The sequence below is a fragment of the Micrococcoides hystricis genome (genome assembly GCF_042434215.1).
GTDB classification, from domain to species: Bacteria; Actinomycetota; Actinomycetes; order Actinomycetales; family Micrococcaceae; genus Micrococcoides; species Micrococcoides hystricis.
In genome coordinates, this window is the sequence record NZ_JBHLUB010000031.1 from 114,730 (window position 1) to 172,400 (window position 57,671).

Annotated in this window: 46 protein-coding genes and 2 tRNA genes (2 of these 48 only partly in view); 37 read left to right on the forward strand and 11 right to left on the reverse strand. The window is 55.9% G+C overall.

The features are described 5' to 3' along the window. The 3 genes from metG to ACFFFR_RS09685 all read left to right on the forward strand — a co-directional run. Nucleotides 1-1,053, forward strand: partial view of a methionine--tRNA ligase gene (gene metG / locus ACFFFR_RS09675; protein WP_377459957.1) — the 3' portion only. 552 nt of this gene lie to the left of the window's left edge; 1,053 of the gene's 1,605 nt are visible here — the last part of the coding sequence; the start codon falls outside the window, past its left edge; the stop codon is at nucleotides 1,051-1,053. A gap of 94 nt (nucleotides 1,054-1,147) precedes the next feature. Continuing rightward, nucleotides 1,148-1,822 (forward strand): RNA 2',3'-cyclic phosphodiesterase, encoded by a 675-nt coding sequence (thpR, locus tag ACFFFR_RS09680; RefSeq protein WP_377459959.1) that lies wholly within the window; start codon nucleotides 1,148-1,150, stop codon nucleotides 1,820-1,822. A 44-nt stretch (nucleotides 1,823-1,866) separates the two neighbouring features. Next, entirely contained in the window at nucleotides 1,867-2,640 is a 774-nt protein-coding gene (locus ACFFFR_RS09685; RefSeq protein ID WP_377460177.1) for a glycerophosphodiester phosphodiesterase family protein, read from the forward strand. A 19-nt stretch (nucleotides 2,641-2,659) separates the two neighbouring features. Here the strand turns inward: ACFFFR_RS09685 and ACFFFR_RS09690 are convergent, their stop codons facing one another. From ACFFFR_RS09690 to ACFFFR_RS09705, 4 genes are all read right to left on the reverse strand, one after another. Then, nucleotides 2,660-5,113: an ABC transporter permease gene (locus ACFFFR_RS09690; RefSeq protein ID WP_377459960.1), complete on the reverse strand. Its 2,454-nt coding sequence runs from the start codon at nucleotides 5,111-5,113 to the stop codon at nucleotides 2,660-2,662. Continuing rightward, nucleotides 5,106-5,894: an ABC transporter ATP-binding protein gene (locus ACFFFR_RS09695; RefSeq protein WP_377459961.1), complete on the reverse strand. Its 789-nt coding sequence runs from the start codon at nucleotides 5,892-5,894 to the stop codon at nucleotides 5,106-5,108. Before ACFFFR_RS09695 ends, ACFFFR_RS09690 begins: the two co-directional genes overlap by 8 nt. 89 nt (nucleotides 5,895-5,983) lie before the next feature. Further along, complete coding sequence (locus ACFFFR_RS09700) at nucleotides 5,984-6,679, reverse strand: response regulator (protein ID WP_377459962.1); 696 nt, start codon at nucleotides 6,677-6,679, stop codon at nucleotides 5,984-5,986. Then, a complete protein-coding gene (locus ACFFFR_RS09705; protein WP_377459963.1) occupies nucleotides 6,676-7,908 on the reverse strand; it encodes a sensor histidine kinase in 1,233 nt (410 codons plus the stop codon). The genes ACFFFR_RS09700 and ACFFFR_RS09705 overlap by 4 nt, the downstream gene beginning before the upstream one ends. A gap of 309 nt (nucleotides 7,909-8,217) precedes the next feature. On the opposite strand from ACFFFR_RS09705, the gene ACFFFR_RS09710 reads away from it, so the two are divergent. The 14 genes from ACFFFR_RS09710 (at nucleotide 8,218) to thiL (ending at nucleotide 27,205) form a co-directional block, all read left to right on the forward strand. Further along, the gene (locus ACFFFR_RS09710) at nucleotides 8,218-10,587 is read left to right on the forward strand and encodes a heparinase II/III domain-containing protein (protein WP_377459965.1); all 2,370 of its coding nucleotides are present in this window, start codon (nucleotides 8,218-8,220) and stop codon (nucleotides 10,585-10,587) included. Nucleotides 10,588-10,849: 262 nt separating this feature from the next. After that, nucleotides 10,850-12,799: a heparinase II/III domain-containing protein gene (locus tag ACFFFR_RS09715; RefSeq protein WP_377459966.1), complete on the forward strand. Its 1,950-nt coding sequence runs from the start codon at nucleotides 10,850-10,852 to the stop codon at nucleotides 12,797-12,799. Between the two features lie 1,021 nt (nucleotides 12,800-13,820). Continuing rightward, on the forward strand, nucleotides 13,821-15,587 hold the full coding sequence (locus ACFFFR_RS09720) for a glycosyltransferase family 4 protein (RefSeq protein WP_377459967.1): 1,767 nt from the start codon (nucleotides 13,821-13,823) through the stop codon (nucleotides 15,585-15,587). After that, complete coding sequence (locus tag ACFFFR_RS09725) at nucleotides 15,584-15,964, forward strand: hypothetical protein (RefSeq protein ID WP_377459969.1); 381 nt, start codon at nucleotides 15,584-15,586, stop codon at nucleotides 15,962-15,964. Before ACFFFR_RS09720 ends, ACFFFR_RS09725 begins: the two co-directional genes overlap by 4 nt. After that, a complete protein-coding gene (locus ACFFFR_RS09730; protein ID WP_377459971.1) occupies nucleotides 15,961-17,667 on the forward strand; it encodes a hypothetical protein in 1,707 nt (568 codons plus the stop codon). Before ACFFFR_RS09725 ends, ACFFFR_RS09730 begins: the two co-directional genes overlap by 4 nt. Before the next feature lie 96 nt (nucleotides 17,668-17,763). After that, nucleotides 17,764-18,825, forward strand: coding sequence for a 3-isopropylmalate dehydrogenase (locus tag ACFFFR_RS09735; RefSeq protein ID WP_377459973.1), 1,062 nt, complete (start codon nucleotides 17,764-17,766; stop codon nucleotides 18,823-18,825). Nucleotides 18,826-18,869: 44 nt separating this feature from the next. After that, complete coding sequence (locus ACFFFR_RS09740; RefSeq protein ID WP_377459975.1) at nucleotides 18,870-19,940, forward strand: branched-chain amino acid aminotransferase; 1,071 nt, start codon at nucleotides 18,870-18,872, stop codon at nucleotides 19,938-19,940. A gap of 44 nt (nucleotides 19,941-19,984) precedes the next feature. Beyond that, complete coding sequence (locus ACFFFR_RS09745; protein ID WP_377459977.1) at nucleotides 19,985-20,758, forward strand: fumarylacetoacetate hydrolase family protein; 774 nt, start codon at nucleotides 19,985-19,987, stop codon at nucleotides 20,756-20,758. 31 nt (nucleotides 20,759-20,789) lie between these two features. After that, nucleotides 20,790-22,331, forward strand: a complete 1,542-nt coding sequence (gltX, locus tag ACFFFR_RS09750) for a glutamate--tRNA ligase (RefSeq protein WP_377459978.1) — start codon at nucleotides 20,790-20,792, stop codon at nucleotides 22,329-22,331. Nucleotides 22,332-22,463: 132 nt separating this feature from the next. Further along, nucleotides 22,464-22,535, forward strand: a tRNA-Gln gene (locus tag ACFFFR_RS09755). A gap of 4 nt (nucleotides 22,536-22,539) precedes the next feature. After that, a tRNA-Glu gene (locus ACFFFR_RS09760) sits at nucleotides 22,540-22,612 on the forward strand. Nucleotides 22,613-22,719: 107 nt separating this feature from the next. Next, nucleotides 22,720-24,504, forward strand: coding sequence for a dynamin family protein (locus ACFFFR_RS09765; RefSeq protein ID WP_377459980.1), 1,785 nt, complete (start codon nucleotides 22,720-22,722; stop codon nucleotides 24,502-24,504). Next, nucleotides 24,501-26,159: a GTPase gene (locus ACFFFR_RS09770; protein WP_377459982.1), complete on the forward strand. Its 1,659-nt coding sequence runs from the start codon at nucleotides 24,501-24,503 to the stop codon at nucleotides 26,157-26,159. Before ACFFFR_RS09765 ends, ACFFFR_RS09770 begins: the two co-directional genes overlap by 4 nt. Then, nucleotides 26,156-27,205, forward strand: coding sequence for a thiamine-phosphate kinase (thiL, locus tag ACFFFR_RS09775; RefSeq protein ID WP_377459984.1), 1,050 nt, complete (start codon nucleotides 26,156-26,158; stop codon nucleotides 27,203-27,205). Before ACFFFR_RS09770 ends, thiL begins: the two co-directional genes overlap by 4 nt. On the opposite strand, the gene ACFFFR_RS09780 is transcribed toward thiL, so the two are convergent. Beyond that, the gene (locus ACFFFR_RS09780; protein WP_377459985.1) at nucleotides 27,206-27,955 is read right to left on the reverse strand and encodes an IclR family transcriptional regulator; all 750 of its coding nucleotides are present in this window, start codon (nucleotides 27,953-27,955) and stop codon (nucleotides 27,206-27,208) included. It lies immediately after the preceding gene. 123 nt (nucleotides 27,956-28,078) lie between these two features. Here ACFFFR_RS09780 and leuC point away from each other — a divergent pair, with 123 nt between their 5' ends. The 6 genes from leuC (at nucleotide 28,079) to ACFFFR_RS09810 (ending at nucleotide 34,537) form a co-directional block, all read left to right on the forward strand. After that, nucleotides 28,079-29,521, forward strand: a complete 1,443-nt coding sequence (gene leuC / locus ACFFFR_RS09785) for a 3-isopropylmalate dehydratase large subunit (RefSeq protein WP_377459987.1) — start codon at nucleotides 28,079-28,081, stop codon at nucleotides 29,519-29,521. Between the two features lie 20 nt (nucleotides 29,522-29,541). After that, the gene (gene leuD / locus ACFFFR_RS09790) at nucleotides 29,542-30,150 is read left to right on the forward strand and encodes a 3-isopropylmalate dehydratase small subunit (protein ID WP_377459989.1); all 609 of its coding nucleotides are present in this window, start codon (nucleotides 29,542-29,544) and stop codon (nucleotides 30,148-30,150) included. 156 nt (nucleotides 30,151-30,306) lie between these two features. Next, entirely contained in the window at nucleotides 30,307-31,662 is a 1,356-nt protein-coding gene (gene murA, locus ACFFFR_RS09795) for a UDP-N-acetylglucosamine 1-carboxyvinyltransferase (RefSeq protein WP_377459991.1), read from the forward strand. 3 nt (nucleotides 31,663-31,665) lie between these two features. Then, nucleotides 31,666-32,397 carry a lysophospholipid acyltransferase family protein gene (locus ACFFFR_RS09800; protein ID WP_377459993.1) on the forward strand — a complete coding sequence of 244 codons (732 nt, stop codon included), beginning with the start codon at nucleotides 31,666-31,668 and terminating at the stop codon, nucleotides 32,395-32,397. Next, complete coding sequence (locus tag ACFFFR_RS09805; RefSeq protein ID WP_377459995.1) at nucleotides 32,394-33,422, forward strand: NAD(P)H-dependent glycerol-3-phosphate dehydrogenase; 1,029 nt, start codon at nucleotides 32,394-32,396, stop codon at nucleotides 33,420-33,422. Before ACFFFR_RS09800 ends, ACFFFR_RS09805 begins: the two co-directional genes overlap by 4 nt. Further along, nucleotides 33,419-34,537 (forward strand): D-alanine--D-alanine ligase family protein, encoded by a 1,119-nt coding sequence (locus ACFFFR_RS09810; protein WP_377459997.1) that lies wholly within the window; start codon nucleotides 33,419-33,421, stop codon nucleotides 34,535-34,537. The genes ACFFFR_RS09805 and ACFFFR_RS09810 overlap by 4 nt, the downstream gene beginning before the upstream one ends. 5 nt (nucleotides 34,538-34,542) lie before the next feature. Here the strand turns inward: ACFFFR_RS09810 and ACFFFR_RS09815 are convergent, their stop codons facing one another. Then, complete coding sequence (locus ACFFFR_RS09815) at nucleotides 34,543-35,043, reverse strand: DUF3515 family protein (RefSeq protein ID WP_377459999.1); 501 nt, start codon at nucleotides 35,041-35,043, stop codon at nucleotides 34,543-34,545. 77 nt (nucleotides 35,044-35,120) lie between these two features. On the opposite strand from ACFFFR_RS09815, the gene ACFFFR_RS09820 reads away from it, so the two are divergent. Genes ACFFFR_RS09820 through rsmD form a run of 4 tightly spaced genes read left to right on the forward strand, consistent with a single transcriptional unit; the run spans nucleotide 35,121 to nucleotide 39,943 of the window. Then, nucleotides 35,121-36,158, forward strand: coding sequence for an LCP family protein (locus tag ACFFFR_RS09820; RefSeq protein ID WP_377460001.1), 1,038 nt, complete (start codon nucleotides 35,121-35,123; stop codon nucleotides 36,156-36,158). 46 nt (nucleotides 36,159-36,204) lie between these two features. Further along, nucleotides 36,205-37,185 (forward strand): DAK2 domain-containing protein, encoded by a 981-nt coding sequence (locus ACFFFR_RS09825; protein ID WP_377460003.1) that lies wholly within the window; start codon nucleotides 36,205-36,207, stop codon nucleotides 37,183-37,185. Continuing rightward, a complete protein-coding gene (locus tag ACFFFR_RS09830; RefSeq protein WP_377460005.1) occupies nucleotides 37,172-39,367 on the forward strand; it encodes an ATP-dependent DNA helicase RecG in 2,196 nt (731 codons plus the stop codon). Before ACFFFR_RS09825 ends, ACFFFR_RS09830 begins: the two co-directional genes overlap by 14 nt. Before the next feature lie 9 nt (nucleotides 39,368-39,376). Further along, complete coding sequence (gene rsmD / locus ACFFFR_RS09835; RefSeq protein ID WP_377460007.1) at nucleotides 39,377-39,943, forward strand: 16S rRNA (guanine(966)-N(2))-methyltransferase RsmD; 567 nt, start codon at nucleotides 39,377-39,379, stop codon at nucleotides 39,941-39,943. Here the strand turns inward: rsmD and ACFFFR_RS09840 are convergent. Beyond that, entirely contained in the window at nucleotides 39,916-40,725 is an 810-nt protein-coding gene (locus ACFFFR_RS09840) for a spermidine synthase (RefSeq protein ID WP_377460009.1), read from the reverse strand. The two genes, rsmD and ACFFFR_RS09840, sit on opposite strands and share 28 nt — an antisense overlap. A 23-nt stretch (nucleotides 40,726-40,748) precedes the next feature. On the opposite strand from ACFFFR_RS09840, the gene coaD reads away from it, so the two are divergent. From coaD to wecC, 10 genes are all read left to right on the forward strand, one after another. Next, the gene (gene coaD, locus ACFFFR_RS09845) at nucleotides 40,749-41,225 is read left to right on the forward strand and encodes a pantetheine-phosphate adenylyltransferase (RefSeq protein WP_377460011.1); all 477 of its coding nucleotides are present in this window, start codon (nucleotides 40,749-40,751) and stop codon (nucleotides 41,223-41,225) included. Between the two features lie 106 nt (nucleotides 41,226-41,331). After that, nucleotides 41,332-41,883, forward strand: coding sequence for a YceD family protein (locus ACFFFR_RS09850; protein WP_377460013.1), 552 nt, complete (start codon nucleotides 41,332-41,334; stop codon nucleotides 41,881-41,883). Nucleotides 41,884-41,924: 41 nt separating this feature from the next. Beyond that, complete coding sequence (rpmF, locus tag ACFFFR_RS09855) at nucleotides 41,925-42,128, forward strand: 50S ribosomal protein L32 (protein WP_377460015.1); 204 nt, start codon at nucleotides 41,925-41,927, stop codon at nucleotides 42,126-42,128. 39 nt (nucleotides 42,129-42,167) lie between these two features. Continuing rightward, a complete protein-coding gene (gene rnc / locus ACFFFR_RS09860; protein WP_377460017.1) occupies nucleotides 42,168-42,908 on the forward strand; it encodes a ribonuclease III in 741 nt (246 codons plus the stop codon). Beyond that, nucleotides 42,901-43,875, forward strand: a complete 975-nt coding sequence (mutM, locus tag ACFFFR_RS09865; protein WP_377460019.1) for a bifunctional DNA-formamidopyrimidine glycosylase/DNA-(apurinic or apyrimidinic site) lyase — start codon at nucleotides 42,901-42,903, stop codon at nucleotides 43,873-43,875. Before rnc ends, mutM begins: the two co-directional genes overlap by 8 nt. Before the next feature lie 97 nt (nucleotides 43,876-43,972). Then, nucleotides 43,973-45,118, forward strand: a complete 1,146-nt coding sequence (locus tag ACFFFR_RS09870; protein ID WP_377460021.1) for an LCP family protein — start codon at nucleotides 43,973-43,975, stop codon at nucleotides 45,116-45,118. Nucleotides 45,119-45,129: 11 nt separating this feature from the next. Then, the gene (locus tag ACFFFR_RS09875) at nucleotides 45,130-46,314 is read left to right on the forward strand and encodes a glycosyltransferase family 4 protein (protein ID WP_377460023.1); all 1,185 of its coding nucleotides are present in this window, start codon (nucleotides 45,130-45,132) and stop codon (nucleotides 46,312-46,314) included. 87 nt (nucleotides 46,315-46,401) lie between these two features. Then, nucleotides 46,402-48,174, forward strand: coding sequence for a glycosyltransferase family 4 protein (locus ACFFFR_RS09880; protein ID WP_377460025.1), 1,773 nt, complete (start codon nucleotides 46,402-46,404; stop codon nucleotides 48,172-48,174). A 27-nt stretch (nucleotides 48,175-48,201) separates the two neighbouring features. Continuing rightward, nucleotides 48,202-50,289 (forward strand): acyltransferase family protein, encoded by a 2,088-nt coding sequence (locus tag ACFFFR_RS09885; RefSeq protein WP_377460027.1) that lies wholly within the window; start codon nucleotides 48,202-48,204, stop codon nucleotides 50,287-50,289. A gap of 86 nt (nucleotides 50,290-50,375) precedes the next feature. Further along, a complete protein-coding gene (gene wecC / locus ACFFFR_RS09890) occupies nucleotides 50,376-51,620 on the forward strand; it encodes a UDP-N-acetyl-D-mannosamine dehydrogenase (protein WP_377460029.1) in 1,245 nt (414 codons plus the stop codon). 71 nt (nucleotides 51,621-51,691) lie between these two features. Here the strand turns inward: wecC and ACFFFR_RS09895 are convergent, their stop codons facing one another. The 4 genes in view from ACFFFR_RS09895 to wecB are tightly spaced (at most 20 nt apart) and all read right to left on the reverse strand, a layout consistent with a single transcriptional unit that may run on beyond the window. Continuing rightward, nucleotides 51,692-54,160 (reverse strand): glycosyltransferase family 4 protein, encoded by a 2,469-nt coding sequence (locus tag ACFFFR_RS09895; RefSeq protein WP_377460031.1) that lies wholly within the window; start codon nucleotides 54,158-54,160, stop codon nucleotides 51,692-51,694. Next, nucleotides 54,150-56,816, reverse strand: coding sequence for a glycosyltransferase (locus ACFFFR_RS09900; RefSeq protein WP_377460033.1), 2,667 nt, complete (start codon nucleotides 56,814-56,816; stop codon nucleotides 54,150-54,152). Before ACFFFR_RS09900 ends, ACFFFR_RS09895 begins: the two co-directional genes overlap by 11 nt. Before the next feature lie 20 nt (nucleotides 56,817-56,836). Beyond that, the gene (locus ACFFFR_RS09905; protein ID WP_377460035.1) at nucleotides 56,837-57,148 is read right to left on the reverse strand and encodes a hypothetical protein; all 312 of its coding nucleotides are present in this window, start codon (nucleotides 57,146-57,148) and stop codon (nucleotides 56,837-56,839) included. Between the two features lie 15 nt (nucleotides 57,149-57,163). Continuing rightward, nucleotides 57,164-57,671, reverse strand: the end of a protein-coding gene (gene wecB, locus ACFFFR_RS09910; protein ID WP_377460037.1) for a non-hydrolyzing UDP-N-acetylglucosamine 2-epimerase. Its footprint extends 644 nt past the window's final position; only the last 508 of its 1,152 coding nucleotides appear in the window; the start codon falls outside the window, past its right edge — the gene reads right to left on this strand; it ends in the stop codon at nucleotides 57,164-57,166.

The window sequence follows — 57,671 nt, forward strand, 5'->3', positions numbered from 1 at the left end:
GCTAACCCTGAGTTCGCCGGCCCAGACTCACGCTTCAACGAGGTCATCCGTTTCGTCGAGGCCGGTCTGCAGGATTTGTCGATCTCCCGGACCAGCTTCGACTGGGGGATCACCGTGCCCGTTCAAGAAGACTCCGACCAAGACCACGTGATGTACGTGTGGGTGGATGCACTGACCAACTACCTCACCGGCGTTGGCTTCCCCGACACCGAATCCGAGTCGTTCGGGAAGTTCTGGCCGGCTGATCTGCACGTGATCGGTAAAGACATTTCCCGGTTCCACTGCATCTTCTGGCCGGCCTTCTTGATGTCAGCCGGGATCGAGTTGCCCAAGCGGGTCATGATCCACGGGTTCCTGCACAACGAGGGCCAGAAAATGTCCAAGTCCTTGGGCAACACCGTTGGCCCCGAGGAATGGGTCGCCAGGTACGGTCTGGATGCGGTCCGGTTCTTCCTGCTGCGGGAATTCCCGTTCGGTCAAGACGGCTCCTACTCCCACGATGCAGTGGTGGGGCGCAAGAACGCGGACCTCGCCAACAACTTGGGCAACCTAGCTCAGCGCTCCCTGTCCATGATCTTCAAGAACTGTGATGCACAGATTCCGCACCCGGACACCTACACCGAAGCCGATGAAGCGATCCTGGCGCAGGCCGAAGGGCTGTTGCAGCTCAGCCGCGAGGATTACGAGCTGCAGGACTTCCACGACGCGCTGGAGAAGACCTGGCATGTCCTAGGGGAAGTCAACGCCTACTTCGCCGATCAACAGCCGTGGGTCCTGCGCAAGACCGATGAGACACGGATGAAAACTGTGCTGTACGTGACCGCAGAGATCGTTCGCAAGATCGCGTTGCTGCTCCAGCCCGTTATGCCGGAATCAGCCACCAAATTGCTCGATGCGCTCGGTATTGAAGCTAGCGGGGACGCCGGGGCCACCAACGCCTCCAACACCGGCCCGCGTAGCTTCGCGGCCTTCGACGAGCCACTGGTGCCGGGTACCCCGATCGATAAACCGGTCGGCGTGTTCCCACGGCACGAAGAGCCGGCCGAAGCGTAAGAAGCTACTTGTGAGTTGACCGGGGAGGCTACTGTTGAGTCACCCCGGAATCATGCGGCTAGCGCGGAAGCGAGATTACCGCTAAGTTTGGTGCATGGCCACCCGACTGTTTGCTGCAATCTACCCGCCCGAGCAGGCGCTAGATGAGGCTGCCCACCTGTTAGATCAGGTGCGGGCAGAGACCGGGATTGGTCTGCGCTGGATGCCACTACGCCAGTGGCACATCACGTGTGCGTTCTACGGTCAGAGCTCTGCCGGGACGGCTGCCGACATCGATCAGGCACTGGCCCGGATTGGCAACGGCTACCCAAGTTTTGCGCTGTCTTTGCAGGGGGCCGGGCATTTCGGCCACCGCACCCTTTGGTTGGGTGTTGGTGGCGCCGGGGAAGATCAGCTCGCACGGCTCAGTGCCGAGGCACGCCAGGCTGGGGAGGCAGCCGGTCTTGAGATGGGTCCGGAACGAGCCTTCACCCCACACCTGACCGTGGCACGGCGATCGGTCAGGGGACGTTTCCGGGATCGGCAAGCAGAACGTGGTCACCGCCGGCAAGTACGCCAAGCACGTAAGCACGGCTTTGCGGAAGATATTCCGCCGCCGATCTTGGGTACCGACGAGATGGATTTCGCGGTGCGGGCGTTGAGTATCTTCCGTGGCCGCACGTTCGTGGCCGAAGAACTCGTTCTAGTGGAATCAACGCTGGGGGATGGTCCCGGCGGGGGAGCACACCACCAACCGTTGGCCAGTTACCCCTTGCGCGGTGCAGCGTGAGGAACACCGAGCAGAAAAAACCGTACTTTCGGCCACCAACCCTGGTGCCGGGAGCCGTCAAAGGTTTTAGCCACCGCGGCAGCGACATGTCCAGAGAAAACACAGCGGCCGCATTTCAGGCGGTCGCCCAATTAGGGTTCCGGTACTTCGAGACGGATTTGCGCACCACACTGGATGGCAAGCTGGTGTGTTTCCATGACTCGGTGTTGGATCGGGTTACGGATCGTCGCGGGCCAATCAGTAAGTACACGTGGGATGAGCTCAAAGACGTGCGGGTTGGCGGGGAACCGATCCTGCTGTTTGAGGAACTGCTGGCCACGTTTCCCGATCATCATGTCAACGTGGATCTGAAGGACAGCGCCTCCAGCCAATACTTGGGTCGGTTGATCCGCCGCTATGATGCGGCCGAACGGGTTTTGGTGGGCTCGTTCCAAGACAATCACCGGATCAATTTCTTCAGATCGTTCCCTCGCTACCGGAATGTGATGGCTTCCTCCGGTGGGCAACGCTGCCTGACCATGCTCTGGTCGGTTTCCAGGCTCGGGGTGAATGCTGCCACCTTGGCGGTGGGTAAGCGCATGCGCAAGCAGCTGCTGATTGATGCGGCTCAGGTGCCGGTCTATGAGAAGGTTGTTCGGGTCACTGACCGGCGATTTATTGAGTTCTGCCATGCGCTGGGCATTGAGGTGCACGTGTGGACCATCAATGATCCGGCCACCATGGAGCAACTCATCGACTTGGGTGTGGACGGGCTCGTCAGCGATGACGGCCCAGCACTGGCGGGTGTGCTGGACCGTCATGGCTTCTGGCCCCAATAGGGCCATTGGTTATTCGGGGCTACTCGGTGAGCGCCTGAACGGGCTCCAGTTTCAACGCTCGGCGGGCCGGCACCGTGGCGGCCAGCATGGCGCAGGCCAGTGCCACCACGATGGTGGCCGCGATCGCTAGCCACGGAACGACAAACTTCGCTTCGTCTGTCACCATGACCGCGTTCGCGCCGAGCCACCCGTAAATGACGCCGAGCACGCAACCCACCAGGACCGCCACCATACTGATGAGCAGCGCCTCCAGTGTGAGCATTGACCGCAAACCGGACTTGGTGAGTCCGATAGCCCGCATCAGGCCATTTTCTCGCTGGCGTTCAATGGTCGAGAGCGTCAGGGTGTTCGTGACGCCGATAAAGGCGATGATCAACGCTACCGCAAGCATGGCATTGACGATCGAGAGCAACACATTGATGATCTGCTCGAACATGGCCCGTTCAAAGATGGAACCAAACACCACGGTCGGTTCAACACCGAAGGCCTTGGCGAGTTCGTCACGGTAGTCCTCAAGGTCGCTGCTGGCCAACGGAGCGGAGAGCTGCACCAGATAGAACCCAAGCTCTTGGTCGCCGGTAGGGAAGTCAGCCTTGTTGGCCAACGGATCCAGCGGGTACATGAAAGGACTCTCCTTGGCGGTGAGCTTTACGGAACCAAGATCCATGGTTTCCCCAGCCGGGACCATACGGGTGAACACTTCGCCCGAGGCCGGACCTGCCAGCCCTAACCGGTTGACCTTTTTCATCTCCTCCTGATCCACCAGCAGCACAGAGCGACCATTGGCGGCGGTCATGGTGGAGACCGGAACAATATTGCCGGTGTGCTTCTTGACCAGCTCGCTGGCATTAGCCAAGGCCTGCTCCGGGGACAATGGCTGATCGGTGCCGCTGGCCTGGACATACACATCAACCGGCATAGCCTCATCCATGGTCTCGTTGACCGAGTGTTTGACGGTTTCTGCGCCGGTGATCATCATCATGATCAGGGTGGTACCAATCAGCAGCGCGGCAGCGGTGGTCGCTGAGCGGCGCGGGTGCCGGACAGCATTCAATCTTGCCTGCGCGCCCGGGACTCCCAGCGGTTTGAAGAGCTGCCCGAAGACTGACACTAGCGCCGGGATGAAAGCCGGGGTGAGGACGAGGACACCGATGAAGGAGACGAGCCCGACCACCATGGCGAGGAAGAGCTGTGCTTCGACGAACACGAAGAAGTAGAGTCCAGCCGCGCCGAGTCCCAGTAGCAGGAGTCCAGAGATGATCCGCAGAACGGAAAGGCGTTTGCTGCCGGTCTCCAACAGCTCTGGTGCTAGTGCGGCGACCGGTTGGACTTTGGTGGCGTTACGGGCCGGTCGCCAGGCCGCCAAAAGGGTGGCGAGGGTGCCAACGAGTAACGGCCACAAGACTGAAGCCGGCGTTGCTGTGAAGGCGATGAAGTCAATGTTCCAGATCGCTCCAGCCAAGGCTAGCGCCCCGGCCAGCAGGCCCAAGCCGATCAGGACGCCGATCGCGGAGGAGATCAACCCGATGAGGAAGGCTTCACCCAGCACGGTGCGGAACACCTGGGCTTTGGTCGAGCCGACGATGCGCAGCAGGCCCAGCTCCCGGGTTCGCTGGACGATGATCACCGCGAAGGTGTTATTGATGACCAGGGTCATGACGGCCATGGCGATCAAGGAAAAGACGGTCAGGACCATGGCGATCGGTAAGAAGTCACCGCCGCTGGAACTCTGGTCGGTTATGTAGCCTTCGACCGTAATGGCCTTCAAACTTTCGATTTCAGTTGGTGTGAAGGTCCCGGCAATCTGGCTGGCCACCACATCAGCGTCTTGTGGTGCTGTTCTGATCACCATTTCCACCGGTGCGGCTTGAACTTGGGTGAGGAGCTCTTCCTGCGCAAAGATCTGGATGGTGCCGGCCAACTGGGGTGTATGCAAGGTTCTGATGATGCCTGAAACCTTCAGCATGTGTTGGCTAGGTTCGTCCCCGGACTGGAACTCTGTTTTGATCTCGTCACGGAGGTTGATCTGATACTTCTCGGCACTGGCCTGATCGATCACTACCTCGTGCGGGTTCCGTGGGGTGGACCCGGTCACCAGCGTGAAGGGAAACTGCTTGACGTTGTTCGGCAAACCGATGGCCGTCATGGTGCGGCGCTGGTTTTCTTGTGTGGTGAGCTCACCGTAGGCGCGACGCAGATAGTACGCGTGCTCAACCTGCGGTAGGCTCTGCACCCGCTGGAGCAACTGCGGCGAGAGCGCCCTGTCGAGCGCTGCAAGGTCGTCGGTATCCCGGGTGACCAGTACGGTTGAGTTCTTGTACATGGCACCCAGGGAATTGTTCAGGGTGGCTTGGGAAGAGGAGACACCGGCCAGGGAGGCCGTGAAGAAGGCGATCCCCACGATAATGGCCATCACCATGGCGGTGTAGCGGCCACGTTGGGCTTTCAGCTGGGCACGAGCAAGTCTAAGCATGATTCACCGCTCCTTCACGTAGGGCGGTCAACCGCTGGGTGATCTGCTCGATCGTGGGGTGCTGCAAGATCCCGGCGATCTGCCCGTCCGCCAGCAGCACGACTTGGTCGGCATAGCCAGCGGCCACCGGATCGTGGGTGACCATCACCACGGTTTGATTCAGCTGGTCGACGCTGGTGCGCAGCAGCCGGAGAACTTCAGCGGAGGTCACCGTGTCGAGGTTGCCGGTCGGCTCATCCCCGAACAACACCGCTGGTCGAGTCAGCAGGGCGCGGGCGATTGCCACGCGTTGTTGCTGGCCACCGGAGAGCTGGCTCGGCTTGTGGGAGAGGCGTTCGGCCAGGCCGAGATTGTGCACCACGTTCTGGTACCAGCCCTGGTCGACCTTCTTGCCAGCTAAGGCGAACGGAAGCTGGATGTTTTCCGCTGCGGTCAAAGTCGGAACCAAGTTGAAGGCCTGGAACACGAATCCGATGTGTTCGCGGCGTAACTTGGTGAGCTGGTTGTCATTCAGCGTGGTCAGTTCCATGCCACCGACCCGCACCCCGCCTTGGTCTGCTCGGTCGAGTCCTGCTAAACAGTGCAACAGCGTGGACTTACCAGAACCAGAAGGACCCATGATGGCCACGAACTTCCCTGCGGGGATAGTCAGGTTCACGCCATTGAGGGCGTGCACAAGCGTCTCGCCACTGCCATAGGTCTTGGTCAGGCCAACGGCTTCAATCGCCGGAGGCTTGTGCGTCGGTGGGTATGGGGCATTGGGGGCGGGTGAAGTAGTCATGTCCCCATCTTGTCCCACGGCGAGAAGTTAGCGCATCGCCTTTCGAGCGGGTCTTGATCTCAGTGATGTCAGACCCCAGGATGACAGGGCTAGTCCTCAACGCCCAGATCGATGCCACTTTGGTAGGCCATCACGACAGCTTGGACACGGTCGCGGGCGTGCAGTTTGGAAAGGATCCGACCCACATGAGTTTTCACCGTGGCCTCGGAGAGGAAGAGTTCGGTGGCGATCTCCTGATTCGACAGGCCGCGGGCTATCAATTCATAGACCTCGCGCTCTCGGGCCGTAAGCGTATTAATCAGCTCGTTGACCTCTTGATGGGCTTCGGGCTTCTTGGTCAGCTGTGGCCCCAGCTTGGTGATCAACCGTCGGGTGGCGCTCGGTGCAATGACGGCGTCCCCTTGGTGCACGGTCCTAATCGCGGCCAGTAGCTGTTCCGGAGGAGTGTCCTTGAGCAAGAAACCGCTGGCGCCGTGTTCAATTGCCGAGAGCACGTACTCATCAAGATCGAAGGTGGTGAGCACAATGATTTTCGGGTGTGGGCCCGGTCCGGACAGGATTTTTTGGGTGGCTGCGATCCCGTCAAGCTTTGGCATGCGGACATCCATCAGGACAACGTCAGCGTTACGCACCGCGTTGGACGCACAGGCCGCCATGCCGTCCTCCAATTGGGCGCTGACCTGAAGATCAGGCTGGGAGTTGATGAGCATCGCGAAGCCGGATCGGACGAGAGCTTGATCGTCAACGACGGCAACATTGATGGGTGTTTCTGTCATGGTTGTCATTTCTGTGGGTAGGGGATAAAGACTGTCAGAATGAAGCGTCCGTCCGGGTGCGGGGCCGCATTGATGGTTCCTCCCACCAATCGGACACGTTCTTCGATACCGACCAGACCTTGGCCGGCCCCGGTGTGGGATAGCGCGCTCGCGGGCCGAGCGGATGCGCCTTGGTTGGCGCGTTGGTTCGCGATCTGGATCTGCAACCCACGGTTCTGCCACGCGAAGCTCAACACAACGGGTTCGGAGGCATCCCCATGTTTGAGGGCGTTTGTCAGACCTTCCTGCACCGCCCGGTAGATGGCCAACTGCGTGACCGGATTGAACACGTCGCGGGCCTCACCCGAAGTCTCGGCTTTGATTGTAAGTCCGGAGACCTCCATGGCTTCGACCAGTTCCACGATGTCTGACATTTGGGGCTGCGGTCGGCCTTCGGCCTGGCCGGGAGCGCGCAAGATGCCTAATAGTTTGCGCATATCGCTGAGCGCATCACGACCGGTTTCGGCGATCGTATCCAGGGTTTCGACGGCTACTTCAGGTTGGGCGGCTGCAGCGTAGCGGGCCCCGTCAGCCTGGGTGATGATGACAGAAAGCGAGTGCGCGACAATGTCGTGCATCTCTCGTGCGATGTGCTGGCGCTCGTCTGCGGCGGCCAGTGCTCGAGCGTTCCTTGCTTCCGCCTCTAGGTATGCCGTGTACTCGGCCAATGCTTGCCGGTGATTCTGGCGGGAGCGGGCCAGATCGCCTAAGGACCATGCCACCGCGCAGATCAGGATGCTCAGACCAGCCAAGAGCACGGATACAAAAAGAATGCTCATGAACTCGCTGTAGTTCTGAGCCTGTGTCAGCAGGGACGCGCCCAAGGCAATGGCACCAAAGATGGCAGTGATGATGCCCGCCCGCGCAGCCCACCGCGGGGCGTAGGCGGCGAGCCAGTAGACGGTCATGGGCACGCCGACAAAATGAACCCCGGAGCTGATCCACTGAAGATTGACCAGTTGAACGATCGAAGCGACAACCACGACGGCCGCGGCTTGGATGGGCCATTTGCGGCGGAACATGTAGGGCAGCAGCATGCCCAGACCAACGAGCATGTGCACTATCGTCAGATCGAGGCCCCACACCCCGGCGCTGAACATGTAAAACAGCGCAAGCAACAGCGCCATGACGATCGAGTCAACCAGAAGGGGGTGACGTCGCCAGAAAGAATCTCGGGGAATCAGCAGCGCAGTTTGCATGGTGATTCCATGTAACCACGCGGCAGGGCCGCAAAGCATCAACCTTGAGTCCGATGTTGCACCAGCTCAAAATATCCGCAGGAATGCCTGCCGGGGCGGGGCGTCTTGATAGGTTGAATAGAGGCCGACTCAGCAGTAGTGTCTGCCACGCGATTTTCAATAGGGTGGGATACTCGGGTGAGACCAGAGGCACATGATTCAGCATGGGCAAAGATCAAGCGTAAGAAGCCTAGAGCTTTGCTGCGCAAGGCCGCCGCAGAGGTCGCTGAGCATGGTGCGGTCGGATTCGTCAGACGCGCGACCAAAGCCGTGGTGACCGGGTCCGTACCAGAAGCCGAACTGCCTGAACTGCCGCGCATCCAGACACTGCAGGAGCTGAGAAAGCACTATAGGCAGCTAGCCACACCCAAACGAGTCTCTCTTGACGACCGCCAGCGGAAACTTCTTGAAGAATTCCTACTGAGGAAAGATCTACCAGGACTAGAAAGGTATTTCCGCCGAAACGCAGCCAAAGTTGGGCGCAGTAATGCTCTGAGCAATCTCAGGGAACAGCTTGAGCAACTCGTGTTGCTCGTCCAGGTACCGCTCGACGGCTTGGACAGTGGCTTAGACCACCGAGTGGGTGGCATCCCTGAAGGCAAGCACGCAAAGCTGACGATCGATAGTGCTGCCAACGAAGACAAAAGTCTTTTCTCGTTGGCTGACAACCCGACACTGATCCGTGAGCTTTCGGGAATGGGCCCGGCTCAATTTCTCATCCAGCAATGGCAGCACAATGCAGAACGCATCCGGAAGCAGCAACCGCAGCTGGTGGAGGTCAACGATCTAGGGATGGCGGGACTGGCAGGTCTCCGAGCGGCTTGTGATGCCCAATTGCCGACCGTGTTCGCTGGAACCATTAAACGCATTGAAGGAACAGATTATTGGTCTGTGCTGGCCCGGAAGCTGCAACACATCATTCTCCAAGAGGCCGCGGAAGTGCGTCTGAACTCACGAACGCAGGCTGAGCTCGCTGTTGAACTTGGCGTTGCTGTGGAACGCATCAAACTTGATACAAGCGGTCAATTGGTGGATTTGGAGCCACTGTCGTTTGCCAAGAAACGTGCCGCATCCATTCTGAAGGGACCGACTTACCGTAAGCACCCGCAGGATCTGGAGGTGGCGAATCACTACTGCAATGACTCGCAGATCGAAATCCCGCCGCACGCGTCCACCAAGATCAGCATTCCACCCCACTTTGGAGAAGACCCGTTCGCGGACAACAACTGGCGGTTCAGTTTTCACTCCCTGCGTTGGAGCGACCGACTCCGGCGCAGTTACGTCAAGACCAAAGAAGAGACGTTCCGAGACACCCATCTACGTGTGATCAAGAGATGGATCCGCAGCTACGGGGATCCTGCTAACCCGGAAGCTCCCAACCAAGCCTGGTCGGACATGGGGACAGGGATCCGTAGCCGTGGAATCGCTGTAGCCCTCTACAGTTACGGGTATGACGCTGAGCTCGTCGCAGCACTCAAAACTCATTTGGAATGGCTGCTGGATGAAAATAACTGGCCGGCACGCGGGAACCATCTGCTGCACGTTTATCGGGGAATTTACGACACCGCGGCCGTGCTCGGGGACACCCGGGCAGAGGACAAAGCGCTTGAGCTGATTTATGAGTACTTGCGGGCAGAAATCACCGAAGAAGGCGAAGATACCGAAGGCTCGCTCATGTACCAGCTCGCCAACAGGCAATGGTCCAAAGAAATCGTCAACGAGCTGGAAACCGATGGCCAAGAAGTTCCTGAAGACATCAAGGAACGAGTCCGTCGCATGGTCAATATTGGCTTTTACGCCACAGATGCCGGCGGAAACATGGCGCAATACGGTGATTCCAACCATGTGGTGAGGAAACCTGTCACCGTTGGATCAAAACTTCCAGCACCATATGGTGATCACAGGACCGTCAAACCTCTCTATATTTACCCGAAAGCGGGCATTGCTTGCGTCCGCTCAAAGAATACAAACCTGGAAGAGTCCACGTTCGCGATGCTCCGTGTGCATCCACCTGGGCCGAAACAAACACACGGTCATGACGACCATGGCCAGGTACTCCTGAGTTTCGGCAAGTACCAAGTGCTACGTGATTCAGGCAGGTTCGATTATTCAAGAGATCCACGTTCGCTTTACCTAAAATCTGCCGCGGCTCACTCTGTTGCTCGATCCTCAGATCCAAAGAAGCGACCGCTCGATTGCGTGCGGGGAGAATTCGGTCCTGTGACTGAAGGTGAGACATTCAGGGCAGTTAGAGCCATCAGCCAATACGCCGAAGACATCACTTGGTATCGCACACTCGTCGTTCACGACAGTGGAGAAGTCGACATCTACGACTACTGGGATGCGCCGGAAGGAGAGACCTTCGAGCTCCTGTGGCAAGTGGATCAGCTACACCTAAGCAGAGATAGTAATGGTAGCTGGCGCTTGGCAACTGGGACGCACAAGGTTGCGACTCTCACGGTGAGTCTTCCAGATCGAGAAGTAGATGTTCTGCGCGCCCAGAAGATACCCCTGGCCGGGTGGCGAGCCGATGCATATGCGTCTTTAGTGGCCTCGAACACATTTGTGGTGGCCGGATTGCCTGCAAATACGCTGATTCGAACCTCATTCAAGCGGCTACATCACACTGAAACACCATAGACAGTGAGAACGTGTGAGTCGGGCGTTGCAGTGGATACGGTCTTGAGAAAAAATACGAAGAGATCTAGTTTTCATCCGATACATGCCATGCAACAAGACAGTAAAAAATAAACTTGTAAGAAGCCGAAATTGAGGAAAATTGCCGATTCGAAGAATAGCGCGCGCACTTGGACTTAGTAGCCGGGCCCGGAATACTGTGCCTAGGAGTCCTCACCTTCATCCGTCTAAGCGCCTGACAGGCTATTCGCAGGAACTGGCTGATTTGACGGAAGATCAGAACAGTCGGCTCATTCGCAAATACCTCAAAGAGAACGCTCAAGACATCAAGGGAAGTCTGTCACAACGGATGGCGCAGAAGCAGTTCCAGCAACTGTTTGAACTGCTATCGATACCGCTTGATGGCCTCGACAATGGCCTAGTTGAGCCCACTGGCCAATCGTTTTCAGAACTTCGAGAGCTGGGCGAAGCATTTGTCGTCAGTGACAAGCATTTTCGAGATGACACGATCTTTGGCCTAGGCAGGGAATGGTTTAACCGTCAAGGTCTTCCAAGTGACCAAGGACCGAAGGACTTCCTCCAAACAACAACTAACGAGATTATTGCGCAACTACGTGGCTCTAAGAGCCACTGGTTGGTTCTAGGTGATGTAGGACTGGCTAGCCTCGCGGGGTTGTGGGCAGCGCGACAAGTAAATCTTCCAGTCGTGCTTCAGCTTGATCACTTGGCACCTAGGACTCTCGAGGAAGACCACGCTTGGGCTGTCCTTAGTCGAAAAATTTTGCGCGTATTTCTGCAAGAAGTTGAGTGGGCGGTCACAGATGACGTGGAGACCGCAGAGTTAGCCATCCGTTTTGGAGTTCAGGCAGAAAAACTTGTCGATTCGAATGGTGTAGTGATCAAGGGAACCCGTCCTCTTGACTTTGCGGGGGAGGAAGCGGCCTTTATCGCAAACGATTCCTCGTTCAAAGCCACAAATCAAGACAAGAAACTTGCCACTCGCTACCGCCAGCTCGGCGAAGTGCATGTTAGACCACACAAGCCCGTCTCCCTACCGTTACCTCCCACTTATTGGGAGGACCCCTTCAACGACGCCAATTGGCGTTTCAGTTACCACACCTTCAGATGGGCCGACGTGTTACGCCGGGAGTACCTAAGAACGGGGAACGAAGAGCTTAAAAAACTGCACATACTAATTCTTAAGCGGTGGGCCAGAACATGTCTAGAAAGCAATAACCACGAACTGATTTCCCACGTCTGGTCAGATATGGGTGCCGCGATACGAAGCCGCAGCGTGGCGTTGGCGCTACACACCTACGGATATGATCCAGAGCTGGTTGCCTTACTGCATTACCATTTGGAATGGCTCAAAGACCCGGCGCATTGGCCAGCACGAGGCAACCACTTGCTCCATGTATACAGGGCACTCTATGCCATGGGCCATGTACTTAATGATCTCGATACCGTGGCAAAAGCGCGTGCGTTGATCTTCGAGTATCTGCGCAACTCGATTTCACCTGAAGGCGAAGACTTCGAGGGATCGCTGATGTACCAACGAAGCAACATGAGTTGGGCAAAGCAAGTTGTAGCCGAGATCGAGGCATGTGCCTCCCAAGCAGTACCAGATGACATCCAAAGTCGCATCGCAAAGATGGCGAACGTAATTGCCTACGCGACCGACTATGGCGGCTATCAAGCTCAATATGGTGATTCGAATAAACACAAAGGCCCAGTATTCAAGATCGGCGACAAGCTCCCGGTCGCGGATGAGGAACACACTACGATTCGTGGTCTGCACGTCTATCCGCGGGCCGGTCTCGGGTTTATTCGGTCCGAGCAGACGGAGAACCCCGAACATAATGTGTTTGCGATGCTCCGCGCCTACCCACCAGGAGACAAACAAGTCCATGCACATTCAGATCATGGCCAGGTGCTCATCAGCTTTGGCGGCACCCAAGTACTCCAAGATTCGGGTCGATACACTTATGGAAGTAATCCTCGTACCTGGTACCTGAAATCGGTCCGGGCGCACTCTGTCGCTGTAGCGACTAACCGAGAAGATCGACAAAAAACGGTGCGTGGTGATTTCACCTATCAAATCGACGATCCAAGCTTCAGAGCTATCGCTGTGTCAGCACAATACGACGAGACAACAAGGTGGCATCGAACCCTCTGCGTTCACAGCAGTGGTGACATAGATATCTATGACTATTAGGAAACTGAAGAGGAAAAGACCTTTGACACATTTTGGCAATTCGGTGACTACCTCGTAGAGCAGACTTCTCCGAACAGTTGGAAAGCGGTGCAAGAAGGGCATCCGACCATCAGCATCGTGTCGAGCCACGCTCCTAACGGGTGCGTAATCGCTCGCGGTGAAACGAATCCGTTTGCAGGCTTTCGGTCCAACGGATACAAACAATTCTTGCCCGCCACGAGATTGCAACTGGAGCAGTTGCCGCCAAACAAGCTGATCCGGACCACAATACGGATTTCGAAATTGCCGAATGCCTAGTGGTGTAAGTAAATTGCAAGACGGTGCTGAGTGCTTCCAAGGACACTCCGTGCGCATCCACCTGGGCCAAGACAAGCACGTGGTCATGACGACCACGGTCAGCTACTCGTGAGTTTCGGTAAGCACCAAATTCTTCGCGACTCTGGGGCAGTACGACTGCTCACGGGATCCACGCTCGCTCTACCTAAAATCCGCGGCGGCACACTCTGTTGGTCGATCGGGCAGGTTGGGGGACGGCACCCACGCAGCTACATCTCTTAGAATGAATTGCTTATCTCAAGTTTGGAAGTGTGCGGATTCGGATTTCCAGACCGTCGGGAGAGGGAAGAGACATGAAAACATTTCATGGGGATGAGAACACTCTGATGGGACACAGATTAGATGCTTGTCGTCGATTCGAATCGAGCACAATCGTTCTTCTGAATGAACTTGGGACAAACAGACTTGTTCGTACAATTTTCCGCTGGATTATTTGAGCGGTCACCGACGACCTGAAACTTCCGGTCCAACGGTAAGCGAATCTATCCGGTTGGGATGAAGCTAAAACACCAAATCCGATTTTAGTGTCATTCGCATCCATGCTGCCGAATGTGGTGTGTCCTGTCGATTAGAAACGTTATACTAAACTGGATCGATTTTACTGACTAGTACAAGAGAATTGCGGGGTAGAGTGTCTACAGGGATAACCGGATGAAGCGCGGCGTCCCCAGAGCTCCACTTATTTATGAACGTTGAATTGCAATGGTATTCATGCGAAGCGCATGAAGTCGACTCGCGAGAAGTGCTCAATAATTTTTTCCCGCATAAGGCACTCATCCCTCAGCCTAGTAGCTTTAACGTCCACATAGTTCCGCTAACAAAATTTCTTATCTATGACGGACAAGAAATGGGGGACTGGTGGAGAGGTTTAACAGCGCTCCTGCACGAGACTAATCGGAGTTTGTTGCTCGTAGGGGACTGTGGTTGGAGGGAAGCATTGTATGCGATCCGACAGCTAGAATCTGTCACCGATGAAAAGCGGAAGCTACCCGTCTATCTGTACCTCTCCACAGATACGGTTGATACGCCACGGGAACGGCCGCTGGTCGGAACACTAGCACGACTCAACTTAGAGGACGAGCAAGATGCAACCCTCATAGAACTGCATCGATCGCTTAAAGCAGTGGGTCTCTACAGCACGGTAATCTCATGGTCTGCCCTGCCCGAGAAACTAACCTCTGGACAAATGGGAATTGGCGTCAAACAAGATCATATCGCTTGGCCTAGTTATTTTCAGAAAGAATTTGAACTGTGGAAGGAGCCGCCCACTCCCACATACAGGCGGCAAGTTCCAGGTAAACGGCTTCTCGTCATAGCAAACACGTACCCTTCCGAGTCGTCAATCTACCGAAACGGATTCATTCATCGACGGGTACTCGGATACAAACGGCTGGGCTACGAAGTCGTGGTCTTTGTGCTAGGAGATCATTTTAGGCAAAATAAAGATTATGAGTATGAGGGCGTACAAGTTTTCATAGGCAATCGGCATCACTTAGCCGGTCATATCAGCGACAGTGCGAAGTATGACGCGTACTTGGTCCATTTCGTGAATGAAGGCATGATAGAGCCTTTGGTTCATCTAAAAGTTAAGGAACCAGTGATCGTGTGGCTTCACGGTTTCGAGACTGAAGCTTGGCATAGAAGATGGTTCAACTATTTAGAGTCGAGCGGGGACATTCGAGAGGCTCTGAGGCGGAAGTCTTCGTACTATGCCCATCAGAATTCTTTCATGTCGTATCTGTTTGGTACGAAAGAGCTTGATCTGACTTTTGTCAACGTCTCGGAATGGTTCCAAAACCATATCGTAGAACCGGATGCGGGAGTGCCAATCACTAATGGCCAGATAATCCATAATCTTGTAGACCGCGAAGTTTTCTCGTTTCGTGGGAAAAAACCCTCAGATCGGTTACGAGTGTTGTCCCTACGACCTTATGCGTCGTATAAATACGCCAACGACATAACGATTGAGGCAATCCTAGAGGCTGCAAAACGGCCTTGGTTTAGGGACTTCTCGTTTACGATAGCTGGGATGGGACCGCTATTTGAACCTACCACAGCCAAGATTAAACATTTGTCCAACGTCCGCTTGGTAAATAGGTTTTTTAACCACCATGAAATTAAAAGACTCCACGACACTCATGGAGTCTTTCTAGTTCCAACCAGGTTTGACTCGCAGGGTGTTTCGGCTGGAGAAGCTATGAGCTCTGGTTTAGTAACTATATCAACGGCAGTCTCGGCAATACCGGAATTTATTGAACATGAGAAGTCTGGGTTGCTCGGAGCTCCTGAGTCCCCGAATGATATTGTCCAATTTTTAGAGAGAATTTATTTTGATCCTGAATTCTATCAACAAATATCAATCCAGGGGAGTGCATCGATTGGCGCGCAATGTGACGCTAGGAACACCATCCTGCGTGAGCTTGATCTGATCGAAAACGTGGTGTCACTTTGATTGATTGGAAGACGCAGTTCGAGCTGCTGGAAGAACAGCTTGAGCATATGTTAGTAATGGTTGCGAAACGTTTCGAAGAAAAAGAAAAAACAATAGAATATCTGTCTGAATTGTCTATTGTTCGAATCAAAAGTCTTGATGTGCTCCCCTCGAGCAACAAGTCAGATTTCGTAAGTGTCGTTTGTGTAGCTAACGGTCCTGACTTGGAATACGCCTTACTCGGGGGAGAAAGAAGCGCTGAGGATCCTGTGTTTCAGAGATCAAACACATTCGAGGTCTCAAAGATCGATATCTTATCAGGCAGTATCCGGTTGGTGGCTCGGAGTCGGAATAAACCAAGCACTGCTGTGACTAAAACTTTGGAGAAAATTCAATGACTGCAACCATGCCAGTAATTCAAACGAAACCTTTTAAGATCTTAGCATTTGGGTTTATAAATCTGAATACCATTGACGGCTCTGCCTTTTTTATGGCAGCACTTGCAGCAATGCTTGGAGGGCGTCCTGGAGTAAACGTTGATTTGTTATCACGGTGGCGTATTACAAAAACACACGTAGTTGACGAACTGCATACTCTGGAGAATGTCAAAATTATTGACCCCTTTGAGAGTCAATTTGAGGGGCCATACGAGGTTTCACTCAGTGGTAATTCACTGGACAGGAAGCAAAGCGCACGACTGCTTCAGTTCTTAGACGATAAGTTCGAATACGACGCAATCATTATTCGTGACAACGAGACTGCGGCTAGATTTTTGAAACTGTGCCCCAAGTCCGCTGGTAAGACTCACGTCTATGTGACGCGTTTCGCTTTTACCGATAGAGACGTACCATCCGAAGAGCGGCACTGGGTAAAAATCCTGTCAGAGGCGGGTGCTCAATTCATCGCCCAAACTCCCGAGATGCGGGATCAAATCTTATCGAAATGCACGGAGCTAGATTCTGAAGATATTTTTATACTAAAGCCGTTTGTTCCGGATCCCTATAGTGCTTTCGAAGATTATAAGCAGCCGGAAAGACCACACCGACTCGTTTACACTGGAAAGTTTTTCCCTGACTGGATTCCGGAGAAGATACTGTCAGGCTTCAATACTGCAAGGTTGCAAACGCCTGACTTGGAATTGGTTGTGGCTGGCGATGCATTCCGTGATGATCCAGAAAATCCGAATTTCGTTAGAGAGACTAAGTGGTTACTCAACAATTCCCAGAATGTTAGCTGGGTAGGCGGTGTCACGCGAGTGATTTCCAGGGAACTGATAAGCAACAGTGATGTCGGTATCGGGTGGCGGTCACCTAGCTTAGACGCAAGCACAGAGTTTTCGACCAAAATACTCGAATATGGTGCGTTAGGTAAACCCTCCATAGTAAATCCTTCGCCAGTGAATGTTGCGATTCTAGGTGAGGACTATCCTCTTTATGCTTCCACGATGACCGAGTTCATCAATTTATTGCGGAACTTACCATCAATGAGGACGGAGGTTGAAAGGGCTGCCAAACGTTGTTACGAAGTAGCAAGCGAGAGAAGCTATTCCAAAGTTAGCGAAGAACTGTTTAATCGCTTAGATCCTGTTGACCAATACGATGACGACCTGTTGATTCTTCGTCATTCCACAGATCTCTTAGGCCAAGTTGAAGGAACGTCCTTGTTGAGTAGGACGATTTCAGTGACGATTCGGTCTGGGCGGGTAATGATTAGGCTGGCTGGAGAGAGCGACAGTGATTCGCCGCTCCTGAGAGATGTGTTTGCAGAAATCGAGGGGAACGCGAAAGCTGAGGAGTGGTTTCAGAAGATTGCAACCAATCCTCACACGGTGGTTGGTTCACACTCGGTGGTGGAGCTAGAGCGTGTGAATCGAGAGTTAACCGAAAAACAGCAATCTCTGCGCATCGAACGAAAACAACACCTGAAGAAGATCGAGAATCTGACACTCCGGTTGAAACAGAGGGACGACAGGATCAAGAACTTGGAAAGGTATGTTGAAAAACTTCAGATACGTTTAGACCGGATTCGAAAACCTTTAGACCGGATGGGACTGTCGAAGGTAGCCAGAGTCGGTAAGAAAGCTCGTAGACTCCTAAAATAGTCTGAAGAGATAATCATGGCTAGGAATACGGCCCTAGCGAGGTACGTTCGCTAGGAACCATCCGCGCCCACGCCTTACAACAAAGGAAAACTAGAATTGGCTAAAACGATTGATCTTGCCGTGCTCGCTGGAGACGGTATCGGTCCAGAGGTTGTAGCAGAGGCCAAGAAGGCACTGTTTGCGGCTACGAAGAACGATGAAGTTTCTTTCGAGCTCACCGAGTACCCGCTCGGTACGGATCACTGGCTTGCTACCGGAGAAACTCTTTCTGATGAGACGCTGGCCAAGATCAAGACCCATGACGCAATTCTTTTCGGCGCGATTGGTGCCGCTCCGGGCGATACCCGTATTCCATCAGGTCTGATCGAACGTGAGCTGTTGTTGAAGCTTCGTTTCAGCTTGGACCACTGCGTGAATTTGCGCCCGTCTAAGACTTACCCAGGTGTGGCTACGCCGTTGGCTTCGGATGAACCGATCGATTTCATCGTGGTTCGCGAAGGAACCGAGGGCCCTTATGTTGGTAACGGTGGCGTCATCCGCGAGGGGACTCCCCACGAGATTGCCACTGAGGTATCCATTAATACGGCACATGGTGTTCACCGTGTGGTCAAGGATGCTTTTGAGCGGGCTCAAGCACGTCCGCGCAAGAAGCTGACGTTGGTCCACAAACACAATGTTTTGGTCAATGCCGGTCACTTGTGGCGCCGCACCGTTGAAGCTGTCGCCAAGGACTACCTGGACGTCACATGGAACTACCTGCATGTGGACGCTGCCATGATCTTCATGACTACTGATCCGCAGCGCTTCGACGTGATTGTCACCGACAATCTCTTCGGTGACATCATCACGGACCTTGCTGCTGCTGTCACGGGCGGAATTGGCTTTGCAGCGAGCGGCAACATTAACATTGACGGTACCGCACCATCAATGTTCGAGCCGGTCCACGGATCCGCCCCGGACATCGCAGGACAGGGTAAGGCAGATCCAACCGCTGCTATCCTTTCCGCAAGCTTGCTGCTCGACCACCTCGGTTTGAGCGAAGCAGCCAAGCGCATCGAAAACGCTGTCTTGGCTGATATGAACGCCCGCGCTGAAAATCCAGCCCCGCGCTCAACCCAAGAAATCGGTGACGCTATCGTCACCGCCATGGGTCACTAACGAGGCACCGCTACAGGGCTACACGAAAGGACGCGCGCCCCATCATGGAATTCACCCGTCACCTCACCCAGACTCCGACCACTGACGTCGAGCGTGACAAGGTGCTGCAGAACCCCGGTTTCGGGACTCATTTCACCGACCACCAAGTCATCATTGACTATAAAGACGGTGCTTGGCGTAACCCACGCATCGAAGCATACGGTCCGATCATGATGGATCCGGCCGCAGCGGTTCTGCACTACGCACAAGAGATCTTCGAAGGTCTGAAAGCATACCGTCACGCGGATGGCTCGGTCTGGACCTTCCGACCGTTCGAGAACGCCAAACGGATGAACCGTTCCGCGGCTCGACTGGCGATGCCTCAATTGCCAGAAGATGTTTTTGTGCAAGCGCTCAAAGAACTGGTCGAAATCGATCAAGCTTGGGTGCCAGATGGTGATGGGGAAGCGCTCTACCTGCGTCCTTTCACGTACGCTTCGGAAGTATTCCTTGGGGTTCGGCCTGCGTTGGAATACTCGTTCCGGGTGATCGCCTCACCGGCGGCCAATTACTTTGGCGGTCCGCTGAAGCCAGTGTCGATCTGGGTATCACGCAACTATGCGAGAGCAGCCGCTGGTGGTACGGGAGCGGCCAAGTGTGGTGGCAACTATGCGGCAAGCCTGGCCCCGCAGCTGGAGGCGGAAGCCCACGGCTGCAGCCAGTCCGTGTTCTTGGACCCGCTCAATGACAATGCCATTGAAGAGCTCGGCGGCATGAATGTCTGCTTCATTACCAAGGACAACACGCTCATCACGCCGGCGCTTTCCGGTTCGATCTTGGAAGGTGTCACCCGCAAGTCGCTACTGCAACTGGCACAGGACCACGGTCTGAAAGTTGAAGAACGCCGAATCACCATCGATGAGTGGGAAGAGGGCATCAATTCCGGGCAAATCACCGAAGTTTTCGCTTGCGGGACTGCAGCCGTAATCACACCGATCGGTGAGCTGAAAGATGGTGACAAAGTCATCCCGTCACCGGCGAAGACAGACGTAACCATGGCGCTGCGCCAAGAACTACTTGGCATCCAAACCGGTGTCGTCGAAGATCGCCACAACTGGCTCTACCAGCTGGTCTAGCCGCTCCGGCCCTGTGTCAACAATCTTCTAGGAGTAAGTGATAAATGCGTATCGCACGCTTCGTCCTTGACGGCGATCCACTCTACGGAGTGGTGGAAGGCGAACCCGGCCAGGAAACGATTGAACAAATCGCTGGCGACCCATTCTTCTTGGGCGTACAGCGCACCGGACAAGTACACCAGCTTGCGGATGTCCGTTTGGTGGCGCCCATCATCCCGCGCTCCAAAATTGTGTGTGTAGGACGCAATTATCGGGACCACGCCGCAGAAATGGGCAACGAAGTTCCAGCTACACCACTGCTGTTTTTCAAACCAAACACCGCGGTGGTGGGCCCGAACGAGCCCGTCACCTTGCCTTCTTTTTCCGAGGAGATCTCCTATGAGGGAGAACTAGCAGTCGTGATCGGTCGAATCTGCAAAGATGTCCCAGAAGAAAAAGCTGGCGACGTGATTTTTGGGTACACAATCGCAAACGATCTGACCGCGCGGGATGCTCAACGCACCGACGGACAATGGGCACGAGCCAAAGGCTTTGACGGAGCATGTCCGCTAGGGCCGTGGATTGAGACCGAACTGGATCCAGAGGACTTGAGCATTCAGACCGAACTGGACAACACACTGGTTCAAGACGGAAACACGTCCGATATGGTCTTTGGTATCCACCAGCTCATTTCTTACATCTCAGAAGCCTTCACACTTTTGCCAGGAGACGTCATTCTGACCGGGACACCTGCTGGGGTTGGGCTGTTGACTGAAGGCCAACGAACCTCCGTCACCATTGAGGGTATTGGCACCCTGACAAACTTTTATCGACGATAGACCGAAACAACCTAAGGAACTTCACAAGGTTATGACTGAGTCCACCAGTACACCACGTGCTGCAGACCCACAGGTCCCCGGAGTAGGGGACCGACCACAGCGCCTACGCTTCTGCCCCTCACCGACCGGGACCCCACACGTAGGCCTAATCCGCACTGCTTTGTTCAACTGGGCTCAAGCCCGTCATAGCGGTGGAACGCTAATTTTCCGGATCGAAGACACCGACCCGGCCCGTGACTCCGAAGAGTCCTACCAGCAATTGCTCCAGGCCATGGAGTGGCTCGGCATTGACTGGGATGAAGGTGTAGAAAAGGGCGGCCCGCACGGCCCGTACCGTCAGTCGCAACGCGGTGAGATCTATCAGGATGTACTGGCAAAGCTCAAGGACGCCGGCTACATCTACGATTCCTACTCCACGCCGGAAGAAGTCGAAGCTCGCCACAAGGCTGCAGGTCGGGATCCAAAACTTGGATACGACAACTACGACCGAACCCTCACCGACGAAGAAGTAGCCAAGTTCAAGGCTGAAGGCCGCGAACCCGTGCTACGACTGCGGATGCCAGACGAGGACATCACATTTACCGACTTGGTGCGTGGTGAAATCACCTTCAAGGCTGGTTCGGTACCCGACTTTGCCGTGGCCCGTGCCAATGGCAAGCCGCTCTACACACTGGTCAACCCCGTTGACGACGCGCTGATGGAAGTCACTCACGTCTTGCGCGGTGAAGACCTTCTGTCTTCGACTCCGCGCCAGATTGCTCTCTACCGTGCGCTGTATGCGGTTGGGGTCGCTAAGTGGATGCCTGAGTTCGGTCACCTCCCATACGTGATGGGTGAGGGCAAGAAGAAGCTGTCCAAGCGCGATCCGCAGTCCAACCTGTTCCTGCACAAAGAGCACGGTTTCATTCGTGAGGGACTGCTAAACTACCTGGCTTTGTTGGGTTGGGCCTTCTCCGGTGACGAAGACATCTTCACAGTGGACCAGCTGATCGAGAAGTTCGATGTTAGCAACGTGTTGCCAAACCCGGCACGCTTCGACGTGAAGAAGGCTGAGGCCATCAACGCTACACATGTCCGGATGCTGGACGAAGCTGACTTCACCGAACGCTTGATTCCTTACCTCCAGGCGGCGGATGTCGTCGGAGAAGACCTGACAGAGCGTGAACGCGAAATCTTGGTAGCAGCGGCACCACTGATCCAGACCCGGCTGCAGCTCCTTGGCGAAGCCCCCGGCTTGATCGGCTTCCTCTTCACTGAGGACACCGAAATCACGTACGCCCCAGATGCGTTGAAGGGAATGCCGGAAAACCTCACGGAAGTGGTTGACGCTGCTATTTCTGCACTGGATGAAATATCGGCTGAGAGCTTCACCACAGAGGCCGTCGAAACCGCTTTGCGTGCCGCCTTGATCGATGGCTTGGAGCTGAAGCCACGGCACGCATTCGGGCCTGTCCGAACCGGTGTTTCGGGTCAACGAATTTCGCCGCCGCTGTTTGAATCCTTGGAGATTCTCGGCAAGGAGTCCTCTTTGCGTCGGTTGAACCACTTCAAGGAATTCTTGGCAAACAACTAAACATCAGTGCTTTGCGTTGTGGGTCTGAAGCCCAGCAAACACGGTCTTTTTGCTCGTTTTGTAAAAACCGAGCAGGCCATGTAGAGTTATATCTCGTGCTGAGGGGTTAGCCCCGAAGACGTAAAGCATAATTGGGATATGGTGTAATTGGCAACACAACGGTTTCTGGTACCGTTATTCTAGGTTCGAGTCCTGGTATCCCAACGACGGCCCCATCGTATAGCGGCCTAGTACGCCGCCCTCTCACGGCGGTAACGCGGGTTCGAATCCCGCTGGGGTCACGAGAGAGAAAAGACGGTCAGCGTTTGCTGGCCGTCTTTTTCCTTTAAGATCGTAGTACTACTAAGTAGAGCTATGATTCTGATAACCCAATCGGCAGGAAGTGTACGTGGCTGTGAAACCTAACCAGCAACCGAGTCAAACACTCGAAATGCTGTCCCTTCTGAAGGATCGTCTCCAGCAACTGGATCTTCCGTTGGTGGTGGACCAAGTCGCCGAACGACGCACCCTCCGGGACTCAGTCCTTGCACAGCTGCAGGACTACATCATTCCTCGCTACGAATCCTTGCACGCACCCCTGCTCGCAGTGGTGGGCGGCTCCACCGGTGCAGGCAAATCCACGTTAGTGAACGCGCTCGTCGGCTACCCCGTGACAAGGGCGGGAGCCATCCGTCCGACCACTAGGCAGCCCATCTTGCTGCACCATAACGAGGACACACATTGGTTTAACAGCAAACGGATCTTTCCCGAGCTGAAACGCATCACCGGCAAAAAGGTCTTCGACCGTCCTGTCGTTCCCACTCCGGCACATGAACTCGATGATGGGCTCAGCGGTCATCAGGCCGCCGACTCCTTAGTCCTGATTCCCTTCGACGATGTCTTCCCGGAAGGTATCGCCATCCTCGATGCGCCGGACATTGATTCCATCTCTGATGAGAACCGGACCCTTGCCAAACAACTCTTGTCCGCAGCGGACATGTGGATCTTTGTCACAACCGCGAATCGTTATGCAGATGCGGTTCCGTGGCAGCTACTGCACGAAGCCGCTGCACGCGATATCACGTTGGCAGTCGTCCTAGACCGAGTGCCGGAGGGCGTGGCATCTGAAGTCAGTGCAGACCTGCAGAGAATGCTTGATGCAGAAGGACTAAGTGAAGCTAAACTCTTCGTTGTCCCAGAAGTTTCTCTCGACGACTACGGGATGCTGGATCCCTACCATGTCCAAGACCTGAAGAGCTGGCTCATTCAACTCGCCTCCAACTCTGAGACACGTTCAGAGATTGCCCAACGTACATTGCATGGTGCTATCCGCCAGCTTTCCGGACAAGTGCATGAGCTAGCGGACGCCGAACAGCAGCAGTTGGATGAGCGTGCAATGCTGGTGGGACAATTGGAACAGGCCTACGGATCCGCAGCGGACCGAATCCGGGCTGCATCCTCCGACGGAACCCTGCTGCGGGGCGAGGTACTCAACCGGTGGCAAGACTTCGTTGGCACCGGAGAGTTCATGCGCGGTGTCCAAGCCACAGTTTCACGTTGGCGTGACAATATTGCAGCCTTCATTACGGGCCAGCCGAAGCCAATCGTGCAAGTTGAAGAAGCCATCGAATGTGGGCTTCACGCGGTCATCGTCGCGCAAGCAGCCGCTGCGGCAGAACAGACCGTAGAACGTTGGTCCGCCAACCGCTCCGGAGCTCAGCTGCTACGCAACCAGGATCTGGCCCGCCTGCCTGATGACTTCAGTGCGGAAGTGGCTCAACGAATCCGGTTGTGGCAGCGAGAGCTGATGGAGTTGATCGAGCGTGAAGGCGCCTCAAAACGGATGACCGCACGACTTGCAGCCTTCGGTATCAATGGTGCTGCTGTTGCCCTCATGATCGTCGCTTTCGCATCCACGGCCGGACTGACCGGAATCGAACTGGGCATCGCCGGAGGTTCAGCAGCACTGGGGCAGAAAGTTCTTGAGACGATTTTCGGAGACGAAGCGGTTCGTGCGCTAGCTGCCGAAGCCCAAAAGTTGCTGAGCAACCACGTTAACGATCTTTTGGAGTCGGAACAAGCACGCTTCCGCGCGTTGCTTCCAGAACTGCCTGATGAGCCGACCCTGACTCCAGTTATGGCTCCCCTTGAAGAGCTAGCCCGGACCGAACCCGCCGGAAAGGACAACGCGTGAGCCGTCGCCGCCGCAAAACACATCTGAGCCCGCTAGAAGCCAAACTAGGGCACCTGACCAAGGCACGTGAACTAGCGACCGGCGCCATTGCTGATGAAGACCTTGACGATGTCTTACGAGTCCTAGAATCAGCCGTCGCACGCCGCTCATTGTCAGCCGAGCACACCGTGGTCGGTTTCTTTGGTGCAACCGGTTCAGGCAAGTCAGCACTTTTCAATGCGGTGACCGGCACCGAACTGGCGCGCACGGCAGCAATCCGCCCAACCACCTCCGAACCCAAGGCTGCCATCTGGGGTGAGGCGGGGGTCGCTGATCTGCTGGACTGGTTACAAGTCGACGAACGACACGTCATGGATGCCGAAACGGAGGTTTCCTTCAGCCGCGACCAAGACTTGGAAACTGGACTGGTGCTGCTAGACCTGCCAGATTTCGACTCCATCAAAGCCGAACACCGGCAGATCGTCGAACGCATGGCCGGACAAGTTGACGTACTGGTGTGGGTGCTAGACCCACAGAAGTATGCTGACGCCGCACTCCACCATGACTTCCTAATTCCTCTGGCCACTCACGACGGCGTCACGATCGTCGTGCTGAACCAGATCGACCGACTCGCCGTGTCGCAACAGCCACAAGTTGTCGATTCCCTGACGAGTATCTTGAACTCTGAAGGGATCTCTCCGCAACACTTAGTGACCACATCAGCTGTCACCGGTGAAGGCGTCCCCGAATTACGGAAGATCTTGGCACGTATCGTGGCAGGCAAGATGGCTTCCTCACAGCGACTCTTGGCTGATGTGCACCGCAGCGCAGAGCATCTTGACGAGCTTGCAGGTGGCAAACAGCGACTCACCGTGAAATCGCGTGACGTTGAGGACCTAGTGAAAGACCTCGGAGAAGCGGCACATGTGGATGTCATAGCTGACGCGGCAGCCGGATCCTACCGGCACGAAGCCACCAAGCGCACTGGTTGGGCCTTCACTCGCTGGCTCGGTCGGTTACGTGTCGATCCGTTGCAACGGCTGCACCTGAAGACAGCTTCACCAAAGTCGTCTACAGCAGAACACAAACCTGAGGTGCACCGCAGTTCGTTGCCCGGACGCAACGCAGCCAGTGAAGCTAAGGCGGACTCTGCCATCCGCAGCTTTGTCGGTTCCGTGTCTGAAGGCGCACCTGACTTATGGATCAAAGTAATCCGGGAACGGGTCGCAAGCGAGAGCGAGAATCTCGAAGAAGATCTAGACCAGGCGATCGTCCGCACGGATCTTGGCGGCAATAAAAAGTCATGGTGGTGGTACCTCTTTAACACGATCCAATGGGTAGCCATGCTCGCGACCATTGTTGGATTGGGTTGGCTGTTGGCCTATCCAGTCGCAGGATTCTTTCAACTACCGCTGCCCGAAGCGCCCGTGGTTGAAGGATGGCCGCTGCCGACCCTGCTCGTGGCCTTCGGACTTGTACTTGGGATCTTCTTAGCCATGACGGCACGGCTGTTTGTTGCAGCAGGAGCCCGACAACGCCGACGTGCAGTCCGTAAACGGTTGCTGCGGGGCATTAAAGAAGTCGTAGAGCGGCAAATCGTTGAACCAACCAAATCCGAGATCGATCGGTACCATGCCTTCAATGACGAAGTAGCAGCAGCGAGGCTCCAGCGTTGATCGAACTGAACGGTGCCTTGGAGGGCCTGACAGAGGAACAGGTTCTAGAAATCCTCCAGGCTGGTGTCGGCGAAGACTTACTTTCCGGTCCAGACGTGTTGATCTCTGGTGGTGACGACGCAGCGCTGTTGCGGTGCTCGGGATCGTACCTGCTCTCCACTGACACGATGATCGAAAACCACGACTACGTGGACCGGTGGCCCAACGAAACAGAACAACCCGCACATAGTGTTGCCTTCAAAGCCATCGCGCAAAACGTCTCCGACATCAACGCCATGGGTGCAGAAACAACCGGGATATTCCTGTCCCTATCACTGCCGAGCAACACGACACGTCAGTGGCTGTACGAATTCGGCCAAGGACTGCAAGCAGCGTGCCACAAGCTGGGAGCGACCCGAGCCGTCCTAGCCGGAGGCGATTTAGGGATCGCAGAAGAAGTCACCATTACCGTTACCGTGACCGGAGAGCCCGGTACAGACGTCTTGCGCAGAGACACAGCCCGGCCGGGGGACAGCGTCTATGTCTGCGGCAACCTTGGCACGGCTGCCGCTGCCTTACAACACTTGCTGTCGAACGATACGAGTGAGCTACCGCTGCCGAAAAACACACAGTTTTATCCGGAGCCACCACTCTGGGCAGGGCCCGCCGCAGTACAAGCCGGGGCACGTTGCGGGATGGACTTATCAGACGGTCTCGTCCGAGACATTCGCCGAATCCTGCGCGCCAGCAGTGCCGCCAGCGGTCAGAAACTAGGGGTCACGCTTGATGTCGACGCGCTGCAACCGTGGCTTGAACCGCTGACCATTCTCGGACAGCGTCACGGCGCGAACCCGTGGACATGGGTGCTCAACGGGGGAGAAGACTACGCCCTGCTCACGATTGCATCCCAACACGTCCAGCTGCCCGAGTCGTTCGTGAAAGTCGGCACAATCATTGAAACGGATCAAAAAGATGCGGTGCTGTTCGAATCGACGACAAATCCTGAGCTGGCGGCTGCCCAAGAGGCGCTGACGATAGAACTGGGCGGTTGGGATCACTTCGCTTGATCACGACTGAGGCAAAGAGTTTTGGCCGAGCCATTCCGTCAGCTGGTTTGCAGCTCGAATCACGACTTCTGCATGCAACCGGCCAGGGTGAACCGTTAAACGCTCAATGGGGCCTGAAATAGAGACAGCGGCTTGAACCTTACCGTTGCGCCCGAACACCGGGGCGGAAACGGAGGCTACACCTGCTTCTCGCTCTGCTGTGGATTCAGCCCACCCCCGCCGGCGCACCGCAGCTAATGCCGTAGGTGTAAACTTGGCGCCGGCGAGCCCGGACACCAATCGCTGGTGGTCCTCCCAAGCCAAAAGTACTTGGGCCGCCGAACCGGCTTTCATCGACAGACGAGATCCAACGGGGATGGTGTCACGGAGCCCGACTGGCCGTTCCACGCTCGCGACACAGACCCGGAACTGGCCTTGACGGCGAAAGAGTTGCGCACTTTCGCCGGTAAGGTCCCGAAGCTGTTGAAGAATAGGATCTGCCGAACTCATCAGACGGTCCGAGCCCACAGCCGACGATAGCTCCGTGAGACGTTGGCCTAGCATATAGCGACCTAAGTCGTCCTTGCTGAGTAACCGGTGCCCCATCAGGGAGGTAGCAATGCGGTGAGCTGTCGGACGGGGGATGCCGGTACGCTCCACCAGCGTGGACAAGTTGGCTGGCCCCACTTCCAGCGCGTCCAAGATAATGACGACTTTGTCCACGACACCGACCCGGCGCGGATCTGGGACGGTGAGATTTTCATTCGACATTGTCCCAGCATAGAATACTTACATCTCAAATAGTGAGATATTTTCGGACTCGGTGGCAGGGCACTTAGGCCCCTTGCGAAAATGAATGAGTCTATCTTTAGAACTATTCAGGAGGTTGCTGTGGTGTCTGCAACTGTCCCTCAACAAGGACCACGCACACTTGCAGAAAAAGTTTGGGCTGACCATGTGGTTGCCATTGGTGAAGGTGAAGGAGCTGCCAAGCAGCCAGACCTCATCTACATTGATCTGCACCTTGTGCACGAGGTGACCTCCCCACAGGCTTTTGAAGGTTTGCGCCTTGCCGATCGCCCGGTTCGCCGTCCCGACCTGACCATCGCGACGGAAGACCACAACACCCCAACCCTGGATATCGATAAACCGATTGCCGACCCGGTATCCCGCAAACAGATCGAGACTTTGCGCTCGAACGCCGAAGAATTCGGTATCCGCATTCACTCACTGGGGGATGCCGAGCAGGGGATTGTCCACGTCGTTGGCCCACAGCTGGGTCTGACGCAGCCGGGCATGACCGTCGTCTGCGGTGACTCTCACACCTCAACACACGGCGCTTTTGGTGCGCTGGCCTTGGGCATCGGCACCTCTGAGGTCGAACATGTCTTGGCCACACAGACGCTGTCCCTGAAGCCTTTCAAAACCATGGCAATCAACGTAGAGGGAACTCTGAAGCCAGGAGTGGGCGCCAAGGACATCATCTTGGCCATCATTGCCAAGATCGGAACCGGTGGCGGTCAAGGCTATGTGCTGGAATACCGTGGCTCTGCGATTCGTCAGCTGTCCATGGAAGCCCGTATGACCATCTGCAACATGAGCATTGAGGCCGGCGCACGCGCAGGCATGGTCGCACCAGATGAGACCACTTTCGAATACGTCAAGGGCCGCCCACACGCACCAACCGGTGCCGACTGGGATGCCGCTGTCGAATACTGGAAGACCCTGCCCACCGATGAGGGCGCCAAGTTCGACGCGGAAGTCTTCCTAAACGCTGATGAGCTCGAGCCATTTGTCACCTGGGGAACCAACCCCGGCCAGGGCGTCAGCCTGTCAGATGCAGTTCCAAACCCAGAAGACTTTGACGACGCAAACGATCGTGCAGCCGCCGAACGCGCGCTGGAATACATGGATCTAGAAGCCGGCACCCCCATGAAAGACATCCGGGTGGATACCGTCTTCTTGGGCTCCTGCACCAACTCCCGACTGGAAGATCTGCGTGCCGCTGCTGACATCATTCGTGGTCGTGAAAAGGATCCGGATGTGCGCATGATCGTGGTCCCTGGTTCCGCACGGGTCCGGCTCGACGCAGAGGCTGAGGGCTTGGACAAGGTTTTCAAAGACTTCGGTGCGGAATGGCGTTTTGCCGGTTGCTCCATGTGCCTGGGTATGAACCCGGACCAGCTGTCAGAAGGTGAACGTTGCGCATCCACGTCAAACCGTAACTTTGAAGGGCGTCAAGGTAAGGGTGGGCGAACCCATCTCGTCTCGCCGTTGGTGGCTGCTGCCACGGCGGTTCGAGGCACCTTGTCCTCACCGGCTGATCTGGCGAACTAGGATTTTTGGAGGAGAAACCAATGGAAAAGTTTATTAGCCACTCCGGTGTTGGCGTTCCACTGCGCCAGTCCAATGTGGATACCGACCAAATCATCCCGGCCGTTTACCTCAAACGGATCACTCGAACCGGTTTTGACGACGCGCTCTTCGCCAACTGGCGTCGAGATGAGAACTTCATCTTGAACCAGGAACCGTACAAGAACGGCTCCGTACTGGTGGCCGGCCCAGACTTTGGTACCGGTTCCTCCCGTGAGCACGCAGTTTGGGCTTTGAAAGACTACGGGTTCAAGGCCGTGCTGTCTTCACGCTTCGCTGACATTTTCCGGGGCAACTCGGGCAAGCAGGGACTGGTCGCCGCGCAGCTTGAACAGTCCGACATTGAGCTGATCTGGAAGGAAATTGACAACAATCCAGGCACCGAGATCACGGTGGATCTGGAATCCCGTACCGTGACATGCGGCGGTCTTGTCGTTGATTTCCAAATTGATGACTACACTCGCTGGCGTCTGATGGAAGGCCTTGACGATATTGGCTTGACCATGCAGAAGGAAAACGAAATCACCGAGTTTGAGAAGACCCGGCCTTCGTTTAAACCGAAAACCCTGCCGGCTCGAACTCTGAGCGAATAATCATGATCTGACGCATTGGGCGGGAAGCGGCAAGGATGACTATGCTTGTTGCTTCCCGCTCTTTGCCTCCCCGGGTAAGACCATGATTACAGGTAGGATGGCAGGAGCGGATAGAGTGTTCCGCGACCCCTGCAGAGAGAGACAACCGTAGACACAATGGCAAAACTGTTGACAATCCAAGGTGGGAAGCCCCTCTCCGGCCGCGTCGAAGTACGTGGCGCGAAGAACCTGGTCCCCAAGGCCATGGTGGCGTCTCTACTCGGTGACGAACCGTCAGTGTTGCGCAACGTCCCAGAAATCAAAGACGTTGATATTGTCACCGCTCTGCTTCAGGCACACGGTGTCCAAGTTGAACATGATCGCGCCACTGGCTCGCTCAGTATGGACCCTGCGAAGGCAAGTAAGGCCGATAGCGCCGAAATCGATGCTCACGCAGGAGACTCCCGCATTCCAATTCTGTTCTGCGGCCCACTCATGCACCGGCTGGGCGAGGCTTTCATCCCGGATCTCGGCGGCTGCCGTATCGGCGATCGCCCCATTGACTTCCATCTGGAGATGCTGCGCCAATTCGGTGCAGACGTCCAGAAACTCCCGAGCGGTATCCACCTTTCAGCTCCCGCTTCCGGTTTGCGAGGAGCAAAACTTCACCTTCCGTACCCTTCCGTTGGAGCAACCGAACAGGTGCTGCTCACGGCAGTCAAGGCAGAAGGTATCACCGAGCTTTCCGGCGCTGCAGTGGAGCCAGAAATCCATGATTTGATCGCGATCCTGCAGCAAATGGGAGCGATCATCACCGTCCAAACGGACCGCACCATTCGAATTGAAGGTGTTGAGCGCCTCCGCGGATACAACCACTTGGCCATCCCGGACCGAAACGAGTCAGCCTCGTGGGCATCAGCTGCCCTGGTGACTCAGGGCGATATTTTCGTTCAGGGTGCCATGCAACGTGACTTGACTGCGTTCTTGAACGTTTACCGAAAAGTCGGCGGCGAATTTGATGTCCATGACGATGGCATCCGCTTCTACCACAGCGGTGAGGCACTTCGTCCGCTTGTGCTCGAAACGGATGTCCACCCCGGCTACATGACTGACTGGCAGCAACCGATGGTCGTGGTGCTCACGCAGGCCGCCGGGGTCTCAATCGTTCACGAGACGGTGTATGAGAACCGGTTCGGCTTCACGAATGTGTTGCGTCAGATGGGCGCCAACATTCAGTTGCACCGGGAATGCTTGGGTTCAACTCCGTGCCGGTTTGGGCAACGAAACTTCCTGCACTCAGCAGTCATCTCAGGGCCGGCCAAACTCAAAGGCACCGACTTTGATATCCCAGACCTTCGTGGCGGTTTCTCCCACTTGATTGCAGCACTGGCAGCTGAAGGCACCTCCCGTGCTACCGGACTTGAAATCATCAATCGTGGGTACGAACGGTTCACCGAAAAGCTCGAAAATCTTGGTGCTGAGTTCGAACTCTCCCGTACCTCGCAACCGTCCTTCTCAACCACAGGCAGGTAAATCATGAGCCGTTCTGTCAGTCAACGGCTTGCCGGGTTGGCGATCGCCCCTGCTTTCGGCTCCCTGATTGGTCACGAGTACCAAGAATACGATCGACTCAAAGCACACCGTGGCAAGGGCATCATTGTTGTCGCCAACCATGTGACCAAAATCGACCCGTTCCTGGTTGCGTTAGCTGTTCACCGCGCGGACTTCGAAGTCCATTTCTTGGCCAAGGACTCACTGTTCAAACTCCCAGTTGCAGGTAAAGCCCTGTCTGCGTTGAAACAGATCCCGGTCGAGCGGCGATCCACTGGGGCCGGTAAATCGTTGGAAGCCGCGCAAGAAGCTCTGGACGCAGGTGGCGCCATCATCATTTACCCGGAAGGCACCCTCACCCGGGATCCTGACCTGTGGCCCATGAAAGGGCACACCGGCGCCGCGCGCTTGGCACTGAAAACGAACGCCCCCGTGGTTCCGATTGCTCAGTTTGGTGCGCACGAGCTGCTGCACCCGTACGGTAAAAAGCTGCATGTCTTTCCGCGGAAGAAAGCCATTGTTCGGGTCGGACAAGACGTTGACCTGAGTGAGTTTCAAGGTCAAGCATTAACGAAATCACTGCTCGAGAACGCAACGGAAAAGATGATGGCCGCAATCACGGCTGAGCTGGCGATCATTCGCGGTGAGCAGCCACCTGCAGGCCGTTGGGATCGACGGACGGACCGATACGAGTTCCAGAACGGAGAAGGATCGTGACCGTCACCAAGATCGCCGTTCTAGGCGCCGGGAGCTGGGGGACCACATTCGCCAAGGTATTGGCTGACTGTGCTGCAGATACTGACGCGGAAACAGTCATCACATTATGGGCGCGCCGGGCTGAAGTCGCAGAGTCCATCAATGATGAGCATCTCAACCCCGCCTACACAAGAGACATTCGTCTGCCCGCGAGTATCCAAGCCACGACCGAGCTTCTTGAAGCCGTACGCGACGCGGACATGATTGTTTTGGCGGTACCAGCGCAAGGCCTGCGGCCCCACTTGACTCAAATCAAAGATGAACTGAAGCCGGGTGTTCTGGTGGTCTCCTTGATCAAAGGTCTGGAGCGAGAAACAGGACTGCGGATGAGCGAGGTCATCGCTGAAGAACTCGTGATTGCGGAAGACCAAGTCGTTGTTGTGTCTGGCCCTAACTTGGCCATGGAAATTGCCCGCCAAGAGCCAACAGCTTCAGTCGTTGCGTGCACCAATGAAGACAACGCCAAGAAGGTCGTCTCGTACTGTAATCCCAGCTACTTCCGTCCCTACACCAACACGGACGTAATCGGTGTTGAAATGGGCGGGGTCGTCAAGAACGTGATTGCCCTAGCGGTTGGTATGTGCGACGGGCAGAACCTTGGCGATAACTCCAAGGCATCCGTCATCACCCGTGGGCTGGCCGAAACTACCCGGTTAGCGTTGAAACTTGGGGGCCGGGCTGAAACCCTTGCCGGGCTGGCGGGGCTAGGAGATCTAGTTGCCACCTGCGCCTCGCCACTGTCCCGCAACCGAACTGCTGGCCGAATGCTAGGCCAAGGCAAGACGGTACTAGAAATTCAGACCGAGATGAAACAAGTGGCTGAAGGGATGAAGTCAGCCAAAGCAGTCACCCAAGTTGCTCGCAGCAACGGAGTTGAAATGCCGATCTGTGAAGCAGTGGTGCGTGTCCTAGAAGACCGACTCGTTGTGAAAGACATGGCTAACTTGCTGCTTTCACGCGACCTGAAAGCAGAGGTACGACCATGACCGGCAATGAAGCCAAAATCAAAGTATTGCTCCTGTTCGGGGGAGTCTCTGGGGAACACCCAATCTCGTGCATCACGGCCTCTTCCGTGTTGCATGCGATTGATCAGGACAAGTATGAACCGCTACCGGTGGGGATCACCAAGGACGGCCAGTGGACGTACCTGCCGGCTGATGAGTATCAAGCAGATCTGGGAAATGGTGAACTGCCGGAGATCACAGAAGTTGGAACCCCCGCCCGACTCGACGTCACAGGTGGCACCCAAGAGCTGGTGGTGGTCCAAGACGGTCAAGACGTCAGCTTGGGCAAGATTGATGTCGTCTTCCCACTCTTGCACGGTCCCTTTGGCGAAGACGGAACTGTCCAAGGTCTGCTGGAGATCGCAGCCCTCCCATATGTTGGGCCTGGCGTTCTGGCTTCTGCTGTTGGCATGGACAAGCACTACATGAAGCTAGCGTTCAAAGCGGTCGGCCTTGAAGTTGGACCTTACGTTGTTCTGGACAACAAGAAGTTCTCGCGCGACCCAGAAGCAGGATACGACGCAGCCGAAGCGCTGGGGTACCCACTATTCGTGAAACCAGCACGAGCCGGATCTTCACTGGGAATCACCAGAGTCACAGATCGCGAAGGTCTCATTGCCGCCGTCGACGAGGCGCGCAACCACGACCTGAAGGTCGTGATTGAATCGGCCATCGCCGGACGTGAAATCGAATGCGCTGTCCTAGAGGGCCACGGCAACGATCCAGCGCGGGCCTCATACCCCGGCGAGATCGTCGTGACGGGCGGCCAAGACGAATTCTATGACTTCGAAGCCAAGTACATGGACCGAGCCGCCAGTGAGCTTTCGTGTCCTGCTGACTTGAGCGAAGAAGCAATCGCTGAGGTCCGCCGCCAAGCTGTCATCGCATTTGATGCAGTCGACGCAGAGGGTCTCTCACGCGTGGACTTCTTCTACACGCCAGAAGGCAAGTTCGTGATCAACGAGATCAACACGATGCCAGGCTTTACCCCGATCAGCATGTACCCGCAAATGTGGGATAAGACAGGGTTGCCGTATCCGCAGCTCGTCGATGAGTTGCTGACGCTAGCTCTGGAACGACCGATCGGCCTGCGCTAAAGAAGTCAGTCGTTCTCGGATTGCTGGGTCTTGCCCAGATCAACGTCCTGAGCACGTGAAGGGCAAGACTTAGTTGCTTCGATCATCGAGACAGGCTTGGCCAGCTCGGTCATCACTGATGAAGATGAAACATCATCCGGATTGAACGTGACTTCAATGGTGGGGGTGCGTCCGTAGCTGATAAGTGTCCAGTTCGGATCACCCTCACGAGTAATCCAATCGACACCATTGGCCCCAACGCACAGATCAGCCGTCACTCCCGGATCGGGTGCCCCACAACGGAGGACCACCTGGGCGGGTTCGCCCCAAGCAGCCGTGGCTTGGGCGTTTGTCCGTCGTTTTTTCAACCCTGCCAGCTCGTCCGGTAACGCGATCATGGTGTGAGCACAATCAGGATTTGCTGCATCTTCTGCCGCAGTAATATCCACCGGTGCGCTGCACCCGGCAAGGATTAACGCGGATGTGGCAGCAGTCATGACGAGACGAAGGGGAGTTTTGGCAGGCATACCCGCTATCATATCCGGAGTGCACGGTAACTTTTTGATCGCTGTGCCAGCCAGCAGAAAAGACTAAAGGTGAAAACATGAGCGATTCTTTCGACGGCCGTTACCACGACGCCGATGAAGACTACATCGAGGAACGGCCGCGTAAGCGCAGCAAATGGGTCATTGCGAACATCCTCATTGTCATTCTGGGGCTTGTTGCTTTAGCGGGTGTCTACGGCTTTAGCCAGCTCAACAATTTCCAGGGCAAATCTCACACTTTCGAGTCTAGTTTCCCGGATGAAGATGGACGCCCTGAGAACACCGGCGCCACCAATATCCTGCTGCTGGGTTCCGACTCACGCGGCGGATCAGGCGAGTCCGAGAACCTGCCGACCGTGCCCAATGGGGGACGAGCGGACACCATGATGGTCGTCCACATCCCAGAAGGTGGCGGTAAAGCCTACGTCATGTCCATCATGCGTGACTTCTGGGTCGAGATCCCCGGTCACGGCGAAGCAAAGATCAATGCCGCATTGTCCTACGGCGGTGTCCCGCTGGCTGTTGAAACCGTGGAGAACATGATGGGCATCTACATTGACCATGTTGCTGGCGTGGACTTTGAAGGATTCCGTGATGTTGTCAACGCCCTTGGTGAGGTCACCATTGACGTGCCGAAAGCCTTTGATTCCGGGGTCAAGAAGGGCCACCATTTCGCCGAAGGACCACAGACCATGGACTCGGAAACTGCTCTAGCCTTCGTCCGTGAACGTAAGGCCTTCTCAGACGGTGACTATCAGCGAGTGCGGAACCAGCAAGCCTTCATGAAGGGCGTGTTCACTCAGCTTGGCTCCCGCGATATTCTGCTGAACCCAGGCAAGACAACCGAAACCATCAACTCGTTGGCGCCAGCCGTCACGTTGGATGAAAACTTCGACACCTTCACCATGTTGGGCCTAGCACCGCAGATGGCCGGTATCCGTGGATCCGATATCAAGAACTTCACTCTGCCGAACACGGGCACGGGCTGGGCCCAGCAGCAGTCAGTTGTGTGGCCGGATAAAGACAAGATCAAAGAACTCGGAGAAGCCATCAATAACAACACACTCGAGTCGTGGCTTAGCTCACAAGATCTCTAAACCAACTACACTTGTAGCGACAGGAAAGCAGAAGGAAGGTCCTCCCGTGGTAGCCCCGAGCGCGCCAGGTAAAGTCACCGGAAGAGCGCCAGCAATCAAGTTGTGGCTGACAACAGCTACAACCTCTTTGGGGAACCACTCGGATCGCCTCAACGCCATCAATATCTTCCCCGTCCCTGACGGGGACACCGGCACAAACCTGTATTCCACTGTCGCTGCAGCGGCTGCCGCATTGCAGGACGAGAACCACGACGACCTAGGGGCCTACCTCAGTGTGGCGGCGACAGCGGCCATGGAGAACGCCCGGGGCAACTCCGGCACCCTGGTGGCCGTGATTCTGGCTGCCTTAGCGGAATCGTTGGAGGGCGTCGACCGGCTGACAGCGCAGACGCTTGCGTTGGCCCTAGACCGAGCCACGGTCAAGGCTTGGGCGGCACTGTCAGAACCGGTAGCGGGAACCATGCTCTCGGTCTTGGACAGCACTGCAACCACCGTCCGTAGCGTAGCTGCTGGCCTTGATGAATCGGGCCAGAGCCTGAAGATCGCCTTAGAAGACATGGTCTCCGCCGCCGTAGAGGCTGTCCGAGAAACCGAGTCCCAGTTACAAGCCCTACAGGCAGCCCACGTGGTGGACTCTGGGGGAGTGGGGCTTCTGCTGTTGCTAGATGCCCTACGCGCGGCAGTCTTGGGCGAAGAACTCGACCCTGACCTGCTTGCAGGGCTCTCCGGCTACAACGTTGATCACCCGCATATTCACCAAGTGGGAGATCCTGTCGAAGGCTATGAAGTCATGTGCTCGATCGACCTCTCTGCGCTTGACGCTGCGACCCTGCGGTACGAACTGGACCGCGCAGGTGACTCGGTCATCATGTCGGCGGTGAAAACACTTGATGAAGAGGCCCAGCTCTACCGATGGCGTGTTCACGTGCACGTAGCGGACAAAGAGTTGGCGCTGGCTGCCATAGACAAAGTCGGGACAGCAGAAAATCTGATCATTTCCGATCTGTGCACCCATGAGTCAGCCTGACTTCTTTACCCGGCTCACCGAACCGCTCCAAAACGTTCTGGGCACCAAAACTGCACAGGCGCTGGAGAAGGAACTTGGCTTCTCCACGGTAGGACAACTGCTGAACTATCGGCCGCGCAAATGGCTCGAACGCGGTGAGCTCACGCCGCTAGACCAGCTATTGGTTGGCGAACCTGCCACGGTGATTGCAGAGGTCCAGAAGGTCTCCCCACCACGGAGGACAGCCCGCGGCATCCTCCTGACGAAAGTGGTGTTAGGCAACGCGGTGGGCGGCTCACACCAGAGTCTTGATCTCACGTTCTTCAACAACCGGTGGATCCACAACAAATTGACACCCGGCGAGACGATCATGGTCCACGGGAAGGTTTCTAGCTTCAACGGGCAACTACAAATGTCCAGCCCGGAAGTTAATACCGATGCAGACGAAAGCGGACAAACTCCGGGCCCGGAACCTCTCTATCCAGCAACAGCATCGCTTCCCACCTGGCGTATCAAAAAGAGCATCCACACTGTTTTGGACTTGGTGGACACGGCGGATGTGCCGGACCCGGTTCCTGAACCCATCAGAGAGAAACTGTCACTCATCAGCTTGTCGCAAGCGTTCCAGTACTTGCACCGTCCGGCTGACATGGAACAAGCTAAGGCGGCGGTGCGGCGGTTAGCCTTTCACGAAGCCTTGATGATCCAAATGTCTCTGGCTCAGCAACGCCTAGACTCTGCCGAATTAGCCGCGCAATCTTTTCCGGCTGAAGACCTCAGTATGCGGACGTCCTTCGACGAATCGTTACCGTTCGAACTCACTGACGGACAACGTGAAGCGGGAACGCTCTTAGCCGACAAACTGTCGCATAGCTATCCCATGAACGTTTTGCTCCAAGGCGAAGTCGGCGCCGGTAAGACCCTTGTGGCATTGCGGGCTATGCTCCAAGTCATCCAACACGGCGGTCAAGTTGTCTTGTTGGCACCCACGGAGGTGCTGGCAACCCAGCACTTGAGGTCAATTTCGGCCATGACGGAGGGCATCACCACGCAGAACAAGAACAACACATTAGACTTTTCTGCCGAACAGCCATTGCGTGTAGTTCTGCTCACCGGAAGCATGCCGACGGCTGCACGCCGTCAAGCCCTGCTAGAGATCGCAGATGGTTCAGCTGACATCGTGGTCGGGACCCATGCAGTGCTTTCGGAGAACGTCAGTTTCTTGAATCTGGGTCTGGTAGTCGTGGATGAACAACATCGTTTCGGTGTTGAGCAACGGGCCGCTTTGCGGCAACGATCCGAGCCCGTTCCACACCTGTTGGTGATGAGTGCGACACCGATCCCGCGCAGTATCGCGCTGACAACTTTCGGGGATCTGGAAATGGTAGAGCTTGCAGGTGTACCCGCCAACCGAGCACCCGTGAACAGCACAGTCGTGAACATGGCTGCGTCACCGGAAACCATTCTGTACGTCTGGCAAGTAATCGTTGATGCAGTCCGGCAAGGGCGGCAGGCTTATATTATTTGTCCCAAGATCAACCCTACGACTGCCGAAGGCCCGGACCTTGGCCGCCAACATGATGCCGCCGTAGAAGTACTCACAGCGCGCTTGGCGACGCTGCCGCTGTTTGAAGGGCTGCGACTAGGACAAATGCATGGACAATTGCCGGCCGCAGACAAGGAAAACATCATGCGGGCGTTCGAACGCCATGAAATTGATGTACTGGTCTCCACCACCGTGGTGGAAGTCGGGGTCGATGTGCCAAATGCGACCGTAATGGTGGTGTTGGATGCTGACTCATTCGGTATCTCCACGCTGCACCAGCTGCGCGGGCGAATTCGCCGTAGCGAACACCCAGGCACCTTCATCATGGTGCATAGACGGGACGAAACCGATCAGGCCACAGCACCGACTCTGCGCCGGTTGAACGCGGTGGCCGAAACCACTGACGGCATGGAACTGGCAATAGAAGACCTCAACTTGCGCAAAGAAGGCGACATCCTCGGCGTAGACCAGTCGGGTCGGGGCTCCTCCCTGCGCTTCCTGAGATTACGCCAAGACACCAAACTTATTTCTGCAGCCCACGATTTGGCAGCCCAGATACTCAGTGCTGACGTCGGCGAAAAAATCGTCGACGTGCTGAATAGCTGGATGACACTTTGGCAGCAAGACTATGCTGCAGAATATCTCCACCACGGTTAGGACAGTCTGATGTCTCGAATTATCGCCGGCCAGGCTGCCGGTAGACGACTCGTCCCCGTCAAAGGGGACCAGACCCGCCCCACGACCGACCGGGTAAAGGAAGCGCTTTTTTCGCGGCTGGAATCGTGGGAAGCATTGAGCGAAGCCCGGGTTGCTGACCTCTTTGCTGGTTCGGGAGCCCTGGGGCTGGAGGCGGCGAGCAGGGGAGCTGCGAACGTTGTCTTCGTGGATAAGTCTCCGGTGGCGTATGCGGCACTGACCGCAAACGTCAAAGCACTTGATTCTGTCCTTGGGGCCGACCTGCGAACCTATCGGCAGAGTGCAGAAACGTTTGCGGTTTCCATGCCAGCCCAGAGCTTTGACCTAATATTTATCGATCCGCCATACGACATGGCCGATCGCAAAGTGAATGAGCTCCTAGAGGTCGCTGCGCCCCTTCTCGCACCGGACGGGGTCATCGTGATTGAGCGGGGCAAACGCGCCGACGCCCCCACTTGGCCCGATTGTATTAACGCGCTCAAGCCACGTACCTATGGGGAAACGACCCTTTACTTTGCTGACCGTCCGCTGACATAGTTCTTTATCTCAGCGGGTCCGACGACTTGACCCGGCTGCGGCCCAGTTTGTTGCCAGAGACTCAAGAAATCCGCCAAGATTTCCGTATCGTTGGTGGCAGCAAGGATGGTATTCCCACTCGATCGGGCGGCTAACACGTCCGGATGCGCGGCCACGGCCACCGACGGAAAATGCGAAGTTATGGTTTTGGTCAGGGACCGGGCGAATGACTGATCAGCCTCATCCCCGATGTTGACCATCAGCCAGCCTTCTGGTGCTAGTACCGCGGATAGGTCCGCATAGAAGGTCGACACCTGTAATTGCGGGGCAGTATCGGCTCCGTGGAAAATGTCGACAATGATCAAGTCGAAGGAATCTGGTGCGCCGGGTAGGCCTGCACCTCGCACCTCTCGGACTGCCTGCGCCGCATCCATGGAAAAACTGTGGCAGCGTGTGGCATCTGGCAGAGGCAGCGCCGAACACATTGCCTCGATGAGCTCTGGTTCGATGTCCACCACGGTGTGCTGCGAATGTGGGTAGCGGACCTGCAGAGCCCGGACCAGCGTCAAAGCGCCTGCGCCCAAGTGTAGGACCCGCAACCTGTCACCAGGTGCAAACGCCGCTTGAATGGCAGCATCGATGCGCTGCAGATATTCGTAGCGAATGGATAGCGGCTGCCGAGGATTTACGTGTGACTGTTCCGCGCCATCAATCATGAGAACGTACGTATCTGTCTCAAAACGATCTGGGACCAATGCCGCTGTTTTGCCGACGTACTTCAGGGGAACTTTCAGGTTTGTCACAGTTTTATAGTACGTTTTGAAGTATGCGTAGAGCCATCTGCCCCGGTTCCTTTGACCCCTTGCACAACGGACATGTTGAGATCATTGCTCGTGCCACTGGCCTTTTCGACGAGGTGATCGTGGCTGTCTCACACAACCCTGCCAAGAACTATCGTTTCGCGGTGGAAGAGCGGATCTCGATTGTCGAGCAGACCTTCTCCGGGCTGAGCGGCATTATCGTCAAACCGATGACCGGGGGGCTGTTGGCCCAATTTGCGCGTGAACAAGGTGCGAACGCGATCGTCAAAGGTTTACGCAACGTGGCTGACTACGAATATGAAGTGCCGATGGCTGCCATGAACCGTCACCTGAGCTCGGTAGAAACAGTTTTTCTAACTGCCGATTCACAGTACACGCCACTGTCCTCAAGCCTGATCAAGGAAGTCCAATCCTTGGGCGGAGACATCAGTGAGTTTGTTCCCCGTGCAGTGCTCAGAGCCTTCAACGGCTCAGACGCCTAACACCCGGTAACCAACAGTGGGTGCCCTCACGGCGCGCCATTTTGGGTGAACGGCCCAAGACAGTTAGAATTGTATGTCGGTCTATGTTCACAAGGAGTGCACTGGCATGAGTTTCCCAGAATCATCAGCTTTCACAGTTGATGTCCGGGACCTAGTTGGTCAACCAGGTTCAATGCAGGAACTCCACGAGAACGTACCTACCCCAGCAGACTTTGGTGCAGGGTTGGTTCAGGTCCCTGAAGGCTCCACGATGGAGCTCGATTTGCGACTCGAGTCGGTCCACGAGGGCATCTTGGTCTCCGGACAAGCTTCAGCTGAAGCTACCGGTGAATGCGGGCGTTGCCTTGATCCACTCAGCATGGATCTAGAAGTTCCAGTCCAGGAACTTTACCTCTACGAACCAGACGAGGTTCTGGATGAGGATGACGAGGAACAGCGCCTAGTCGTTAACGACTACGTGGACTTGGAGCCAATGCTCCGAGACTCGTTCGTCAGCGCACTGCCATTCCAACCGGTTTGCCGAGAAGATTGCCAGGGCCTGTGCGATCAATGTGGAGTCCGGCTGGATGAAAACCCAGACCACCAACACGAGGTGATCGACCCACGATGGGCGGCACTGAGTGAGCTTGGCGATTTAGGGAAACCTGAGTCCAACTAGCACAATAGATTTAACGATCACTACAGAGAAGAGAGAATACTGTGGCTGTTCCAAAGCGGAAGATGTCCCGCTCGAATACTCGTCACCGCCGTTCGCAGTGGAAAGCTACCGCGCCGGCACTGGTGAAGACCGTTGAAAACGGTCGTGTAACCTACTCCTTGCCACACCAGGCAAAGGTTGTCACCGACTCTGCAGGCACCCCACTCTTCATGGAGTACAAGGGCCGCAAAGTCGCCGACGTCTAAGACAGGTACACCAAAAGATTATGTGAGGGGAGAGGCCAGATGAGCCGGAAAGCCGAACGACAGGCGAAAGACGCTCATCAAGCTGCTCCACCTCAAGAACTGCGTGAGCGTCTCGGGATCGATATCGATCTCGAGGCGCTTTCGCATGCTCTGACACATCGATCCTATGCCCATGAGAACCCGGGGCTGGCTGACAATGAACGCCTTGAGTTCTTAGGCGACGCGGTGCTGGAGTACGTCGTGACAGGCCATCTGTATCGGCGATACCCGGATACTTCAGAAGGTGACTTGGTGCGGCTCCGAGCAGCCATTGTGAGCACCAAAGCTCTCGCAAATGTTGCCCGCAAAATCGGTTTAGGTACTTATATTTTGCTTGGACATGGCGAGCTCATGAGCAACGGTCGTCAAAAAGACTCAATCTTGGCCGACACCATGGAAGCGATCTTCGGTGTCGTTTACATCCAAGCCGGTATTGAGGCAGCAGAGAATCTCATCACCGAGCACGTGGTTGCCCTCCTGGATGATTCCGAAGCGATGCTCAACGCCTACGACTGGAAAACCCTCATCCAAGAGTACGTGCACGCCAATCAGCACCAGCACCACGAATACCAGATCGTGGGAGAAGGACCCGACCACAACAGAGTCTTCACTGCCACCTTGTACATTGACGGGAAACCTTACGGTCAAGGTACCGCTACCAGCAAGCGTGAGTCAGAAAAACGGGCGGCTCACGAGAGTTGGAAACAACTCCAACCTGGAGTGACGCCGCCTCATGCCTGAGCTACCAGAAGTTGAGGTGGTGCGCACCGGCCTAAAGAACTGGCTCATGGGCGCCACCATTACAGACGTTCAGGTGCTGGATCAACGATCGATCCGCAGACACCAAGCTGGAGTGGAAGATTTCCTCTCCCAGGTCGAGAACTCGACCATCACCAACATTTCCCGCCGCGGCAAATACCTGTGGTTTACCCTCGACACTGATCATGGTCCGGTGGCGCTGGTAACCCACTTGGGTATGAGCGGACAGCTACTGTTGAAGTCCGGGCAGCAGCGGTACCAACAACTAGTTCAAGATCCAGATCCAGCCCTGGCTGCACAGCTGAAACATCTAAAAGTGCTCTTGACTTGCACCGGAACCGATGGGACATCACTTGAGCTTTGGTTCGTGGACCAACGGATCTTCGGCGGGTTGTTCGTTGACACACTGATCCAAACTGATGATGGGGCGCCAGCCGGACAGGCAGAAGTCGCCGAATCTCTGATCCCAGCACAGATCGCCCACATTGCCCGCGATCCACTCGATCAGCACTTCGACAGTGAACGGCTCTACCGCGCTCTGCGCAAGAAGAATACTGGGCTGAAACGAGCGCTGCTGGACCAATCACTCATCTCGGGGATCGGCAACATCTACGCGGATGAAGCCCTCTATGAAGCCAAATTGCACTACCAACGGCGTACCGCGCACCTCACCCGGAGGGAAGTCACCACGGTGGTCGCTGCCTTGAAAGAAATCTTGCTCCGTTCTTTGGCTGCCGGTGGCACGTCCTTTGACGCGCTCTACGTTGATGTCTCCGGTACCCCGGGATACTTCGCGCGCGACTTGGAAGCCTACGGCCGGGAAAACCAGGCTTGCCGTCGTTGCCAACGAAACGGTGAGCAACAGCTGATCAGGCGAGAAGCGTTCATGAATCGTTCCAGCTACTACTGCCCTAAGTGTCAGCCCCGGCCGCGTAACCGTCACGCTTGAGCGCATTCACGAATCAGAAAATATTCTCCTGCGGTGTAAAGTTGATGCAGACCAGTATCGACCAATTATCAGTGAAGTCTAAGACACGGGAGACGCGTTGCCACCAGCTGACAAGCATGATCACCGGCCACGCCGCACCCGCAGTGTCTATACCCCCAAGCGCCATACCCTGCGCAACGCCTTGATCGCAGTGGGCGTACTCGTCTTGGTCGTTGTTGGTTTGAGCGCCGCGTACTTGAGCGCGCTCTCGAATAACTTCAACGAGAAACGCTCGACGATCGCGTCAGCAATCCCCACGGATCCGGAAGAAGAAGGTCAGCGCCCCGTCAAGGACCCCGGAGATAACTCACTGAACTTCCTCATCCTCGGTTCGGACACGCGCGGGGAAGGCATGGACCAAGCCAACATCAAAGGTGAAGACGGGCAACGTTCAGACACCATGATGGTGATGCACGTACCCGAAAGCAGAGACTCACTGTACGTCATGTCGGTCATGCGTGACTTGTGGGTCGAGATTCCGGACCACGGCACCCAAAAAATCAACGGCGCGCTTAACGCCGGTGGCATCCCCTTGGTCGTACGTACGGTGGAGAATACGCTCGGTTCACGCATCGACCACGTCGTGGTCATCGATTTTGAAGGGTTCAAGTCTCTCACCGAAGCCTTAGGTGGAGTGGACGTCAAGAACGAACACTCCTTCTCCGCGGGACAACGCAATCCCTCATACTTCCCCAAAGGAGAGATCCGCCTTGAGGGGACTGACGCACTACGCTTCGTCCGCGAACGCAAGGCTTTCGTTGACGGTGACTACCAGCGTGTGAAGAATCAACAGGCCTTCCTCATTGGCACCATGTCCCAGTTCTTGAACCGAGAGACCTTGACCAACCCGAACCGCATCTACAAGGTCGTCAACGAATTCAGCCCATACCTCTCAGTGGATGAAGGGCTGGACGCAGCGGCTGTCGCAGGCTTGGGGATGCAAATGTCTGGCCTGCGAACCAACAACATTGAAATGTTTACGGTGCCAAATCTGGGCCCATCGACCGGCCCCGGTGGAGCCTCAATTGTGCTGCCGGATTACGACCGCCTGGAGTCCATGAGCAAAGCCTTCTCGGAGGACACACTCAAAGAATGGCTTGAAGACTACCGGGCGGATGAATCAGCATTCGGCCACGAACCGGGTGAGGAACCAACCGAGTCCCCGGCCCAACCTGCCCCAACCGGTGGGGGAGAACAGAACTAGCCCCAGACAATATGACAAACAATCTGCACATCCTTCTGCTGACCCACTCCTACACACCGGAGGACACAGCACCCCAACGGCGCTGGTCGGGGTTCACCAAATACCTAGTAGCAGTAGGGTACGACGTCAGTGTGGTTGCCCCACAACCTGATCCCGGGCAGGGGGCATGGAAGACCGAAACGGGCGACCACGGTGAACGGATCTACAGGGTCCCTGGCGCCCAGTCAGCGGGGACCCGCACGGGACGCTTGCTGAACAACATCTTGGGTTCTCTGGCCACGATCCCGCGGGCCTTGAGAGTGAAAAACGTTGACATTGTCATCGCAACGGTACCTGCGCTCACCACCGCTCCGACAGGACTGCTTGTCTCGCTGCTGAAACGCCGTCCTTTGATCTTAGAAATGCGGGACGCCTGGCCAGACTTGGCACATGATGCGCAGCTGCCCATGAATTTACTGCGCAAGACCATGGAAGCGGTCCTAGAGTACACGCAGCGCAAGGCTGATGCCGTCATTACAGTCACACAAGGATTCGCTGCACTCCTTAGAAAGCGCGGCATAAGCAACGTGCGTTGCATTCCCAACGGGCTGTCAGATGACATTCTGCAAGTCACCGAGCATCCGGGTGTGCTCAGACACGAAAAATTGCAAGTGCTCTATGTGGGGAACCACGGCGAAAGCCAAGGTCTAGAGACGCTCCTGTCGGCGGCGGCGCTGGCGGCCAAGGACATTGATATGACGCTGGTCGGGACAGGCACCCAAAAGAACGCGCTTATCTCTTTGGCGGAAGATCTTCAGGCACCGGCCACCTTCCTTGATCCTTGCTCTGGTGCTGACCTCCAGGTGTGTTACGAAGCGGCCGATACCTGCATTGTTTCGCTACGCCCAGATTGGCCGTCGTTTCTGCGGACCGTCCCGTCAAAGACCTACGAACTCTTGGCACTGGGCCGTAAGCTCACTGCGGTTCTGAAAGGTGAAGCAGCGGAGCTGGTGAAACGCTACCAACCGGACAGCGTCGTTGCCGCGGACCCAACGCAGATCGCCGCGTACTGGGCAGGACTGAAAGAAAACCCAGAGGAGTTGGTGGTGAGCATTGATCCGGAGTTTGCCGTGCAGGCCTCACCGAGATCCCGTACCGCCAGCTTGATCGCACTGCTGAAGGAAGTCGTGCAGCAGCCACGATCTCACATGCGCTAGCTGTGCCGTGCTTGCATGTCAGAGAACAAATGGGCGATAGGCTAGCTTCGTTGCCCTGCCCTCAGAATCCCTAAGGAACGAACAACCGTGAGCCTCAACATCGAACAAGCATCGGGTGTAGCAAGAAATCTGCTATTGATCCCTTCTGTTCTTGTGACTCGGCTGCAAGCAGACCCGGCCGTGCTGATTCTGTTGGCTTCACGCCGGTTCCCAAGCACAATTACTTTGCCGCTGTTGCGAAATCTTGCACGTGTGTTCAATACCGAACGAAGCTGGTCTCCGGCACTCTATGAGGCTGCAGCCGGCAAGACGGACCCATTGCAGGAACGTGCCGAACAAGCGCTGGAGTTACCCCGCACGGAACGCAATGCTCGCTTCCTGTGCAAACTTGCCGATACCTGCGTCAGTGTCGGCTTGGGAGACGAAGCCCAGCAATTGTTGGATCAGCTGAACAATAAAACGAGCTATGCTCGACGTGCGAAAGCTCGTCTCGCGGCGTGGCGGGGTGAGCTCAGTGACGCGATCGAGCTTCTCGACCCGTCGGTGCCGGGGGAGGGATACCAGCGCAGGCTCTTAGAAGCTGAGTATGCCTCACTTACGACCTCCAGCCCGAAGATCGAAGCTGAACGTGGTTATTCTCCGATCAAGGGGCGCGTCCTGCACGTCTTGACCAACTCCTTGCCACATTCGCGTTCAGGCTACGCTTATCGCACGCAAGCGATCCTTGAAGCCCAACTCGAGGCAGGTCTTGAACCTCAAGCGGTGACCCGTCTAGGCTATCCGGCACTTGTCGGGCAATTCTTTGCACCCAGCTATGACGAGATTGAAGGCATTCGATACTACCGTCAGACCCCGCTGCGGATGCGGCTCGGCTTGGAGGCAAAGCTGCAGCAATCGGCTGAGATGCTGGCTGAACATGTCCGCAGCTTCCGTCCTGCAGTCCTACACACCACGACGCACTATGTGAACGCGTTGGTGGTCCGCGCCGTGGCAGAAGCATTCGGGATCCCGTGGGTGTACGAAGTTCGTGGCCAACTCGCAGACACGTGGGCTTCCAACCGGGGTACTTGGGCGTACGAGACCGAACGATACAAGCTTTTTAACGCTCGTGAGGCAGAAATGGCGCGGACCGCAGATGCGGTCGTCACCTTGGGCGAGCACATGAAACAGAATCTGATCCGCGTCGGTGTCGATCCGAACAACATTTGTCTTTGCCCCAACGCTGTAGGGCAGAGCTACACCGCTGAGCCACACGATACGCACCAAGCCCGTCACGAGCTGGGTCTCGATCCACAGGCACAGTACGTCGGCTCGGTGACCAGTGTGGTCGGCTACGAAGGGCTTGACGACTTGTTGCGGGCTGCTGCCTTGCTGGCGCCTGAGTTTCCGCGACTGCGAGTGCTTATAGCCGGTGACGGTGCAGCACTAGAGAGTTTGAAGAACCTAGCCGCATCCTTGGGAATTGCTGATCGTGTCCAGTTTGCCGGTCGGGTGGAGAAGAAGCTTGCCCCGCTCTACCAAGCTGCACTGGATGTTTTCGTGGTGCCACGCAAAGACACGTTGGTTACTCGTTCGGTAACACCGCTGAAATCGGTTGAGGCATCGGCACTCGGGAAACCGGTGATTGTCAGCGATATCCCAGCACTGCATGAGGTTGTCAAAGACCAAGAAACCGGTCTTGTAGCGACGGCAGAGAACCCGGAGAGTTTTGCGCGAGCGATCGCCGAGCTCCTTGAAAACCCAGACACAGCGGGCCGACTCGGTTCCGCTGGGCGCGAGTGGGTCTTGGAGACACGCACCTGGACCGTGAATGCCGGAACCTACCTTGGTCTTTATCGTCAGCTTGATGCCGTAAACTGAGCTTCTTCTGACGCTGAAAGGACGCTAATGCCTACGATTACACCCATCAAGCCACAAAAGGACATAGGCGCTGGTTTTAGACCGGAGATTCAAGGACTGCGAGCCATTGCCATTGCGGTGGTACTGCTGTTTCATCTCTGGCCCAACCGCATCACCGGTGGCTTCGTAGGTGTAGACGTTTTCTTCGTCATTTCCGGCTATTTGATCACCGGACACTTATTCAAGGAGCTCCTGCAAACGGGAAAGATCAGGCTGGGACGGTTCTGGTCTCGACGGATCCGCAGATTGCTGCCCTTGTCCTTCACCGTCTTGATCTTCAGCTTCATCACCATGTTGCTGCTCATGCCGGGCACCACGTGGTCCACGAATATCCGGCACATCGTTGCTTCGACGCTGTACGTGGAGAACTGGGCGTTAGCTTTTGACGCCGTTGACTATCTTGCCCAAACGGATGAGGGCAATATGGTTACCCACTACTGGTCGCTCTCCATTGAGGAACAGTTCTACGTCTTTCTGCCGCTCATCTTGTTAGCGGCGGTGTTCCTCGCCACGATGCGAGCCAAGCACAATACCGTGAACTACCGAACCGTCGCTCTCACGGTCTTGACTATTGTCGGGGTAGTGTCGCTGGCGATCTCGGTGATCTTCACCGCACAAAATCAGGCTGAAGCCTACTTCGTCACACCCACCAGAATGTGGGAATTCGTGGTCGGTGGCGTGATTGCCCTCTTGGGCGTCCAAATCCACGGCAAACTCGGCAACACCTTGGGGTGGCTCGGTGTCACCATGATCCTTGCGGCAGCGTTTCTCTTTGATGGCAACTCGCCGTTCCCGGGTTACATCGCCTTGCTGCCGGTACTGGGAGCGGGCCTGCTGCTATGTTGCGGTTCCGACAAGCCCGGAACGGGCGTTTACTGGTGGGCCAGCACCAAACCCGCACAATGGTTGGGGGACTGGAGCTATGCGGTCTACCTCTGGCACTGGCCGCTGATTGTGCTGGCACAGTACCGGCTGGATGAATTCCTGTGGCACCACAAAGTGGTTGTGCTCGTGCTCTCACTGCTCTTGGGTTGGGCTTCCAAGCACCTCATTGAGGACCCTGCTCGCTTTGCCCCCAAACTCCAAGGAACAAAGCCATCGTTGGCCATGATGCTGGCTGGCATGGTGGTGATCAGCGGGTCTGTCTTGTTGATCCCGTCCCAAATCATCGCCCAGGAAAACACCCCACAATTGAGCCAGGAAGACCGTTGCTACGCTTCCGGCGCTCTGACCAATAATTGCGAACCATTGGAGGGCACCAGCGGACCGTATCCGAATCCGGCTACCGCTATGGCGCAGAACCGGGATTTCTCGTTCATGGAATGTCAGGCTGCCGTTGACGCCAACGAGAATCCAGACTGCGTGCTCGGTGAAGACGGCAATGAACCTGCCAATGCCGTCATCATTGGCGATTCCCACGCCACAGCCTGGCTCCCGGTCATCGACCAGTTAGGTAAAGACCATGGCCTCCGCGTCAAGACCTTCACCCGCAGCGGTTGTACTCCGATCGATTTAGAACGGTCGTCCACGGGCAATGCTGGCAAAGAAGCGGACATCTGTACTGAGCATGTGAAAGATGCGTTCAAGTTTGTCGAAGAACACGACGAGATCAAGTACGTCTTTTTCGCAGCCTCACCAGTGGATCGTCCTTACGTAGGACCGGATGGTGAAAGGGACGAGAAACACGGAGTCAATCGACTCGTCCAAGTCTTCAAGGAACTAGAGGCAAGCGGTAAAGAAGTCGTCGCGTTTGAAGAGGTTCCTCGGTTCGGAGAAAAAGTACCGGTCTGTTTAGAAGCTCATCCTGACGATCCTATGGCGTGCACCCGTTCTGTGAAGAATGCGTTCAAGACCAACTCCTTCATCACGGAGGCCATGAAGCAGAATCCTGCTGGCGTCGCGTCGGTGTCGGTGCGTGACCAGATTTGCGATGATGAGAAATGCTACCCCGTCTTGGGTACCGTGATGACCTATCGGGATGGCTCCCACCTCACTGAGCTCTTTGTTGAGTCGCTGTACCCGGTCGTGGAGCAGCGTTTACGTGATCAAGGTGTGTTTCCTGCAACTAAAGACTGAAAACACGGTGCCTAATTGCCATCCGTGCTCATAAGCGCACTAAACTATCTACTGTCTATTCAGAAGAATGAGGAAGAACGACTTAAATGCGAGACTTCAAAACTGTAGCCACGATTGGCCTTGGCTACATCGGTCTGCCGACTGCAGCTATCTTGGCCAACAACGGTCTGAAAGTTGTCGGTGTTGACGTAAACCAGAACACCGTGGATGCAGTCAACCGCGGAGAGGTTCCTTTCGTTGAACCGGATCTGGCTGAATTCGTCGAGAAAGCCGTCAAGGATGGAAACCTCTCGGCCAGCACCGAAACTCCGAAAGCAGACGCGTACATTGTCGCTGTTCCGACTCCCTTCAACGACGACAAGACCGCCGATTTGGGCTACATTGAGGCCGCTATTCGGGGTATCGCGCCGCAGCTTGAAGGCAACGAGCTGATCATTCTCGAATCGACCTCACCGCCAAAGACCACTCAGCACATGGCTGACTACTTGGCAGAGCAGCGTCCGGACCTCGACATGGATTCGATGCTCATTGCTCACTGCCCGGAGCGTGTGCTGCCAGGTCGCATCATGATCGAGCTTGCCACGAACGACCGTATTGTTGGCGGCCTCACCCCGGCAGGCGCGGAAGCAGCTAAGAAGCTGTACTCTGCGTTCTGCACCGGCGAAATCCTGCTCACCGACGATGTCACCGCCGAAATGGCAAAGCTGGTGGAGAACTCCTACCGCGACGTGAACATCGCGTTCGCCAATGAACTGTCAGTGATCTCTGACAAGCTTGGGATCAACGTGTGGGAGCTCATCGAGCTGGCCAACCACCATCCGCGTGTCAACATCCTGCAGCCGGGCCCAGGTGTAGGTGGACACTGCATCGCGGTAGACCCATGGTTCATTGTTTCTGCCCTGCCTGAAGAATCTCAGCTCATCAAACAAGCCCGTATGGTCAATGACGCCAAACCAGCTTGGGTGATCGAACAGGTCGAGAAGGCACTTGAGGAATCTAAGTCCGCCAAGGTTGCCGTTTTGGGCCTAGCGTTCAAGGCAAACATTGACGACCTGCGTGAATCCCCATCGATTGCGATTGCTCAAAAGCTCGCGACCGATCTGCCTGAGACCGAGTTCCTGATTGTGGAACCACACGTCGAAGAGCTACCGAAGCAGCTCAGCGCCTTCAAGAACGTCGAATTTGCTGACATGAATGACGCTGTCAAGAACGCAGACATCGTCCTGCTGCTGGTCGACCACGAGAAGTTCGCAGAGATCGACAAGGCAGCTTTGGCTGATAAGACTGTTATCGACACTCGCGGATTCTGGGACGAAAAGAAAAACGCGTAACCTATAATCCAATGGTCTGAAGGCCGGTCAGGAATTTTCCTGACCGGCCTTCGACGTTTTGTACTGGACTGTTAAAGTTTGGCGTAGGCGTCCGTGAACGCGTCGACAACGGTCGACCAGGAGCGTTCTTGCTCCACCCATTGCCGGCCGGCTTTGCCCAGCTCTTCGCGCAGCTCCCAGTCGGTGATGAGGGTACGTAGCGCATCTGCGAGGGCATAAACCTTGTTGGCTTGAAAGACTAGGCCACGCGTGCCGTCACCAGCGATCTCTCGTAGCGGCGGAACGTCTGAAACCACGACGGCTTTGCCCATCGCCAGCGCCTCAAATGGCTTCAGCGGGGTGACTGTATCGGTCGCCAACGTGGATTTACGCGGATAGGCCATGATGTCCATTTTCGTGTATTCTTCGGCCACTTGGTCGTGTGGTATTCGACCGGGCATTGAAATCACATCGTCGACACCCACTCGGCTGATCAAGGATCGCACGTGGGTAGCAGCGTTTCCGTCACCGATAATGCGGACGTCGAATCGCAGTCCTTCATCTCGGAGGACTTTCACTGCCCGCACCAATAGGTCCAAATTCTCATAGGCGACGATCGAACCGATGTAGCCGATCCGCGGCGTGGTGCGCAGGGTGGAGTAGGACGGCGTGAACTGCCGTGTGTCGACCGCATTTGGTGCCAGATTCAGATGCTGAGGGTCGGCTCCACGTTCTAGCAACAGATCGGTCATTGGCGCATTCATGGTGAGCACTTCGTCCGCATATTGGACAGCAAGGGTTTCCCAGTATTCACCGAACGGTGCTCGCTTGTGCAAGGAATATGACGGCTCTGATTCTTGGTAAACGAGTTCCCACAGACCCGATACCTCATACACGATCTTCAGACCGAGCTGGCGCGCAGCGATGATCGCCGGGATGGCGATGAGATACGTGGAACGAACGTGAACTTTGGTTGCTTTGAACTGGAGGAGTTGTTGCTTGTAGACCTCTACACATTCCAGCATGTAGCTGGCTTCGCCATGGTTATATGACTCCAAGCCGGGGAGACGGTGGTATTCAATGCCGTCAACCACATCAGAAACGACATGTCCCTGGGCGGTGTCCGGATAGCCGGGGCGCGTTATTGCCGTAATCTTCACGCCATGATCGGCCAAGTTGGTGAAAATGCCGTGTGCTCGGATTGCATAGCCACCGGACTGTTGAGGCACCGATGCGTGTAGGAAGCACACGATGTGTTCTTCACCAGGCTGATCTGTTCGCGCAGTTGCGGCAGGTTCTTTGAGTAGCCGCTCAAGCTCAACTGCGGCATCGGCTTGGGTTGCAAGTCTGCTGGTTTCGGTATCCGGAGTCGTGTTCATCCACCGCAAATACGCACCGATAGATTCGAACTCATTGTTCACCCACAATTCCCGCACGTTGACTTGGTGCAGGAATTGAGGATGCTGAAGATAGTTGGCAAGCTCAAGCAGCTCAGCTCGGAGTGTTTCATCCAAAGAGGCGACCGCTTGCTCTAATCGGGCCTGCACGATCTGCTCTGCCACGCTTGGTGCGTCAAGACTCCAGAAAAAGTCCAAAGCCGACGCGATCATCTGTGTCGGGACAATACCGAGCCGTCCGATATCGTGCCGGTCGCGAGTAAACCAACGTGTCACAGGAGCTGGCTGATCGTGCACCGAACCCAGAGGCGCGGCAGGGAAACTCATGAAATCGTGGATCAGAAGTTGTCGTGCAATCAGTTGATTCACGGCAATCGAGAAAAACGGTGCAGTCGGATCCACCGTGATGGCCGAACCCGTGGCAACATCCCAAGCCTGAAGGTCTTGCTTGCGTGAAAGCGAGTAACGGAGCCAGCAACTGCGGGGAAAGTCACGGCTTTTTCCGATGGGGATAAAGGGTAGTGGACGATGCTGCAAGGCAGTGCCGGGAACGCTGTCGATCTGAACGATGACAGCAGGGGAGTCACTAAGTCGCGACAAGGTCATGACATCGGTCTCGGACCGGCCGTTTGCCATGGTGATGAGGACAGTATTCGGCTGCGCCAAGTGCTGTTCCGCGATAGCTTGCAGCTCTCCATGAGCGCTGGTTCCTCCTTGAACACCAACCGTTGGTTTCTGGGGCAATGGCACATTCTTGCGTCGGAGTTTGCCATGTAGAAGAGGGTTGAGGAGTTCTAGCTCGGACTCGTCTTCATACAGGACCACAACGGTGGCGTTCCGTGCAACGGATACCTGATTCTGCGGAACTGACTTAATTTGCTCGATCAGTTCCGAATCAGTGATATGCGCGGTTCGTTCTTGTCGCGGAAGCCGGGACAAAGTTTTCAGTGCAAGGTTCCGGTGCCCAGCGGAGAAAAGAAGTTCGGCAAGTTCGGCCAGCTCGCGGGTCTCGCGCAGAGACCTGCCGAGTCGTTGGCCCATGGCCTTGATGAGCGTCGCGGAGGTGAGTTGCTGGAAGGTTGTCCGCCAGTCGTTTTCTATCGCATTGATGCTGGAAACGTCTAAGTCGTACAGGGCCTGTGAGTAGCGTGTGTCAACGTTCATTCTGCTCCGCCTGTTTCATGAGCGCGGCGGCTTCGGTCTCTGTGATCTTGCCCTTGCGCTGCATAAACTCAATGATCACTGGGTCCGACCACGCGAATCCACCGTAATAATCGGTGAGATCGAGGATTGTTTGTTCGGCAGCTGCAACCTCAGATGCCATGACCTGTGGGAGCTTGGCCAAGTACCAGCCACCTAAGAAGTTCTCCAATCGAGCTTCCTTGTACTCTTCAAGAAGTCCGATTTCTCGGAGCCACGCTGCTCGGGCCGCCTCGAGAGGGCGATACTTCTCGAAGAATCGAGCTGAAACCGTGTTAACAACCGAATCCGCCACCTCACCGTAGTAGGTGTGAATCGTCTTGCCTACGGTCGCGATCGATGTCGCGTAGTAGAACATCTGTTGGAAAAAGAACGAGTCTTGCCCAACGGCACCGACCGGTTGCTCGATCCCCAAGGAAGTCAGCCACTCGGTGTTCGCCATGAGAGCTTGGATGCTCATCGGTTGGAAGCCCAGGTCAACAATACTTCTTGGCTGCAGTCGGATGATTCTCTCGGAAAGTGCTTTGAGACGGGAGCGAAGGATCCCGACGTAGCGAGAAACTCGGTGTCCGCTGCGCCATCGAGACATATTTCCAAGAGCAAAGTCAGCCCCGGTTTCTTGCAGCTCCTGCCAGAGTGCGGCGAACCCATCATTGAGCGCTTCGTTGTCCGGATCTAGGTACGTGACGTAGTCAGCGGTAACAAGTTCCAAGCCTTTGTTGCGGGGCCGGGACGCGCTGCCTGAGCCACCGGCGGGGAACTTGTACACTTTGACGTTGCGGTACTGCGCTGCGAGCCGATCGATGACTTCATGAGTCAATGGGTCGGTAGAGCCATCGTCAACGAAGATGACTTCCATCTGCTCGAACATGCTGGAACGACGCAAGGATGCAAAACACTTGTGTTCTAGGTGTCGGCCGTTGTTGTAAATCGGCACAATGACGGAGAACGCTGGGCGGTCTATCGCCGGTTGAAGGACAACTTTGTCGACACCGCGTGTTTGAATTTCAAAGTTATCCAGTACGTAACAACTTTGTGGTTCTTCTATTTGTGGCACTCCAAGATAGGTGGCGCTGGAACCAGTGCCATCAATATCTCGCCGATACTGATGTGACAACTTGTCCGTAGACTCGACTGTTCCCACGACTTTTTGCACAGAACTAGCAGCAGAGTAGTGGAAACCATTTACAATGTCTTGGACATAGTGCGGGCCGTAGGCGAAGTCGGTGGAAGCATCGAGACGGATATCGAACTCGGCGGCACGAGCCGCGAAATCATTCTCAGAGATGACTTCGAGGTTCCCGTATGTTTGAGCTGCAAAATCCGTGCGTAACTGATCATCAATGTCACTGCTCGTGACAGCGACGCGCAGGTGACGCTCTGGTCCCTGAAGACCAACGCTGCGCAGAATGTCATCAATGCGGTAGCTTGTCAGATCGTGAGTGAAGACATCACGGATCCCGTCGGCCTGGATTCGGCGCAGCTCACCAAGTTTTAGGTTCTCGAGCAAGTCTTGGACGTCCCGTGCGGAGTTGGCGGTATGAACCTGGGGGTATCTCGAGTTGATACCTGCGTTGTAGTTGCTCAGCACTAGGGTGCCCGTTGCTTGCAGCTCGACCACCCGGTTGGCATACATTGTCCGGCTGTCTTGGACAGAGTTCAGATTGATGGCAATATCGCTCAAGCGCAACAGGCTCAGTAATTCGTCATGGCCGATACTCGGCATCACGGCGCCCAAGAACTCAACCGGGAAATAGTAACGGTCCCGATCCAAATCTGAGTTGCGGTCGAAAATCAGCAGGTCATGGCGGCTGCTGTTGACGACCCCACGCAAGATTTGTCGTCCCCATTTTCCGCGGGGCGCATATTTGTGGTTGAACCATGAACCGGCAAATGGAATGACATCTTGGGTTCCACTACGGTGCCCGAGCGGGGAATGATGCAGGGGATTGACACCAAACGGAAGAACACCGATCGACTCCGCTTGAGGACACTCTTCTTGGTAGCGAGGAATCATCTCTTCCGCACTGGTGAAGATGACGTCCGAAACCTTCGCGAACGGTAGGAAGTGGATGAAGTTGGGTGGGTCTTCCTTGGAATAGAAGACTATCGGGACATCTTGGCCACGGAAGTAGGGCACGATTGTGTGCAGCAGAAGCGTCTGCAACTCACCATCTCGCCGCGTGACACCCTGCCAGGACACTCCGTCGATGCCTCGCCACGTAGAGGCTAGAAGGAGGACATCAATGTCACCCACATCCCGGTAGTTTTCCGGGGTGATCGGCACAAAGTCTGCCAGCCCGACAAAGCTCTTATACAAGAACTCATCACAAATGATGCCGATACGCTGCTGGACCTTTTTGGTGGCAATGCCGGCAGAGAGCTCGGGAAGGCGAAAAGCATTCTTAGCCAGTTTATTTTTTCGGGCCACCAAACTCTCACCCGCAAACAGATCTTGAGCGGGTGTGCGCCGAGGCTGGGACTTTTGGTGTTCTGCCTTGAGGGCTTCAGGGTCGAAATGGTCTGGCTCCAAGAACTTCAAAAACTTGTCATCAGCGATCAGTTGTTTACGAAGTTCGCTGATGCGTTCTTGGATCAGTTCTTCAGATGCACGTCTCACGGGTATGGCGGTCCTCTAACCTACTTGCCTTGCTGAAGCACACGGCGTTTCACGGCACCTGCGCGGCGTCGTGCTGCCCACACGGTCTTGCCTGCGACCTGACGCGGCCCCTGTTGAGCCAGCTTTTTCGCCCGGCGCAACGCGGTGAGCGCCACGAAATCTGGCACTGAACGCGCGTTGAGAACCTTTCTGAGCAACACAACTTCGTTGCGCAGGGCTGCCTGAGTCCGCAGGGCCTGAACAAGCTCACGTTCCACCGCTTGGCGTGCGCGAACTTCTTGTCGCAATCGCTCAAGCAATTCGTGCTGTGTCTGGTTCTCTGAAATGGCCATCGTGGACTCGCTTTTCTATGCGTTTGTGCCGAATTCGTCGATGCGCTTGCCAACCTTGAGTAGTTCGGCAATGGCTGCCACGGTGCGTTCGGCTGCACGGCCGTCGCCGTAGGGGTTCACGGCGTTTGCCATCGTCGCGTAGTGCGCCGAGTCGGTCAGGAGCTTGGTGACTTCGTCAACCACGCGTTCCTCATCAGTGCCAATCAGCAGGACGGTCCCGGCATCTACGGCTTCTGGGCGTTCGGTGTTGTCACGCATCACCAAGACCGGCTTGCCGAGAGAAGGTGCCTCTTCCTGGACTCCACCGGAATCAGTCAGCACAATGTGGGCCAGCGACAACATGCGCGTGAATTCACCGTAGGCCAGAGGCTCGGTGACAATGATGTTGTCGAGTCCTTCAAGTGCTGGCAGCACAGCTTCACGGACCACAGGGTTCTTGTGCGCAGGCAGGACAATCTGTAGTTCCGGGTTAGCCTTAGCGATTCGGGCGATTGCTCGACCAACTCCGCGCATGGCATCGCCC

Bases quoted from the DNA above. Each gene is read 5' to 3' on its own strand.
- ACFFFR_RS09850 (WP_377460013.1), top strand. From the start codon at position 41,332: ATGAGTTTCCCAGAATCATCAGCTTTCACAGTTGATGTCCGGGACCTA.
- coaD (WP_377460011.1), top strand. From the start codon at position 40,749: ATGCGTAGAGCCATCTGCCCCGGTTCCTTTGACCCCTTGCACAACGGA.
- rnc (WP_377460017.1), top strand. From the start codon at position 42,168: ATGAGCCGGAAAGCCGAACGACAGGCGAAAGACGCTCATCAAGCTGCT.
- ACFFFR_RS09695 (WP_377459961.1), bottom strand. From the start codon at position 5,894: ATGACTACTTCACCCGCCCCCAATGCCCCATACCCACCGACGCACAAG.
- ACFFFR_RS09820 (WP_377460001.1), top strand. From the start codon at position 35,121: ATGAGCGATTCTTTCGACGGCCGTTACCACGACGCCGATGAAGACTAC.
- ACFFFR_RS09885 (WP_377460027.1), top strand. From the start codon at position 48,202: ATGCCTACGATTACACCCATCAAGCCACAAAAGGACATAGGCGCTGGT.
- leuD (WP_377459989.1), top strand. From the start codon at position 29,542: ATGGAAAAGTTTATTAGCCACTCCGGTGTTGGCGTTCCACTGCGCCAG.
- ACFFFR_RS09705 (WP_377459963.1), bottom strand. From the start codon at position 7,908: ATGCAAACTGCGCTGCTGATTCCCCGAGATTCTTTCTGGCGACGTCAC.
- wecC (WP_377460029.1), top strand. From the start codon at position 50,376: ATGCGAGACTTCAAAACTGTAGCCACGATTGGCCTTGGCTACATCGGT.
- thpR (WP_377459959.1), top strand. From the start codon at position 1,148: ATGGCCACCCGACTGTTTGCTGCAATCTACCCGCCCGAGCAGGCGCTA.
- ACFFFR_RS09830 (WP_377460005.1), top strand. From the start codon at position 37,172: ATGAGTCAGCCTGACTTCTTTACCCGGCTCACCGAACCGCTCCAAAAC.
- ACFFFR_RS09730 (WP_377459971.1), top strand. From the start codon at position 15,961: ATGACTGCAACCATGCCAGTAATTCAAACGAAACCTTTTAAGATCTTA.
- ACFFFR_RS09875 (WP_377460023.1), top strand. From the start codon at position 45,130: ATGACAAACAATCTGCACATCCTTCTGCTGACCCACTCCTACACACCG.
- ACFFFR_RS09720 (WP_377459967.1), top strand. From the start codon at position 13,821: ATGAACGTTGAATTGCAATGGTATTCATGCGAAGCGCATGAAGTCGAC.
- ACFFFR_RS09700 (WP_377459962.1), bottom strand. From the start codon at position 6,679: ATGACAACCATGACAGAAACACCCATCAATGTTGCCGTCGTTGACGAT.
- ACFFFR_RS09745 (WP_377459977.1), top strand. From the start codon at position 19,985: ATGCGTATCGCACGCTTCGTCCTTGACGGCGATCCACTCTACGGAGTG.
- ACFFFR_RS09780 (WP_377459985.1), bottom strand. From the start codon at position 27,955: ATGTCGAATGAAAATCTCACCGTCCCAGATCCGCGCCGGGTCGGTGTC.
- ACFFFR_RS09815 (WP_377459999.1), bottom strand. From the start codon at position 35,043: ATGCCTGCCAAAACTCCCCTTCGTCTCGTCATGACTGCTGCCACATCC.
- ACFFFR_RS09895 (WP_377460031.1), bottom strand. From the start codon at position 54,160: ATGAACGTTGACACACGCTACTCACAGGCCCTGTACGACTTAGACGTT.
- ACFFFR_RS09905 (WP_377460035.1), bottom strand. From the start codon at position 57,148: ATGGCCATTTCAGAGAACCAGACACAGCACGAATTGCTTGAGCGATTG.
- mutM (WP_377460019.1), top strand. From the start codon at position 42,901: ATGCCTGAGCTACCAGAAGTTGAGGTGGTGCGCACCGGCCTAAAGAAC.
- ACFFFR_RS09740 (WP_377459975.1), top strand. From the start codon at position 18,870: ATGGAATTCACCCGTCACCTCACCCAGACTCCGACCACTGACGTCGAG.
- rsmD (WP_377460007.1), top strand. From the start codon at position 39,377: ATGTCTCGAATTATCGCCGGCCAGGCTGCCGGTAGACGACTCGTCCCC.
- murA (WP_377459991.1), top strand. From the start codon at position 30,307: ATGGCAAAACTGTTGACAATCCAAGGTGGGAAGCCCCTCTCCGGCCGC.
- ACFFFR_RS09810 (WP_377459997.1), top strand. From the start codon at position 33,419: ATGACCGGCAATGAAGCCAAAATCAAAGTATTGCTCCTGTTCGGGGGA.
- ACFFFR_RS09800 (WP_377459993.1), top strand. From the start codon at position 31,666: ATGAGCCGTTCTGTCAGTCAACGGCTTGCCGGGTTGGCGATCGCCCCT.
- gltX (WP_377459978.1), top strand. From the start codon at position 20,790: ATGACTGAGTCCACCAGTACACCACGTGCTGCAGACCCACAGGTCCCC.
- ACFFFR_RS09690 (WP_377459960.1), bottom strand. From the start codon at position 5,113: ATGCTTAGACTTGCTCGTGCCCAGCTGAAAGCCCAACGTGGCCGCTAC.